Source organism: Bradyrhizobium sp., from assembly GCF_022844465.1.
In the GTDB taxonomy this organism is placed as follows: Bacteria; Pseudomonadota; Alphaproteobacteria; order Rhizobiales; family Xanthobacteraceae; genus Bradyrhizobium.
In genome coordinates this window covers 1-54,283 of sequence record NZ_JALHLP010000009.1, presented here as the reverse complement: position 1 = coordinate 54,283, position 54,283 = coordinate 1, and the positions used below count along the sequence as shown (strand labels likewise).

Genomic DNA, 54,283 nt, shown 5'->3' with positions numbered 1-54,283 from the left:
GCGGCGGCAATCTCGGTCCGGCGATCGGCCTCGGTGTCGGCGCGGTCATCATCGGCGGCGCGATCGCGGCGCACGCCGCCGAGCAGCAGCGGCGGGATGCCATCAATTACTGCATGCAGCGCTACCGCTCGTTCGACCCCTACAGCATGACCTATCTGGGCCGCGACGGCTTCCGCCGTCCCTGCCCGTAAGGACGCGCCCTTCATATCCCTCCCCCTCGTGGGATCCTCCCCACAAGGGAGAGGAATAACGCCATCAATGCTGCAGCCGCACGCCCAGCAGCACGACGGTCGAGGCCGTGCTGTTGCCCGGCAGGCTCGACTCCAGCCAGTTGCGGCGCAGCGTGCCCTTGAGCCAGACGTTGCGGTTCATCTTGTAGACCGCCTCGCCCGACAGCGCGTAGATCCGGTCGCTGCGGTTGCTGCCCTGGTAGTCGAGCGTGCCCCAGGTGAACTTGCCGATAGCCGTCAGCCAGCGGCGGAAGTCGTGATCGACCTCGATGGTATAGACGCGCGTCAGCACGCCCGAGGCGCCCGGCAGCGTGGTCTCGGCGATGGTGGTGTCGGAATAGAATTTCGCGGTGGTCAGCGGCGTCGCGGTCCAGGTCAGCGACGACGAGACCAGCAGGCCAGACAAGCGGTTCAGCCTGGTATCGAGATAATCGCGCGCCGCGTATCCTATGCCGATCTCGCCGGTCAACAGCCGCGTGAATTCGAAGCTGCTGCCGCCCTTGAGGTAGCCGCCGGTGGAATCGCGCGCGAAGCCGTTGCGGTCGAGCTTGAGGTCGTGGACGCGGCTGTCGCCCTGCACTTCCACGAACGGCTTCAAGCCGGGCATCCAGTCGTAGCTGACCCTGCCGACGCCGCCGAACTGGTTGAAGTTGCGGTCGTCGTTGCTGGTCGAACTGCCGTCGGTGAGCTTTGAATGGCTATAGTCGGTGCGGTCCAGCGTGAGGCCGGCGGAAACCTGCAGGCGGTTGAAGCTCTGGTCGGCGCCGAGCGTGCCGCCATACGCGGCGAACACCGGATAGCTGGCGAGGCCGGCCTGGATGTTGGGGCTGCCGGGATTGTCGGTCGCAACCCTGAGCCGCGCCTGCGCGGTCAGGCGGCTGTCGCGGGTAACGTCGAGCCGGCCATCGACATGGCCGATGAAGTCCGGTCGGTCGATCACGACCGGCGCCGACGAGACCGTGCCGTCGCCGGGCGGCGGGAAGGTGCTGCCGTAGCCGGTGAACGATCCCCTGAGGTCGGCGACCAGCGCGTGCCGCTCCCAGTCGGATACCGCGAGGAATTCCGGCGCGACCACGTAGAGCGCCGAGCCCCTTGCGACAGCGGTGCGGCGCGGGTTGGTGTCGTGGCCGCCCGAGAGTTCGAGCGCCGACTTGATCAGGAAGCTGCCGGCATAGTCGCCGACCGCGCCGAACGGATCGGAGTCCACTTTAAGCCGCTTGCGCGGCGGCTGTCCCGCCACCGTGCCGGCCATCGCCGCCGGAATAGGCGGCCTGTTGGCGGCTAGCGCCGACGGCACCGAGGGCCGCGGCGACGGCTTCGCCCTCGCCTGGCCCGGATAGGGGTTCGGCTTCCGGCGCTTGCGGTTCAGCGAGTCGAAGCCGGTGCCGGACGCGCCGCTCGCCGCCGGTACGCCGTAGTTCGGGGTTCGCCCGATCCGCGACGGCGCAGGATTGCCGGGCGAGCCGCCGGCGTCGGCGGCCGTCCGGCGCAGCGGCGAATCCGGCGGCCTCGCCATGCTGGCGCGGGTCGGGCTGAACAGGTCGGCGGTGACGGTCTGCGCCTGGACGCCGCCGCTGAGAGCGAGCAGCACAAGGCACGGCAAGGCTGCGCGAAAGCGGCGCGCACGCATCCCCTGGCCCGGTCCTGGACCTGCCGTCACGGTATGAATACTCCAACAAAACAAAAGCTTGCAAGCGTCGCGGCGCGCAGCCGCGGAACCTGTCGTTAATGGAGTTAAAACAATTATGGTTAATGAGCCGTTGAGAGCGCCGCCGCGCGCGTCGCATCGCCGGACCGGCCATGCTAGATACGGGTTCGGGGGCCGCGCCCCTTCTCCCTGGGATCAGACATGGCCAATCCGAAACCGTTGATGGCGAAATCATCCGGCACCGATGCCCCCGATGCCGTGCAGTCGGCGCTGCGGACGCTCGACGCCGAGGGCGGCGGGATCGCCGCGATCACGGCGGCGCTGCAATCCGATCTTCGCGCGCCCTTTGTCGCCGCAGCCGACCGCATCCAGAACGCCAAGGGACGGCTGATCGTCACTGGGCTCGGCAAGTCAGGCCATATCGGCCGCAAGATCGCCGCCACCTTTGCCTCGACCGGCACGCCCGCCTTCTTCGTCCATGCCGCCGAAGCAAGCCACGGCGACCTCGGCATGATCACGCCTGATGACGTGATCCTGGCGCTGTCGTGGTCGGGCGAACAGCCGGAGATGAAGAACCTCATCACCTACGCCAAGCGCTTCCGCATTCCGGTGATCGCGATGACGGCGGATCGGGAGTCCTCGCTGGCCAAGGCCGCCGACGTCGCGCTGACGCTGCCGAAGGCGCGCGAGGCCTGCCCGCACAACCTGGCGCCGACCACCTCCTCGCTGATGATGCTGGCGCTCGGCGACGCGCTGGCGATCGCGCTCCTGGAAGGCCGCGGCTTCACCTCGGTCGATTTCAGCGTGTTGCATCCCGGTGGCAAGCTCGGCGCGATGCTGAAATATACCCGCGACCTCATGCATTCCGGCGACGCGGTGCCGCTGAAGCCGCTCGGCACGCGCATGTCCGACGCGCTGGTCGAGATGACCTCAAAGGGCTTTGGCTGCGTCGGCATCGTCGACGCCGCCGGACAGATCGCCGGCATCGTCACCGACGGCGACCTGCGCCGCCACATGGGACCGGACCTGATGAGCGCCGTTGTCGATGAGATCATGACGCGGAGCCCGAAGACGATCAGCCGCGATCTCTTGGCCAGCGAGGCGCTGGAAATCCTCAACTCATCGAAGATCACCGCGCTGATCGTGACCGACGCCAACAAGCCGGTCGGCATCGTGCATCTGCACGACCTCTTGCGCGCCGGCGTGGCGTAGGTTTGCGCTCGTCATTCCGGGGCGCGTCGAAGACGCGAACCCGGAATCTCGAGATTCCGGATTCGATGCTGCGCATCGCTCCGGAATGACGACTACTCCGGAAACCGCGCCGCCGTCTCCTCCAGCGGCAGCGCCAGCCCGTTCGCAAGATACGACACGGTGCGATAGAAGCCGCACAACAGGATGATTTCGAAGATCTGCGCCTCGTCGTAGTGCTTCGACAGCCCGGCGAACTCGGCGTCGCTGAGAGTTGCCCGATCGTGCAGCGCGTCGACGGCCGCTATCAGCGCCTGTTCCGCTGCCGACCAGCATTCGTCGGTGGCAGCGCCGCGGACGGTGGCGCGGACTTCTTGCTCGGTCAGATGCGCGGCTTGCGCGAACGCCGCGACATGCACGCCCCACTCATACTCGCATCCTGTCCGCGCGCAGGTGCGGTTGATGACGATCTCACGCTGCCGCAACGACAGCGGCCCGCGGTCGAGCAAGCTGCCGGCGCGGAATTTCTCCCATGCTCGGGCGTTTCTCGCGATGACGCGAAACAGCATCAGCGGCGGCGCGCCGCGCATGACCCGGTCGAAATGTTGCTGAATCTCCGGTGAGTAGGGCGGCTGCAACGGCGCGATGCGCGGCCTGGGCTGTGACACGATCAACTCCTGTGCTACAATAAACGTAGCGATACGCTACAATAAATGTAGCGCAATGCAAGAGAGGATTCGATGTCGAAACCGGCAGCTATGGCGACGAAGCGGGCGGTGCGGGGCTCAAAATCGGGTCGGCCGATCATGGCGCTGCTCGATCTGCTGGGGCGGCGCTGGACGTTGCGGATCGTTTGGGAGCTTCGCGAGGGATCGCTGAACTCGCGGGCGCTGCGCACCGCCTGCGACGAGGCCTCCCCGACGGTGTTGCAGGCCCGGCTTTCAGAGTTGCGCGAGGCCGGCTTGATCGAATTGGTGCAAGGCGACGGCTATCGCCTCACCGGGCTCGGCCAGGAGCTGAAGGAGACATTCCTGCCGCTGCATCGTTTTGCCGAGCGGTGGAGCAGGCGGAGTTGAGCGGGCTTCCTATACCTCGCCCCGCTTGCGGGGAGAGGTCGCCGCGTTTACGCGGCGGGTGAGGGGGTACAGGTCCGTCAACTCGCGCCGAACTCGCGGATAGACCCCTCACCCCGACCCTCTCCCCGCAAGAGCGGGGCGAGGGAGGCGCTAGGCCACCGCCACCGTCAGGCTGGCGCCGTCGGCCTGCACCACCCGGACCCGGCTGCCGGCCGGCGCGTCGGGGCCGGCGACGCGCCAGATCGTGTCGTCGATCCGCACCGTGCCGGTTCCGTCGACGATCGGTTTATCGAGAATGAACTCGCGGCCGACCATGGCTTCTGTCCGCCGGTTCAGGAACGGATTGCTCTGGCTGCGGCTTCCCGCGCTGCGCGCGAAATAACGCCACGCCGGAACGGCTGCGACCGCCAGCACCGCGAACATCAGAATCTGCGTCTGCCAGGACGGGTTGATGGCGAACGACAGCACGCCGACCAGCAGCGCCGCAAGCCCGAGCCAGAACAGGAAGATGCCCGGCGCCAGCAATTCCAGCGCCATCAGGATGAAGCCGGCGATCAGCCAGTTCCAGGCGCCCAACGTCGTCAACATCTCGGCCATGACACGAACCTCTCCTCAAGCAGCGTGATTGCGGGTCAAACCCTTATTTTTGTGACGGCGCCGGCGGCGGCGTGGTGTTCGGCACCGATGAGGTTCGCCGCGCGAGCGCGCCGGCTGACGTCGCGGCGTCGCCGAAGGTGGCCCGGGCGATCTCGCCGATGCCGGCCAGCGAACCCAGAATGCTGGTCGCCTCGATCGGCAGCATGATGATCTTCTGGTTCGGCGACTCCGCCAGCTGCCCGAACGCCTTGATATATTTGTCGGCGACAAAGTAGTTCAGCGCGGCGACGTCGCCCTTGGCGATGGCTTCGGAGACCATCTGCGTCGCCTTGGCCTCGGCCTCCGCGGAACGCTCGCGGGCCTCGGCGTCGCGGAAGGCGGCCTCCTTGCGGCCTTCGGCCTGCAGAATCTGGCTCTGCTTGGCGCCTTCGGCGCGCAGGATCTCCGACTGGCGCTGGCCCTCGGCCTGCAGGATGTCGGCGCGCTTGACGCGCTCGGCCTTCATCTGCCGACCCATCGCCTCGACCAGGTCGGCCGGCGGCACGATGTCCTTGATCTCGATGCGATTGACCTTCAGCCCCCACGGCGACACCGCGGCGTCGACCACGCGCAACAGCCGCTCGTTGATCTCGTCGCGGTGCGACAGCACCTGGTCGAGGTCCATCGCGCCCATCACCGAGCGGATGTTGGTCATGGTCAGCACGATGATCGCCTGGTCGAGATTGGACACTTCGTAGCTCGCCTTGGCGGCGTCGAACACCTGATAGAAGGCGACGCCGTCAACGGTCACGGTAGCGTTGTCCTTGGTGATCACCTCCTGCTCGGGAATGCTGATCACCTGTTCCATCACATTCACCTTGCGGCCGACGCGGTCGAAATAGGGAACGATGACGTTCAGCCCCGGCGACAGGGTGCGGGTGTACTTGCCGAACCGCTCGATGGTCCAGTCAAAGCCCTGCGGCACGGTCTTGACGCCGGCGAACAGGGTAACGATGACGAGCAGGACAAAGGCAATCGCGAAGATGTCGAAACCAGTCATACACTTCCTCCAAAGCCGGCAAGGTGCGTTGCCGGACGCGATCACGGTTTGTCTGCAACGCGGCGGCGCGGGTTCAGTCCGGCCGTCTCAAGCAGCCTCTGTATAGCCGGGGAGGCGTTTGCCGGCCACCGGATGTTCTGCATCCCGGATGCCGGCCGCAATCTATGGGGGTCAGATCCAGCCTTGAAGCTCGCGCAACACCAGTTGCCGGATCACGTCCATGCCGGGATCGCTGTCATTGAGGCAGGGAATGGCGGCAAACTGCTCGCCCCCATTGTGCTTGAAGATTTCGGCGTTCTCCTGCGCGATCTCCTCCAGCGTCTCCAGGCAATCGGCGGCGAAGCCTGGTGTCACGACGGCGATGCGCTTGACGCCATCTTTCGCAAGCTGTTCGATGGTCTTGTCGGTATAGGGCTGCAGCCAGGCGTCGAAACCGAACCGCGACTGAAAGGTCAGCATCAGCTTCGAGGCATCAAGCCCCATCCGCTTGCGCAGGCTTTCGGTGGTGGCGATGCACTGCGCCTGGTAGGGATCGCCCTTGTCGACATACTTCTGCGGCATGCCGTGAAACGACGCCACGATCAGCTCGGGATGGAACGGCAATGTCGCCAGATGCGCATTGATCGAAACGGCCAGCGCCTCGATGTAGTCAGGGTCGTCGTAATAGGGCGGCGTCACCCGCAATGTCGGCTGCGCGCGCATGCCCGCCAGCACGCGAAAGACCTCGTCGCAGACGGTCGCCGAGGTCGCGGCGGAGTATTGCGGATAGAGCGGCACCACCAGCAACCGGTTGCAGCCCTGCGCGGTCAGCGCCTCGATGCGCGAGCCAATCGAGGGGTTGCCGTAACGCATTGCCCAGTCGACCACGACGTGGTCGTGATCGGCGATCGACCCGGCAAGCTTCTCGGCCTGCGCGCGCGTGATGGTCTTGAGCGGCGACTCGTTTTTCTCGGCATTCCAGATCTTCTGGTAGTCGCGCGCCTTGCGACCCGGCCGCACGCGCAGGATGACGCCGTTGAGGATCAGCTTCCACAACAGCCCCTGGTCCTCGATCACGCGCGGGTCGGAGAGGAATTCCTTCAGATAGACCCGCACGCCGCTGGCATCCGCGGTATCGGGGGTGCCGAGATTGACCAGCAGCACGCCGACGCGCTCCGGCTGGGCTGCCGGCGCGGGCTTGGCGCTTCCGATCGGGACGACCACGGTCATGATTTTGACGGCATCGCGCGTCGCCCCATCCTTGTCAAGACAACCCCGCTTGTTCGATACTGATTGCTATTGCCGCGGTCTGGAGGAGCCATGACGGTCGCCGAATGGTGCGTTTTCGGAGCGCTGATGCTGTATCTGTTAACGATCGCCACCGTCAAATGGATCAGCGTTGGGCAGTTCGACAATTCCAGGCCGCGCGACCCTACCTTTTATGACGACCCGATCCGCGCCCGCGCGCTCGGCGCCCACCAGAACGGCATCGAGGCGTTTCCGTTCTTTGCGGCCGCGGTGTTGCTGGCGGAGTTCCGGCTAGGACCGCAGCGCCTGATCGACGAGCTGGCGGTGCTGTTCCTGATCGTGCGGATCGCCTATGTCTTCACCTATCTCGGCAACCGCCCGACGCTGCGCTCCATCCTCTGGAGCCTGGGCCTGGCAATCAATATCGCGATCTTCTTCCTGCCGGGGATCAAGGCCTATCTGCCGGCGTGAAACAACACGCGGAGTTGTGCCGCCAGGTGCTTCTCGCGCCGGTACCTGGTGACGCAGGCCCTGTCGCCGGACGCTCCGGACTGCGGCGAACGGTCCATTAATTCCCCTACCGCTGGCGCCTGCCGCCTGTATGCTCCCTGCCTGTCGAAACAAGATCAGCGGTTCTTTCGCCCCGGAAATCGGGATCCGACAGCGCTGCCGGATTTTGCCCCAACCAATCAAGAAGAATCTGATGATGGAGGAAGTGATGCCGCACCCCAAGCAGCCCATGTCTGTCAACCGCCGCACCCTGCTCGGCCTTGTCGGCGGGTCGATCGCCGCGCCGTTCCTGGCCCCGCAAGTGGCGCGCGCGCAGGAGGCCTGGCCGGCGCGGTCGGTGCGCTATGTCAACGGATTTCCGGCGGGGGGCGCCACCGATTCGCTTTCGCGCATCCTCTGCCAGAAGATGAGCGAATTGTCCGGGCAGTCGTTTGTGGTCGAAAATCGGGCGGGCGCAGGCGGCGCGCTGGGGGCCGACGCAGTCGCGAAGTCGCCGCCGGACGGATACACGATCGGACTGGGCGGCATCGCCAGCAACGTGCTGGCGATCGGAAGCTATGCCAAGCTCCCCTACGATCCGGTCCGTGATTTCACCTTCATTTCAGGCATGTGGCAGTTGCCGAACATCCTGGTCGGCAAGAAGGATCTGTTCTCCTCGGACCTGAAGGAGCTGCTGGCCGCCTTCAAGAAGGAGCCGCGCAAATACACCTACGCCTCGGCGGGCTTCGGCACGACATTGCATCTGTCGGGCGAGATGATGAAGAGCATGGCCGGCGTCGATGTGGTCCATATTCCCTACAAGGGGGCCGCGCCGGCGATGAACGACCTGCTCGGCGGCCAGGTCGATATGCTGTTCGACAATCTGCCGGGCTCGCTGCCCAGCGTGCGCGCCGGCCTGGTCAGGCCGATCGCGGTGACCTCGAGGACGCGCATCCCCGAACTTCCCGACGTGCCGGCCATGGCCGAATTGCTGCCGGGATATGCGATGACCTCGTGGACGGCGCTGATCGGGCCGGCCGGCATGAAGGCCGATCTGGTCGCGCAGATCAACGCGCTCACCGCCAGGGCGCTCGCCGATCCCCAGGTCAAGACGCGCTACAACGATCTCGGCGCCTCGACCTGGCCGACTTCACCGGCCGAGATCGCCGCATTCCGCGACAGCGAGCAGGCGCGGCTGTTGCCGATCATGCAGGCGGCCGGGATCAAGCCGGAGTGAGACGGGGCGGGCGGAGCACGGCGCGCTCAATCGTCGATGCTCGCCGTCACAGGCAGGTCGCGCGCTCGGCGGCGAGGTAGCCGAACAAGAGGCCGAGGCCGAACAGCAGTACCAGCCCGGCGGCGGCGAATTCGATGCCGCGCATGACCAGCACGCCGCCACCCTCGCGCCCGGCGCTGAGACGCCGGGCAAGGCCCTTCGCCGACACCGCAACGACAGCGATGGTGGCGACCGTGATCGCGGTGCCAAGCCCCATCACGAAGGTCGCGGCGATGCCCGCCCAGAACAGGCCCTGCGCCAGCGAAAACACCAGCACCAGGATCGCGCCCGAGCAGGGCCGCATGCCAACCGCGAAGATCGTGCCGAGCCCGCGCCGCCAGCCGCCGGGGCCGGCGAGCTGGTCCGGCGTCGGCCCGTGCGAATGGCCGCAATGCTCGTCGTGAAAATGGCCGGGATGGTGATCGTGGTGGCCAGGGCTGTGGCCGTGATGATGATGCGCCGCAGCGACCGCCAGTTCGGGCTTGGTGCCCAGCGCGCGCATGAAGCCGCCGCCCTTGGTCCAGACCAGCCGGGCGCCGAGGACCGCGATCAGGCCATAGCTTGTGATCTCGATCGCCTTCTCCGCGGAGCACATGGTTTTGGCGGTGGCGGACAGCAGCCAGGCGAAGACGGCCACGATCGCCACCGCCACCAGCGCCTGCAGCAGCGCCGAGGCGAATGACAGCGCGATGCCGCGCCGCGCGGTTTCTTCGTTGGCGACGAGATAGGACGAGATCACCGCCTTTCCGTGGCCGGGTCCGGCGGCGTGAAACACCCCGTAGCCAAACGCGATCGCCAGCAGCGTCCAGACCGCGCTGCCGTCCGACTTCGCCGCGCGGATCGTCGAGGACATCTCGCGATAGAATTCGGATTGCTTGGCGAGAATCCAGCCCACAACGCCGCCGGCCTGCGGCTCGGCGGCCGGACGCGGCCCGCCGAACGGATTTTGCGCCGCCACCACGTGCAAGGCGGCGTCGAAAACCGCGAGGGTCGCGAGCGCGGCGGCCGTGATCATCAAGCCTCGTGCGAGGCGGGCGGGCATCCCCCTCACGGGCAGTTCACCGTGATCTTGTTGGCGTACATCGCGCCGTAGTTCGAGTTGTCGCCACTCATGAAATTCTGCTCACTCAGGCGTTGCGTGTTGGCGGTTTCCTCGTTGGGCCGCTGAAAACGCAACTGACAGGCAGCGGGCGCGCCGACCAGCTTGATCGGCTCCTTGTCGTCGAACTTGAAGTCGATGAAGTAGGACGGATCGAACACATCAAGCGCGAGCTGCTTGGGCGTCACCGGCGCCTTCAGCGGCAGCATGAAATGCAGCGTCAGGGCGCCGTCCTTGTGCTCGAGGAAATAGTCGACCGGTTCCGTGAACTTGGTCTTCTTGCCGTCGGCTTTGGCGAACGTGAAGAAGTCGAAATCCTTCAGCGATTCGACGTTGGTCTGCGCCAGCGGCGCGAGGTCCTCGCGGCTGTAGACGCCTTTGGTCTTGGTTGTGATGCCTTGCAGCGCATAGGTCGAGAACATGTCGTCGAAGGTCCAGGCGTGACGCACGCCCGTCATCGCGCCATCGGGCGCATAGACCACCTCGCTCCTGGCGGTGATCCAGACATGCGGATGGGCCTCGGCCGCGGCGCCGCCGAGCGCCGTGACCAGGAACAATGAGCCGAGCAAGCGGTTCAGGCGATATGTCATCTCAGGCAGCCTCAGGGGTTTCGAGCAGGCCGCGCCGGCGCAACAGCGCCTCGGGCTCCGGCGCGCGGCCACGGAAAGCGATATAGGCATCCTCGGGGTCGCGCGAGCCCCCCGACGCGTAGATGTCGTCGTGCAGCCGCCTGGCGGTGGCGGGATCGAAGATGTCGCCGGCCTCTTCGAAGGCGCCGAACGCGTCGGCGTCCATGACTTCGGACCACATGTAGCTGTAGTAGCCGGAAGCGTAATGGTCGCCCGAGAAGATGTGGCCGAAATGGGTGGGCCGGTGCCGCAGCGCGATTTCAGCGGGCATGCCGATCTTCTCCAGCACGGCTTTCTCGAACGCGGCAACGTCGCGGCTGGCGGAAGCCGGCTGGGTGTGGAACTCCAGATCGATCAGCGCCGAGGACACGAACTCCAAGGTGGCAAAGCCCTGGTTGAATTTTCGGGCGGCGAGGAAACGCTGCAGCAGCTCGTCAGACAGCGGCTCGCCGGTCTGATAGTGTCTTGCGAACCGTCGCAGCACCTGCGGCTGTTCCTGCCAGTGCTCGTAGAGTTGCGAGGGCAGTTCGACGAAGTCGGTGAAAACCGACGTGCCCGACAGCGAGGGATAGGTCACGCTGGACAGCATCCCGTGCAGGCCATGGCCGAACTCGTGGAACAGGGTGCGCGCATCGTCCGGCGACAGCAGCGACGGCTCGCCGCCGGCGCCCCTGGCGAAGTTGCAGACGTTGATGACGAGCGGCGCGATCTCGCCGTCGAGCGTCTGCTGGTCGCGTAGCGAGGTCATCCAGGCGCCGGAGCGCTTGGAGGGCCTGGCGAAGTAGTCGCCGTAGAACAGCGCCTTGTGCCGGCCAGCGGCGTCCTTGACTTCCCAGACCCGGACGTCCGGATGCCAGACCGGAATGTCCCTGCGCTCCGAGAAGGTGATCCCGAACAGGCGGGTGGCGCAGTCGAAGGCGGCCTTGATCATGTGGTCGAGGACAAGATACGGCTTGATCGCGGCGTCGTCGAAATTGGCGCGGCGCTGCCGCAATATCTCAGCGTAGTAGCGCCAGTCCCACGGGGCCAGCATGAAGTTGCCGCCCTCCTCCGCGATCAGCGCCTGCAGGGCATCGCGGTCGGCCAGCGCGCGGGCGCGTGCAGGCTTCCAGACCCGCTCCAGCAGGCCACGCACCGCCTCCGGCGTCTTGGCCATGGAATCCTCGAGCCGGTAGGCGGCGTAGGTCGGAAAGCCCATGATCCCGGCCGCCTCCTCGCGCAGCGCGACAATCTCCGCGATGGTGGCGTTGTTGTCGTTGGCGTTGCCGTTGTCGCCGCGCGCCGTGAAAGCCTTGAAGACCTTCTCGCGCAGGTCGCGGCGGGAAGAGCTCTTCAGGAACGGCTCGACCGAAGACCTTGAGAGCGTCACGATCGCCTTGCCGGCCATGCCCCGCTCGTCGGCCGCCGCCTTCGCCGCGGCGACGAAAGCCTCGGGCAGCCCGGCGCGGTCGTCTTCACCGAGCTCCATGAACCAGTCCTGCTCGTCGCCGAGCAGATGGTGGCTGAACGAGGTGCCGAGCTGCGCCAGCCGCTCGTTGATCTCGGCGCGGCGCTTCTTGGCGGCCTCCCCGAGGCCCGCGCCGGCGCGGTGGAAGTTAGTGTAGGTTCGCTCCAGCAGCCGCATCTGCTCGCCGGTCAGGCCGAGCGTGGCGCGGTTGCCATGGAGCAGCGCGATTCGCCCAAACAGCACCGCGTCCATCATGATCGGATTCCAGTGCCGCGCCATCCGCAGCGAGACTTCGGTGTCGATCTCCAGGATCGCGGGATTGGAGTGTGCCGAGACCAGGCCGTAGAACACGGCGGCGACCCTTGCGAGCAGCCTGCCGGAGCGCTCCAGCGCCGTGATGGTGTTGGCGAAGTCCGGCGCGGAAGGGTCGTGGGTAATCGCGGCGATCTCTGCGGTATGGTCGGCGAACGCCTGCTCGAAGGCCGGCAGGAAGTGCTCGGGCTCGATCTCGGCAAAAGGCGGCGTCTCGAACGGCGTCTGCCATGGCTGCAGCAGCGGGTTCGCCCGGGCTTCCGAAATGGCCGCCGCTTGCGGGTTTTCTGACATCACAATTCCCGTTTTCCGTCTGGACGTTTCGGCCTGATTCGATCAGCACCGCGCCAAGGTCCGTCTCGACGCGTTTCCTTTACACCAAGCCGCGCCCGCTTCGCTCGAAAACGCGCTGGGAGATGCGGCAATCTATATCACCCGGTGCGGCATTTTTGGGCCTTTTAGGCTTGATAGCGGCCGCCTTTTCGGAGAGATTGCGGCCCCCGAACAGGAACTTTCCATGAGCCCGCAGCCTGCTTCCTCCGCCAGCCGCGAAATCGTCTGGCAAAGCGTCATCACCGTCGTCTCGGCGGCGATCCTGATCGGCGCGGAGGTGTTCGGCGCGGCGTTTGCCGGCGGCTGGGCGCTCGCGATCCTGTTCGGCCTCGACGACACCGGCACGCACATCCTGCAGGCGGTGCTGTTTGCGATCGGCGTCATGATCATGGTGGCGTTCATCCGCACCGCCCAGCGCATCGAGCCGTTTACCAAACGCGCCTGAGGCGCGATAGCGCTGATTAACCTGCGTCAGGCGCGCAAGCATCTGTCGCAAATCTTAACACCCGTTCATCTTTGTCGTGTGCGGCGCGCGCTGGAAAGATCGTGCAAGCACAGGTCGGGGAAATTTGCTCCCGGCCGAAAAAAATCTTGCGAAGCGGAATCAAAAGCCCTATTTCCAGCCTTGCCCAATTTCGCACGTGCCTGTGGTCGTGTGTCAGTCGGTAGGTATCCGGACAAGAGGCCGGACAGCCGCCAAGGGATGAAGAACCGAGGGTCGCTCAGGTCCAGACCTCATAGGTCGAAGATCAGGGAGGCCAGCATCTCTCTCAAGAGATGCCGTTGAAGGCTTCTGCATCCTTTGCAACCGTGACTGGCAGCCGGAGGCGAACCGGCGCACCCCGCTCTCAACGGGGGACGCGACTTAAAGCAACGACGGATCGGGCTTTTTTGGTCTCTACCGGCATTCCACCGCCGGCGCGGGCTACTGAAAAGGCTTGTCCTTCATTGCCAGGTGTGCGGGCGGGAAAATTCCCAACCAATCCACGGCAGCACAGTTCGGCTTGAGTTCGAGGCTTTGTCGCGTCTCCATCGTGCGGCAACGCCAAAGCACTCATGTCCGAGATCACATTTGAGCGGGTCCCGTCGCTGGGCCGTTTGGAGGGTGCTATGACCGAACGTATTCAGGAATTCCTGCGCAACCGCCGCAGCGAGGGCCGGGACACCGAGCCTTGCCTCGTGGTCGACCTCGAAGTCGTGCGCGACAACTACCAGACCTTCGCCAAGGCGTTGCCGGACAGCCGCGTGTTCTATGCGGTCAAGGCAAATCCGGCGCCCGAAGTGCTGTCGCTTCTGGCCTCGATGGGCTCGTGCTTCGACACCGCAACCGTCGCCGAGATCGAAATGGCGCTGGCTGCCGGTGCGACGCCGGACCGCGTCTCCTATGGCAACACGATCAAGAAGGAGCGCGACATCGCGCGCGCCTTCGCGCTCGGCATTCGGCTGTTCGCGGTCGACTGCTCCGCCGAAGTCGAGAAGATCGCGCGCGCTGCGCCCGGCGCCAAGGTGTTCTGCCGCATTCTCTATGACTGCGCAGGCGCCGAGTGGCCGCTGTCGCGCAAGTTCGGCTGCGATCCGGAGATGGCGGTGGAGGTGCTCGACCTCGCCAAGCGTCTTGGCCTGGAGCCGTGCGGCATCTCGTTCCATGTCGGCTCGCAGCAGCGCAAGGTGAAGGCGTGGGACCGCGCATTGGCGATGGCCTCGACGGTGTTCCGGGACTGCGCCGAGCGCGGGATCAACCTGTCCATGGTCAACATGGGCGGCGGCTTCCCGACCAAGTACCTCAAGGATGTTCCTCCGGTCGTGCAGTACGGCCGGTCGATCTTCCGCGCGCTGCGCAAGCATTTCGGCAACCAGATCCCGGAGACCATCATCGAGCCGGGCCGCGGCATGGTCGGAAATGCCGGCGTCATCGAGACCGAAGTCGTCCTGATCTCCAGGAAGAGCGACGAGGACGAGGTGCGCTGGGTGTATCTCGACATCGGCAAATTCGGCGGTCTGGCCGAGACGATGGACGAGTCGATCCGCTACGCCATCCGCACGCCGCATGACGGCGCGGAAATGACGCCGTGCGTGCTCGCGGGACCGACCTGCGATTCCGCCGACGTGCTGTATGAGAAGCTGCCGTACCCGCTGCCGGTGACGCTGGAGATCGGCGACAAGCTGCTGATCGAAGGCACCGGGGCCTATACGTCGACTTACTCGTCGGTGGCGTTCAACGGCATCCCGCCGCTGCGGACCTACCACATCTGAGCGGCCTCTCCGAGGCCTGAACCATCGGGAGCCGGCGCGCCGGCTCCCGCCCCCTCATTCACCCGTTTTCTCGCAGCGCTCCACGGCGTCATCAGCCGTTGCGAGCGAGGATTGACGTGCCATGACCGCTTTGCGCAAGCCCCTTGTCGCCCTCACCCCGAATGCCGCGCCGTTCGCGATCCGCGGCGAGCGGACATCCGACGTTGCTGCGCGCGAGGCGCTGCTGGACGCCTGCTTTGGCGCCAACCGCCATGCGCGCACCTGCCAGCGCCTGCGCGATGGACGGCGGCCGGCCGAAGGCCTCAGCCTGTCGGCAGCGACGCGCGGCCGCCTGGTCGGCACCGTGCGGCTGTGGCCCGTCATCGCCGGCGGCAAGCCGGCGCTGGTGCTGGGCCCGCTCGCGGTTGACCCCGACAGCCGCACGCTCGGCGTCGGCGCGGCGCTGGTGGCCCGCGCGCTCGACCTCGCACGGCAGCGCGGCCACGGCGCGGTGATCCTGCTCGGCGATGCGCCCTATTACGCCCGCTTCGGATTCTCATCCGCCAAAACCGCCGAATTGTCGCTGCCCGGCCCGTTCGAGCGCGACCGGTTGCTCGGTCTTGAGCTGCGCGAGGGCGCGCTCGACGGCGCCCGGGGCATGATCGTCCCGACCGGGCCGTCATGGCCGAAGGCCGGGCCGGCGCGACCCAGGAAGGCCCTACTCGCGCCGCGCGTGGCCTAGGGCCAGCCGACACTTCGGTTCCGCGCCGAGGCCCCGGGGTTGCGTTGGCCGGGGGAAAACCCTTAAACCGCGCCGAAGTGCCCCACTTCCCCAGCCGAGGTTCCGATGCCCCGCCGTCTCATCTCGACCGGCTCGCCCTTTGAAAAGAGCGCCGGCTACAGCCGCGCCGTCATCGACGGTGATTTCGCCTTCGTCGCCGGCACCACCGGCTACGACTACGCCACCATGACGATGCCCGCGGGTGTCACAAGCCAGGCGCAAAACTGCTTTAGGACGATCGAGGCCGCGCTGAAGGAAGGCGGCTTTGCGATGGCCGATATCGTCCGCGCGACCTATTACATCACCGACGCCGGGGACGCGGACGCGCTGCTCGCGGTGTGCGGCGAACAACTCGGCGATATCCGCCCCGCCGCCACCCTGCTCGTCGTCGCCGGCCTCTACAAGCCCGAGATGAAGGTCGAGATCGAAGTCACCGCCAGGCGCCGCACCGCCTGATCCCGCCCACGCGCAGCAGATCTTTCCCGGAGACAGTTCATGAGCCCGTCCGCGCAAATCCACGCGAAAATTTCCGGCCCCATTGTCATGATCGGCTTCGGCTCGATCGGCAAGGGAACGCTGCCGCTGATCGAGCGGCATTTCGACTACGACAAGTCGCGTTTCGTCATCATCGATCCGCACGAGGACGGCGAGATTGCCAGGCAACACGGCGTGCACTTCATCAAGCAGGGCATCACCCGCGACAATTACCGCGAGGTGCTGACGCCGCTATTGACCGCCGGCGGCGGCCAGGGCTTTTGCGTCAATTTGTCGGTCGATACGTCTTCGGTCGACATCATGAGCCTGTGCCGCGAGATCGGCGCGCTTTACATCGACACTGTGGTGGAGCCGTGGCTCGGTTTCTATTTCGACAAGAGCATCGGCCCCGAGAAGCGCTCGAACTACGCGCTGCGCGAAACGCTGCTGGCGGCCAGGCGCAGGAACCCGGGCGGAACGACGGCGGTCTCCACCTGCGGCGCCAACCCCGGCATGGTGTCGTGGTTCGTCAAGCAGGCCCTGCTCGACGTCGCCCGCGACACCGGCCTCAAGGCCGACGAGCCGAACAGCCGCGAAGGCTGGGGCCGGCTCGCGCAGACCCTCGGCGTCAAGGGCATTCACATCGCCGAGCGTGACACCCAGCGTTCGAAGAAGCCGAAGCCGATGAACAAGTTCGTCAACACCTGGTCGGTCGAAGGCTTCGTCTCCGAGGGCATGCAGCCGGCCGAGCTTGGCTGGGGCACCCATGAGAAGTGGATGCCGGACAATGGCCGGGCGCACACCGAGGGCTGTGGCGCGGCGATCTATCTGCTGCAACCGGGCGCCAACACCCGCGTGCGCTCCTGGTGCCCGACGCCGGGCGCGCAATACGGCTTCCTCGTCACCCACAACGAGTCGATCTCGATTGCGGATTACTTCACGGTGCGCGACGGGACGAAGGTGGTGTACCGCCCGACCTGTCACTATGCCTACCATCCCGCCAACGACGCGGTGCTGTCGCTGCACGAAATGTTCGGCGCCACCGGCCGAATGCAGCCGTCGTGGCACATTCTGGACGAGAACGAGATCGAGGACGGCATCGACGAGCTTGGCGTGCTGCTCTACGGCCACGGCAAGAACGCCTATTGGTACGGCTCGCAGCTCTCGATCGAGGAAACCCGCCGCATCGCGCCCTACCAGAACGCCACCGGCATGCAGGTCTCCTCCGCTGTGCTGGCCGGCATGGTGTGGGCACTGGAAAACCCGCAAGCCGGCATCGTCGAGGCCGACGAGATGGACTTCCGCCGCTGCCTCGAAATCCAGCGGCCCTATCTCGGCCCGGTGAAGGGCTACTATACCGACTGGACCCCGCTGACCGACCGGCCGGGCCTGTTTCCGGAGGATATCGACACTTCGGATCCCTGGCAGTTTCGCAATGTGCTGGTGCGGTAGCGACGCCGGAAACCGCGTTTCCTTTAACGTTCGGTTAATCCATTCGCGCGACCCTGAGGGGTGAAATTCCGCGAGGGCCGACGGCCGTCGCCGCAGCTCGCGCGACGGCTCCCCGGTGGAGTAACCAGCCATGCGCGCCTTCTTTGCCATCCTCCTGACAGCCGCCGCGCTGGCGGCTTGCACGCCTGAGAACAGCAGCGACGTCTCGGAAGCGGTCGGAAACTGCGCCCGCAAGCTCTACAGCCCGTACAATCCCAAAGACATGAAGCAGTGCGTCGCGGTGTGCATCGGCTGCGAGCGCGGCGTCATGACGACCTGCTCGACGGCATGCACGCTCCAGGGGGCGCAGTAGCCGCCGCAGGGCAAGTCCCGCAGCCGTCAGGCGACGCCGCCGAGATACAGCCGCTTGACGATGTCGTTGGCCTTCAGTTCCTCGACCGACTGCGCCGCGACCGCGATCTCGCCATGGACGATGATGTAGCCGCGATCGGCGATCCGGATCGCCTGGTTGAAGTTCTGCTCCGCCATCAACACCGTCAGGCCGACGCGTTGCTTGAGTTCGCCGATCTTGGCTATGGTCTGCGACACCAGCAGCGGCGACAGCCCGACCGAAGGCTCGTCGATCAGCAACAGCCGCGGCGACGACATCAGCGCGCGCGCGATCGCCAGCATCTGCTGTTGTCCGCCCGACATGGTGCCGGCAAGCTGGCTGCGGCGCTCCTTGAGCGCCGGAAACGTTTCGTAAGCCAGCGCCAGATTGCGCTCGATGGCGCTGCGGGCGGCCTTGCGAAAGGCGCCCAGCATCAGGTTCTCCAGCACCGTCAACCGCGGGAACAGCCGACGCCCCTCCGGCACCAGCGCGACGCCGAGGTCGACGATCGCCTCGGCCGGCAGTCTGGCCAGATCGTGGGCCCGGCCATCGATCGTCAGCGTCAGCCGGCCGCGGTCCGGGCGCACCAGGCCCATGACGCACTTCATCAGCGTGCTCTTGCCGTTGCCATTGGTGCCGAGCAGGGCGACAGTCTCGCCGGCCTCGACGTGGAGCGTGACGCCGCGCAGCGCCTTGACGGCGCCATACCCGGCATCGAGGCCCTCGATGGCAAGGCTAAGTGCCAAGATAGGCCTCCTGCACCCGCTTGTTGGCCATCACCTCGTCGGGCGCCCCGAGCGCGATGATCCTGCCGGCGTCGAGGCACATCACCCGCTCCGAAAAACGCATCACGGCCTGCATGATGTGTTCGATCATGATGATCGTGATGTCCTCCTCGCCGAGGCTGATCAGGAGGTCGAGCACCTCGTCGACCTCGGAAGAGGAAAGCCCCGCCATGGCCTCGTCGGAGATCAGAAGTTTTGGGCGCACCGCCATCGCGCGGGCGAGCTCCATCTTGCGCAATTCCACCTGGCTCAGCGTATCGGACGGCGCGCCGGCCTTGGCGGCGAGCCCCATCCGCGTCAGGATCGACATCGCCATGTCTTCTTCCGGCAGGGCTGAGCCGACGGCGGCAAAGTCGAGCCCGACCATGAGGTTTTCCAGCACCGTCATGCTTTTGAACGGTCGCGGAATCTGGAAGCTGCGGGCGATGCCGCGGCGTGCGCGCAGATGCGGCGGCAGCTGGGTGATGTCCTCGCCGCAGAAAACCACGCTGCCGATCTGGGGAAGCAGCGCGCCGGAAATGCAGTTGATCAGCGTCGTCTTGCCGGAACCGTTCGGGCCGATCAGGCCGAAGCGCTCGCCCTTGCGAATATCGACGCTGATATTGTCGAGCGCGGTGAAACCGCCGAAGCTCTTGGTCAGCGTCGTGATCTGCAGCAGGGGCGCGCCAGGCGCGGCGGTCGGCGTCATGGCTTGCCTCCGGCGCGCAGGCGATAGCGCGGCCGCAACAGCCCGATAATGCCCTTGGGTGCGCCGACCACGAACAGCACCAGCATGATGCCGAGCACCAGTACGTTGACTTCCGACGAGATGGTGACCGACAGCAGTTGCTGCGTCGAGCCGAGCAGGATGGCGCCGAGTACCGGGCCGATCCAGTGCGCGGTTCCGCCGATCAGCGACATCGCCAGCGCCGAAACCGAGTAGCTCAGGTTGAACGCCGAGGACGGATCGGCATATTGCAGGTACATGGCGGCGGGCGCGCCGGCGGCCGAGATCAGCGCGCCGGATATCATGCAGGCCACCAGCTTCAGTTTCAGGGTCGGCACCCCAGTGCATTCGGCGGCCAGTTCATCGTCCCTGAGCGCCTGCAGGCCGCGGCCGATCCTGGAGTTCTGGATGTAGCGGGCGACCGCAACGGCAATGACCACCAGGATCGCCTGCACGAAGAACAGCATCTTCACATAGCTGTCGAACGGCGCCATCACCGCCGGCCGCTGCAACTGGATGCCGGCCGCGCCGCCGACAAACCGCCAGTTCATCACGAAGGTTTCGATGATGATGGCGACCGCGATCGTCGCGATCGAGAAGAAGATGCCGCGCATCCGTAAGGTGAGGAGGCCGACCGCAAAACCGAGCAGCATGCCGACGACCGCGGCGGCGGCGATCTGCACCACCAGCGGCGCACCCGTCGCCTTGAACAGCGCCACCGCCGTATAGACGCCGACGCCGAAAAAAGCGTTGGTTCCGAAATTGACGTAACCGGCATAGCCGCCGAGGATGCTCCAGGCGACCGCGAGCGCGATGAACTGCAGGATCACGTAGCCGGCGAAAAACGGGTATTCGTTGCGGACGATTTGCGTCATCGCCAGCACGGCGACGAGAAATACGGCCACGCCGGCCCAGAACGCGATGTTGTGGCGGCGGTTGCTCATCGGCCGAACAGACCTTGCGGCCGCACGGCAAGGACCACGAGCAGCATCGCGAACGAGATCGCCGGCGCCCAGGAGGCGCCGAACAGCGTCAAGACGATGGATTCGGCGACGCCGAGAATGATGGCTGCAATCAGCGTGCCGCTGATGCTGCCGAGCCCGGCCATCACCACGACGCAGAATGTCCGGCCGATATAGGCGCGGTCGAGGGTCGGCTCCACCGGCGCCACGATGATCAGCAGCGCGCCGGCGATCCCGAGCACGGCGGTGGCGATGCCGAAGGCGAATTGCTTGATGCGGACCGGATTGGCGCCCATCAGCCGCAACGCCTCCTCATCCTGGGCGACGGCGCGGATGGCGCGGCCCATGAAGGTCTTCGACAGGTAAACCGCGAGCAGGATCGTCAGCGCCAGCGCGACAGCGAACGCGACCAGTTGCCGGATCGGTATCCGGTACTCGCCGAACCGCCAGGCCTTGCCGATATAGGTCGCCGTGACCGAGCGCTGGTCGACGCCGAACTGGAGGATGATCAGCACCTCGATGATGAAGGCGATGCCGAAGAAAAACGCGATGCCGCGGACGCCGGCGTCGGTGCCGCGCTTTTCGAAGGTCTCGTAATAGACGCGATAGGCGAGCAGGCCGAACAGGAAGAACAGCGGCGTGATGGCGAGCCCGGCCAGCAGCGGATCGATGTCGTAGGTCTCGTTGAGCTGGTAGACGCCGTAGGAGGCGAGCACCAGGAAGGCCGGATGGGCGACGTGGGGCACGTCGAGCAATCCGAACGAAATCGAAAGCCCGACGCTGACGGCGGCATAGAAGCAGCCGAGCAGCACCCCCAACACCACCGCTCCAAGCAGCAGGTCCATCGAAAACACGTCTGGTCCCCCCTGGCCTTTTCTCGAACCAGAAAAAGCCGCGCGCCTATTTGCGGGCAGCCTCGAAGGGACTGATGAGATTCCCGGTCTTCATTTTCTCGGGGAACAGGATCACCTGCTTGCCGGAGGAGCGGAACTGCTCGACGTCCTTGTCGACCACGCCGCGGAACTGGGCCTGCACGGTTGCCGATTCCTTGCGCTCGCCGTCCGCCGAGAACGCGATCGGGCCGACGATGGTTTTGTGCTCATTGTCGCGCAGATACTTGGCGAGCCCCTTCTGGTCGAGCGACTTGGTGGCAATGACCGCCGCCTCGACCATTTGCCCCATCGCGTAGCCGAACGGCGCCAGATAGTAACCCAGCGGATCGACTTTCGCCTCCACGGCGCGTTTGGTGTAAACGTCAAAAAACGCCTTGGTGCCTTCGTGGTACATGCTGGGTTCGGGCAGCCAGGTGTTGTAGTTAACGACGCCGTTGAGCAGGGATCCGAGGTTCGACATCACGGCCGCGAACTGCAGTCCGACCATGCCGCCGCCGAAAATCTTGACGTTGTCGCCGATACCGATCTCGTTCACGGCCCGCAGGATCCCGGCCGAGTCCGGCGGATAGGACGAGACATAGACGATGTCGGGCTTGGCCGCCTTGAGCGCACGGATGATCGAGGAGAACTCCACCGTGTTCGGCGGATAGTTCTGGTCGAAGACGACCGGCATGTTGCGCTTCTTGGCAACTTCCCTTGCCGTCAGCACCAGGTTCTGGGCAAATTCCTGGTCGGCCGAGAGCAGCGCCAGGGTCTTGCCGCCGGCCTTCTGGCCGAGATCGAGAAACGAGGACGCCCAGCTGTCGGCCGGGCCCCATGGCGCGTTGTTGAACCACATGTCGTGGCCGACCTTGCTGTTGACCTGGAACGAGAAGTTTCCCATCAGCAGCAGGCCGCGCTGCTTCACGAACGGCATCAGCGGCGCGGTCGGCACGGTGGCGTAGGGCGCGAACAAGAGATCGACCTTGTCGACGTCGACGAGCTTGGCGTAGATCGCCGGCGTCTCGGAGGCGCTCGACTTGTCGTCATAGACGATGAGCTCCACCTTGCGGCCGAGCAACCCACCCTTGGCGTTGATGTCGTCGCGCCAGATCTCGATGCCGAGCTGCGACGCCTTGCCGCCGCCGGCGAGGCCGCCGGTCTGCGCCATCGACATGCCGATCTTGATCGGCGGCTGCTGCGCCAGGGCGCGCGAACCGTGTCCGGCCACGGCAACCGCCATGGCGCCGCCGAGAAATGTCCTGCGTTTCATCGTCCCCCCTATCCTGCCGGCCGTTGCCTGACCTGCCGGCGCTTGTTGCCGCAAGCCTAACCGCTAGATGGGGATCAATACAAGCCGTTCGGAGCCAACGCGGGAAGCCCCGCGTTGACAAATTGACGCGTGATTATCGCTGCGGCATCGGCGGCGCGATCTTCTCCGCGGGCGCCGGCGGAAGCGCGGGCTGCGCGCCGGCCTTCTGCGCCTCGGCGTCGGGACGGGCCGGCTCGGGCGCAACGTCCGACGGCCGGGTGCCTGTCGTGACCGGCTCCGCCGGAGCGGACGGTTTTGTTTCCGCACCCGGCGTGGACTGCAGCGGCTGCGTCGCCTGAGCGAATCGCTGGGTGTCCTGGGCGCTGATTTTTGACAGCGAAAGCGCCGAAATAACCAGCCCGAGCGCGATCAGCGCGGACGCCATCAGCATATCCCATCGGTAGTTTCGCTTGCTGTGATCGGCTGACATGGCATTCGCCCCACGAAATTGCTCGCAAGGTCAACGGCCAGCAAGCCGCAAGGTTCCAAGCGCAACACGGGTGTAAAGCGCTGATGCGGGCGCTACAGCGCCACGATCCCGGCATCGCCGTCTTCGGCGCCGAAGGCCAGCAGCGTACCCCTGGCGTTCCAGGCCAGCGCCGAGACCGGCGCGCCCGAATTTCGGCGCACCAGGATTTCCGCGCCGTCTTCGAGCCGCACCATCAGCACCGTGCCGTCGCTGTAGCCGGCGGCCAGGATGTCCTGCCGGGGATGACAGGCCACCATCGAGACCCGCGCCTGCAGCGGCGCCAGCATCGCCGGCTCCTTGCCCATCGGACCGTCCTTGCTGGTGAACGGCCAGATGATGACGCTATCGGCGCCGGAGGTGGCGAGCCCCTTGCCGCCCGCGCTCCAGGACATCGAGCGGACGCGGCCGGGATAGCCGCTCATCCGCATGTGCCTGGCATCGGCGAGCCGCCAGCCGTGCATCGCCGGCTCGTGCATCGCGGTGACAACGAACTTGTTGTCCGGGCTGAAGGTGACGGCAAGATGCGAGCCGGCCCATTCCAGGAATTCCGGCTTGGCCGCCATGTTGGGAAACCACAACGTCACGCCGTTGTAATGGGCGACCGCCACGCGCAATCCCTTCGGCGCGAACGCCAGCCCGCCGACGGTGGTCGGCGCCTCGAAGGTTTTCTCCTCGCCCCTGCCGCCGGCCACGAACGCTGTCTTGCCCGCCGACCACGCCACCGCGCCCTCGGGATGCAGCGCGACATTGTCGATCCAGCGCCGCTTCGGATCGGTCGCGAGCACCCTCACCGCACCGGCGGCGTCCAGCGCGACCAGCCTGCCGTCGTCGCCGCCGGTAACGACACGCCTGCCGTCGGACGCCGCGCACAGGATCGCGCCGCCGTGCATGGCAACGGTGGACACCTCGCCCGCTTCATCGATCAACGCCGCGTTTTCCTCGGCGCCGACGAACACCGCGGTATCGCCGAGGAAATGAATCGAGGTCGCGGGCAAACTGACCGGCAACGCCCGCACCCGCTCGGTGATGGAAGCGATGGAGGCCCCTTCGCCGGTGTCGAACTGCTTCATCACGTCGTGATACAGCTTTCGAAGCCGTCGCGGATCGCCTGCTGCGGCAATTCGCGACCGATGAAGACGACGCGGCTTTCGCGCCGCTCGCCGTCCTTCCATTTGCGCTGATGGTCGCCCTCGAGCATCATGTGGACGCCCTGGAACACGTAACGGTCGTCATCGCCGGTGAAGGCGAGGATGCCCTTCGAGCGCAGGATTTTCTGCCCCTCGGTGGCAACCAGGTTCTGCAGCCAGGGCATGAATTTGGTCGGGTCGAGCGGCTTGTCCGAGCGCAGCGACAGCGATTGCATCTCCTCGTCGTGATAGTGCTTGAGGCCGCCGTGACCATGGCCAGCGTGGTCGTGATGATGGTCGTGGCCGTGGTGGTCATGAGCGTGGTCATGTCCGTCGCCGGCGTCGAGGAATTCCGGTTCGATCTCAAGGATGCGGTCGAGATCGAACGCGCCCCGCTCCAGCACGTCCGACAGCGCGACCTGGCAGCGCTCGGTGCGGTGCAGCGTGGCATAGGGATTGATGCCGCGGATCCGGGCTTCGACCTCGGCCAGTTCGGCCTTGGAAACCAGATCGGTCTTGTTCAGCACGATCACATCGGCAAACGCGATCTGGTTCTTGGCCTCGGGCGCGTCCTTCAGGCGGTCGCTCAGCCACTTCGCGTCGGCGACGGTGACGACCGCGTCGAGCCGGGCGTTCTTCTGGACGTCCTCGTCGACAAAAAAGGTTTGCGCCACCGGCGCCGGATCGGCGAGACCCGTGGTCTCGACGATGATGGCGTCGAACTTTCCCTTGCGCTTCATCAGCCCTTCCATGATGCGCACGAGGTCGCCGCGCACGGTGCAGCAGACGCAGCCATTGTTCATCTCGAACACTTCTTCGTCGGCGCCGATGATGAGGTCGTTGTCGATGCCGATCTCACCGAACTCATTGACGATCACGGCGTATTTCTTGCCGTGGTTCTCCGACAGGATGCGGTTGAGCAGCGTGGTCTTGCCGGCGCCGAGATAGCCCGTCAGCACGGTTACGGGAATCCTTTGGGACGTCAGATCTGGCATGGCAACTCCGGAGCGGTCGCTCGAGGTGAGCATGATCGTGCTCGCGCGCATGGCAGGGAGGCCCCTGCCCTATTGGCTGAGCGCGCTGGTCAGGGCCTTTATATTGTGCCTGACCATCGCAATGTAAGTGGGAGAATCGCCCTTTTCGGCCGTCAGGCTGTCCGAATAGAGCGTGCCGCCGACCCTGGCCCCGGTCTCGGCTGCGATCCGGCGGATCAGCCTGGCGTCGCTGACGTTCTCGAGGAAGACCGCCGGGATTTTCGCGGTCCTGATCTGGGTGATGATCGCCGCCACGTCGCGGGCGCTGGCCTCGGATTCGGTGGAGACGCCGACCGGCGCGATGAACTGGACGCCATAGGCCGCGGCGAAATAGCCGAAGGCGTCATGGGTAGAAATCACCTTGCGGCGGCTTTCCGGGATTCGCGCCACCGCCTCGCGCACGTCGCGCTCGAGCGCGTCGAGTTCGGCCAGATAGTTGCGCGCATTGGACCTGAAGGCTTCGGCATTGGCGGGATCGGCCGCCGCCAGCGCATCGCGGATATTGGCAACATAGATCCGCGCATTGGCCACCGATTGCCAGGCGTGCGGATCGGCGCCCGAGCCGCGCTTGAGCGGCGCAATGCCCGAGGTCGCGGTCACGATGGCGGGCTTGCCGCCGGCGGACTTCACCAGCCGCGGCAGCCAGCCTTCAAAACCGAGACCATTGACGACGACGAGCCTGGCATCCGCGATCCGCCTGGCGTCGGCCGGCGACGGCGCATAGACGTGCGCGTCGCCGTCGGGACCGACCAGCGCGGTGACGTTGACGCGCTCGCCGCCGACATGGCGGACGAAATCGGCAAGGATCGAGAAGCTGGCGACGACGTTGAGCCGATCGGCGGCGCGGGCCGGAGCCGCGGCCGCGACCAGGGCGACACAGATCAGGAACAAACATCGTTTCATGGTCATGCCTCGAGATGGCGGCCCGGAAACATCTGCCGGACCAGGCCGCTGACAGGGCCGAACAACACCGAAACCGCATATAGCGCCGCCGCGACCAGGATGATCGCGGGGCCCGAGGGAATGCCGGCCTGGAACGACAGCACCAGCCCGGCGTAGCCCGAAACGACAGCGCTTGCGACCGCGATGCAGATCATGCCGGTGATGTCGCGCGACCAGAACCGCGCGATGCCGGCGGGCAGGATCATCAGCCCGACGCCGAGCAGCGTGCCGAGCGCGTGAAAGCCGTTGACGAGGTTGATCACCACCAGCGCCAGGAACGCCAGATGCGCGGGCGCGCCGGCGCGCGAGACCGTGCGCAGGAAAACCGGATCGACGCATTCGATCACCAGCGGCCGGTAGATCACCGCCATCGCGAGCAGCGTGACGGTGGCGTTGAAGGCGATCACCAAGAGCGTCTGGTCGTCCATCGCCAGGATGTTGCCGAACAGCACGTGCAGCAGATCGATGTTGGTGCCCTTGATGGAGACGATGGTGACGCCGAGCGCCAGCGACGCCAGATAGAAGGTGGCGAGCGAAGCGTCCTCCTTGATTTCGGTGGTGCGCGCCACCACGCCGGCGAGCATGGCGACGGCAAAGCCGGCGATCAATCCGCCTGTTGTCATCGCGAACAGATTGAGCCCGGAGATGAGGAAGCCGATCGCCGCCCCCGGCAGGATCGCGTGCGCCATGGCGTCGCCGACGAGACTCATCCGCCGCAGCATCAGGAACACGCCAATCGGCGCGCCGCCGAGCGAGAGCGCGATCACGGCCGCGAGCGCCCGGCGCATGAACTCGAATTCGGCAAACGGCGCGATCAGCGCGTCGTACAGCATCAGGCCGCCCGCGACGGCACGGGATCGACGGCGCAGGCGGCGGCGCCCTCGTCAAACGCCTCGCACATCCGCCGCGCCTCGGCGAGATTTTCGGCCGTCAGCACCTGCGCGGTCAGACCCCACGCCACTGGGCCCCGCGCCAGCAGCAGCGTTTCCGGGAAATGGCTGCGCACCAGATCCATGTCGTGCAGCGCCGCCAGCACAGTGCGGCCTTCGCCGTGCCAGCGCTTCACCAGCGCCAGCAGGTCGGCCACGGTTTTGGCGTCGATGGCGTTGAAGGGTTCGTCGAGCACGATCAGGCGGGAATCCTGCAGCAGCACCCGGGCAAACAGCAGGCGCTGCATCTGGCCGCCGGACAGCGTGCCGATCGCGCGATTCTCGAAACCGTTGAGCCCGACGGCGGCGAGTGCGGCGGTGATGCTGTCGCGCGCGGGCCTGCCCATGCCGCCGAAAAGTCCGGTTTTCCGCCACAGCCCGGTGCCGACGAAATCGAACACCGAGATCGGGAAGCTGCGGTCGATGTCGACACTCTGCGGCAGATAGGCGACGTCCTTGATGTCGAGCCCGGCGAGATCGACCGATCCCGCCAGCGGCTTGAGGATGCCGGCGAGCCCGCGAAACAGCGTCGATTTGCCGGCGCCGTTCGGCCCGATCACCGCCAGCAGCGCGCCGGCGGCGACCTCGCCATCGAGATGATGCACCGCCGGATGCCGGTCGTAGCCGAGCGTGACGTCGCGAAACCTGATCTGCGCGGCCATGCTCACCTCATCGCCAGCCACACCACGGCCCACAGGGCGGCGCTGACCGCGGCCGCCGCGCCGAGCCGGGCCGCTACCGTCATGCGCAGGATCGACCAGGGTGCCGCCTGCGCCGGATGCGGGGTTGCCGGGCCGTGACTGTGGGCTTGGCTGTGGGCGTGGCCGGGGTGATGGGGGTGATCGTGGGAATGAGCGTGGGGCATGGCGGAATGTTACAATATAACATCGGGGGTGTCCACGCGTCGGGGGCGGTGGATCGGGGTTTGCGAACGCCCCGGTCATGCCCCGCGAAAGCGGGGCATCCAGTACGCCGCGGCTTCTCGATTCAATCACGACCGCCTCTGGAATACTGGGTCGCCCGGTCGAGCCGGGCGACGACGATTGGATATGCGTTCGCGATCTCGCGGCATGTTTTGCCCGAGGCTTGCTGTCGTTCGGTGGCCCTCTTGAAGACGGAGGGCGCAGGGAAGACCGGGTGCGCGCTGCACCCGCGGTCTCGTGTGCAATGTGCACTGAGAATGCGCACACGAGCATACAGGTCCAGCGGAGAGCATCCGGCCTTCCCTGCGCAGTGGCTTTACGGCTTATAACGTGATCTCCCCGGTGAACGGCTCTCTTGCCACCGTCGCTCCCGAGAATTCTCTTCCCGAGAACTTGACGCCAGCACCGCGGCGTCAGGACCACACGACTTCGCCGTACGCTTCATGCGCGATCGTCTGCGCGCCATCAGCGTCCACCGCATCCCACCGCGCGTTCGTGACGATCGCGATCCGCCCCTCTTGCCGGGTGGGATGGCGGGATTAATGACCTGATTTGGATGAGAACAAAAGGGGAATATTTTCACGCGAGGGACTGGACCAACCACTGGTGTGATTTGCCCGACCGCCGGCACCGCTATTGGTAGGGGAGCCGGCAGTGCGGCCGCCGGCTGGCGCGGCCGTTCCCCGCCTATTTCATGTCCATGCCCTTGTGCGGGTCGTCGGCCTTCATGCCGTCCATCATCGCCATGTTCTTGCAGCAGCCGCACATGCCCATTCCCATGCCCGACTGCTTCTGGGACGGTTGCGCCTTGGGCGCATCAGGCCATTCCGACATCTGCTTTGCGGCCGCCGGGGCGCCGCACATGCCGCCCGAACCGGCCTGCTGGCCGCCGCCGCACATGGCGGACGCGGGCGAAAGGCCGAGCAGCAGGGCGAACGCGGTAGAGGCGAGCAGCAGGCGCATGGGGATTTCCTCCGATTGGTGGAGGGAGTTTAGGCGGGTTCGGGGAGTTTCGGCAATCACGTTCAGGTCACCGGACCATCCCTGTCGCCGACTGACGGCGCGCCTGCTTGCGGAGTTAACCTTATCAATTCCGCCTGGCTCACTGTCGCGCAATGTTCTGCCCGCGCAACGACCCTCGCTTCCGCCACCCCTGCAGGTCAGCCATGACCTTGATGGCCGCGGCAAGGACCAGCATGCACAGCGCCGCCTTTGAGGCCGTCTCCATCGTCCCCTCGATCAGCAGGCCATGAACCACGCTGCCTGCGACGATGACAATCGCGAGGAGCAGGTGGGCGATGCGCCATTTGCGCGGCCCCAGACGCCGGCGGAATGCAGCCAGAAGCGCGACCGCGAAGATGGCCCACATCGCGATCACACCCCAGGGGGAGAACGGGGTCGGCGATGCGAACAGAAGGGCGTCAATCATGTCCGGCGGACTGGTGATCCAGAGGCCCCCGACGTGGATCACCACGGCCGCCACCAGCGTGCCTCCGATCCAGTGATGCGCACGCCGCCCGAGACGGCCCGACAGTCCCGGCAGGTATCCGCCAATCAGCAAGGGCTGAACGAGCATGGCGCCCAACGCGACGATCCCTGCGAATCCGGCCAGGATGTAGAGCGGATCGCGCCATGCGAGCAGCGGGCTCGCCGCTGCTGCGGCGATCGGCACCCCAATCGCTGCGGCAAGGGCGGCCCAGATCAGGGCCACCCTCGCCGATCTCATCGTTCCCAACGCGCTCAGACCGGCTGCAGCACGAAGTGCGCCTCAAGGCTGGTATCCTTGGCGCTGCGCATCACCGGACGCAGGAAGACGGTCTTGTATTCACCGCTGTCATAGGCGAGATGACCGTGCGGTTGACCGAAGATCGGAACAATCTGCGGCATCTCGAGACGGAACATCCCGTTCTTGTCGGTGAGCGTGGCGCCATGACTCTGCGGCTCGTGCTCCCGCCCTTCGGTCGTGTGGGCCCAGATCTGGACGCGCTGCCCGGACAGCGGCGCCCCGTCGCCGGCGCGGCGCACGGTCCCGCTCATCCAGAACCCACCCTTGCCGATCCGATCCACGATCGGCGCGCCGCCGCGGTAGTTGTTGGACCCGCCAGGCATCGACGGGGTCGGCGCCAGGCCTTCCGCGCGGGCGGGCATGAACAGCCCGGAAACCCCGGTTGCCAGGACGGCGCCGCCGGCGGCGAGGAGATTACGTCGGTTGAGGATGACGATGGGCATGTAAACTCCTCCTGGCGTCCGCGCGGTACTCTTGCAAGCGTACAACAACACACGCGAGAGGCCCAGATCAGGGAGGCCAAGCGCGCGATCAATCGCAATAACAGTGCTGTGAAGGGGGCACGCCGGCCGCTCAACCAGCGTCGGCATTCGGGATCTGCGAGCAGAATGATAACGGCCCTGTCTCCTGCCTCATGGCTTGCCGATCGCCATCGCGATCGCTGCGGCGAGGAACGGGAACGGCAGCGACACCGTGGCGCGAAACCAGACGAAGCGGGCCGGCATGAACGGGATCTCCCACAGGATCATGCGCTGAAACGCAAACAGCGCTCAGGCGACCACATAGGCGATCACCTGCGGCGAGCCGCCGCCGACCTTCATCGCCACCGCGGCGATCGAAAATCCGACCACCGGGCCGCCCGGCGTCGCCGCGCCCGCGACCACGGCGGTCAGCACCCCAAACCAGCCGGAATCCGGCCCGAGCCAGCCGGTGATGACCTCAGGCGGGATCACGGCGGCGATGAAGCCGGAGCCGAGCACGCCGAGCGCGATTCTTGGCACGATGTTGATGAAGTCCAGCGTGCCTTCGCGCACCGACGACACCAGCACCACGCGGCCGCGCTGCCAGGCCATGAAGCCGAGCACGGCGACCGCGCCCCACAGCGTGACGTCGATGATCAGCGCGCTCGCGGTCATGGCCGCCCGCCCTTGCGGTACATCCGCACATAGGCGAAGCGCCCGAGCGCGCCGGCCAGAACCGGAATCGGCAGCGAGATCACGATCCGCCACAGCGTGAAATCGGGGCCCAGGATCGGCAGCTCCCAGGCCACCGCCCGGCCGTAGCCGATCAGGGTCCAGCTCACCACCATCGCAATCGCCGCGCCGAAATCGGCCCCGACCGTGAGCAGCGCCGCCGCCACCGGATAGGCGGTGAAGGGACCGCCGGGCAGGATCGCGCCGAACGCGGTTCCGATCAGCAATCCCTTCAGGCCGGAGTTCGGCCCGAGCGCGCGCGAGACTTTCTCGTGCGGCAGGATTTCCGCGATGAAGCCGCCGAGCAGGCAGCCGGCCAGCACCCGCGGCAGGATTTCCCCGAACAGCACGACGTCATGGGAGAGAATGCCGAGCACACCGTCGACGCCGTCGCGCCGCCACACCAGCACGACGCAGACCGCAACGAGGGCGCCGATGAAGATCATCGACCAGCCCACCGGCTTGCGGCCGCGCCTTGGGCGCGGCTCGGCGTCGTCGGCAGGCGCCGGGGTTTTGATCGGAGGTTCTGACAAGGCGTTGGGGTTTGGCGGGTGATTGAGAATCCACCCTGCTTAGTCCCGGCGTCGCGGCGAAGCAAACGGAAGCTCGCCGATACCCATGCGCCTTCAAGGGACGCCCATGCGAGGGCGGTGCGCGGCGTTCGTTCAGCTGAACTGGCGCACCAGCGCCAGCCCGCCGAACAGCCCGGCGATCGAGAGCACCACCGATCCGAGCACGTAGAGCGCGGCCAGCCCAAGCGCGCCGCGCTCATAAAGCAGCGCCGCATCGAGCGAGAAGGCGGAGAACGTGGTGTAGCCGCCGAGGATGCCGGTCGTCACGAACAGCCGCCACGGCTGCGACGCCTCGCCCTTGAAGGCGAGATAGCCGGCGACCAGGCCCATCGCCAGCGAGCCCGAGATGTTGATGAGGAACGTGCCCCAGGGAAATCCCGCGCCGATCCAGCGCGCGCAGGCAAGATTGACGAGATGGCGCAGCGTCGCGCCGAGGCCGCCGCCGACAAAGACCAGGAGATAGCTCATCGCACAAATTCCAAACGGCGAAGTAATCCGGCAGGTCGCTTGTGCCGCAAGCGGGTGGTGGCCGCAAGGATCGGAAGGCAGACGTCCCAACGAAAAGAGCGGCAACCGCAGCTACCGCCCCCTTTTGCTTCCGTCATTCCGGGATGGTCCGAAGGACCAGACCCGGAATCCCGAGATTCCGGGTTCGATGCTTTCGCATCGCCCCGGAATGACATGATGAAGCGTCAGACCTTTGCGAACAACTGGTCGACATAGTCCCAGTTGACGAGGTGATCGACGAACGCTTTGAGATAATCCGGGCGGCGGTTGCGGTAGTCGATGTAGTAGGAGTGCTCCCAGACGTCGCAGCCGAGGATCGGCGTCGCGCCGTAGACCAGCGGGCTTTCGCCGTTGGCGGTCTTGGAGATTTCGAGCTTGCCGTTCTTGACCGACAGCCAGCACCAGCCGGAGCCGAACTGGCCGACGCCGGCGGCGGCGAAATCGGTCTTGAACTTCTCAAGCCCGCCGAGATCCTCGGTGATCTTCTTTTCCAGGCGGCCGGGCAGCTTGCTGCCGCCGCCGTTCGGCTTCATCCAGTTCCAGAAGTGCAGATGGTTGTAATGCTGGCCGGCGTTGTTGAACACCGCCGGATTCTTGCCGAACGAGCCCTTGACGATGTCCTCAAGGGACTTGCCCTCGAATTCGGTGCCCTTGATAGCGTTGTTGCCGTTGGTCACGTAGGCCTGGTGATGCTTGTCGTGGTGGTATTCCAGCGTTTCCTTGGACATGTGCGGCGCAAGGGCGTCGTGGGCATAAGGGAGATTGGGCAGCGTGAAGGTCATGGGGTGATGTCCGAACTGATGGGAGACGTGGTGTAACGGGCCCCCCTTATAGAAGGTTCCGCGGGTCTTAAACACCGCAATCTTGCGTGACGTGTCGCCGCGTTTGGCCTATGCGGGACCGACGGCCATGCGCTATGGCGCGGCGGAGAACCGAAATGAGTATCGAGATCGACGTCCTGAACGCCAACGCGTCATGGCCGGTGGCGGAGCCGCTGCTGGATGCGGTTTGGCCGCGCCATGTCGTCGAGCAGCTCTCCTGGGGCCACGTCAAATGGGCCGATGCCGATCTGCGCGTGCTGATCGACGCGCCGGACGACACGGGACTGGCCTGTCATGCCGGAGTCTATTTCCGAACCGCGACCTGGGACGGGCGCAAGGTCGAGATCGGCGGCATCGGCGGGGTCGCGACCCGCGCGGATTGCCGCGGACGGGGCTACGCCACGCTGGCGCTCAACGCCGCGATCAGCACCCTGCGCCACCACGAGGCCGTCCGGTTCGCACTGCTGTTCTGCGAGCCGAACAATGAGGCGTTCTATCAGGCGCGCGGCTGGCATCGCTTCAGCGGCGAGGTCTATGCCGAACAACCGCAGGGGCGGGTTCGCTTCGACGCCATGGCGCCGTTTATATTCGACTTCACCCGCGCGCCGCGCGACGGCGTCATCGACCTGTGCGGCCTGCCGTGGTGACCCCTGCGTGGCCGGGGCTGGCTTGCGCCGGCACAAGATCGTAATATGTCATCCATAATCTATTCGATCTGAAAACGCCGGTGACGCATGACCGTTGACGCCTTGCCCGACATGCGCCCCACGACTGTTCCGTCGGCGGCGGTCAACAGCCTCCTGACCGCGCCGATCCTGCCGACGCTGTTGAAGCTCGCGCTCCCCAACGCCATTGCGATGGTCGGCACGACGCTGGTAGCCGTCGCCGAAACCTCCTACATCGGCCGGCTCGGGACCGAACCGCTGGCGGGAATCGCGCTGGTGTTTCCGTTCGTCATGCTGACGCAGATGATGTCCGCTGGCGCGATGGGCGGCGGCGTCTCCTCCGCCATCAGCCGCGCGATCGGCGCCGGCGACCGCGAGCGCGCGGCGGCGCTGGCGCTGCACGCGGCGATGATCGGCGCCGGCGCCGGGCTGTTCTTCACCGCGGTCATGCTGAGCTTCGGCCGCGAATTCTACGCGCTGCTCGGCGGGCGCGGCGGCGTGCTCGACCAGGCCATGCAATACTCGACCGTGCTGTTCTCGGGCGCGACCGCGATCTGGCTGGTGAACACGCTGGCCTCGGTGGTGCGTGGCACCGGCGACATGCGGATTCCCTCGGCGACGCTGATCGGCACCGCGCTGGTGCAGATCGCGGTCGGCGGCGCGCTGGGCCTCGGGCTGTTCGGCCTGCCCAGATTCGGCATGGCCGGCGTCGCCGCGGGCCAGCTTGCCGCGTTCACGCTCGGAGCCATGTATCTGCTTTGGTACCTCGTCAGCGGCCGCAGCCGGCTGACGCTGAGCTTCTCGGGCTTCCGGTTCCAGCGCGAGATGTTCCTCGACATTCTCAGGGTCGGCGCGGTCTCCTGCCTGTCGCCGCTGCAAACCGTGCTGACCGTGCTGATCTTCACCAGCATCCTGGCCGGTTTCGGCACCGAGACGCTGGCCGGCTACGGCATGGGCGCGCGGCTGGAATTTTTGCTGACTCCGATCGCGTTCGCCTTCGGTGTCGCCTCGGTGCCGATGGTCGGCATGGCGATCGGCGCCGGGCTCGTGAGCCGCGCGCGAAGGGTGGCGTGGACCGCCGGCGCCGCGGCCGCCCTCACCCTTGGCATCATCGGGCTCGTCGTCGCGGTGAAACCGTCGGTTTGGATCTCGCTGTTCACGAGCGACCCCGGCGTTACCGCCGCGGCCTCGTCCTATTTCGCCTTCGCCGGCCCGGCGTTCGGATTTTTCGGGATGGGCGCCTGCCTCTACTTCTCCTCGCAAGGTGCGGCGAAGGTCGGCGGTCCGGTGATGGCGGGAACCGCGCGCTTGCTCATGGTCGGCGTCGGTGGCTGGTGGCTGGCTGCAACGGGAGCGCCAGCATCGACGCTGTTCGCGCTGGCGGGCGCCGCCATGGTCGTTTACGGCCTCGGAACGGCGCTGTCGATCCATCTGACGCGCTGGGGCAAATGACGGCCCGACAATACACCGTCGTGAATCGATGATGGCGCGAATCGGATTTGTTGATAAGCAGGCGTGATTTTTTCAAGGACTGATTCATGGCCTGCAGGACGGCTTTTTTCATCGCGATCATCACGGCCGTGCTGGCCGCGCCATCGGCCCGCGCGCAACAAGGCGGCGAGCCGACCGGGGTCTGGCTGACCCAGGCCGGCGACGCCAGGGTGCGCGTCAGCAGATGCGGCGGCGGAATTTGCGGCGTGATCGTCGGGCTGAAGGATCCGATCGATCCCGCCACCGGCAAGCCGCAGGTCGACGACAAGAATCCGAACCCGGCGCTGCGGCGGCGGCCGATGATCGGCCTGCCGCTGTTCACGGCCATGCGGCCCATTGCGCCCGGCAAATGGTCGGGCCGGATCTACAACGCCGACGATGGCTCGCACTATGCGAGCAGCGTCGCGGTGACAGGGACGAGCACGCTCAGGGTCGAGGGCTGCGTCGGCGCGCTCTGCGGCGGCGAAACCTGGACCCGCGTCAGGCGGTAATCGCACATCAACGTGGTTACCCGCCGGCGACGCCGCGCAGCACCAGCGCGTTGAGCCGGCTGGCGAACGCCGCCGGGTCTTCCGGCAATTCGCCGTCGAGGATTTGCGCCTGTTCCAGCAGCAGCAATGACAGGTCGGCGGCCGTCTCCTTGCTGCCGGCGATCGCCGCCACCAGGGGATGGCGCAGGTTGATCTCCAGCACCGGGCGGGTGGTCGGGCCCTTGTTCTGCATCGCCAGCAACCGTTCCAGCATGCGGTCGTGCGCCCCGCCGCCGGCAACCAGGCACGACGCGCTCGAGGTCAGTCGCTGCGAGGCGCGCACGTCGGAGACGCGATCGCCGAGCGCGTCCTTGATCAACGCTATCGTCGTGGCCGCATCGGCGCCGGCCTCGTCCTTGGCGACGTCGGCCTTTTCATCCAGCAACGGGATCAGGGCGAAATCGATGTCGCCCTGGCTAAGGGACTTCAGCGGCTTGCCTCCGAAATCGAGCGGCGCCGAGGTCCAGAACGCATCGACCGGGTCGGTCAGCAGCAGCACCTCGATGCCGCGCGCGGCCGCGGATTCAAGCTTCGGATTGGATTTCAGCCGCTCGACACTGTCGCCGGTCAGGTAGTAGATCTCGGTCTGGTTCGGCTTGAGGTCCTCGACATATTGCTTGAGCGAACGCTTCTCGCCGGCGGTGGTGGTGAAGCGCGACAGCGCCAGCAGCTTCTCGCGCCGCTCGAAATCCTCCCAGATGCCTTCCTTGATCACCGGGCCGAACGCGTCCCAGATTTTCGCAAACGCCTCCGGCTCCTTGTCGCCGAGGCTTTCCAGTTCGGCGATCACCCGGCCGGTGACGGCTTTTCGGATCTGCGCCAGCTGCGGATTGTTCTGCAGCATCTCGCGCGAGATGTTGAGCGGCAGGTCCTCGCTGTCGATGACGCCGCGGATGAAGCGCAGATAGGCCGGCAGCAGCTCGGCGTCGTCGGCGATGAAAACGCGGCGGACATAGAGCTTGACCTTGCCTTTGCGGGCCTGGTCGAACAGGTCGAACGGCTTTTGCGATGGCGCAAACAGCAGCACCGCATAGGACTGCCGTCCCTCGGCGCGGTAATGCAGCGTCATCGCAGGCTCGTCGAAGGCGCCGGCGATCTGCCGGTAGGCCTCCTTGTAGTCCTCCCCCGCCAGTTCCGATTTCGGCCGCTGCCACAGCGCGCTGGCCGAATTGATCTGGCGCGGCTCGCCCTCCTCCGGCACCAGCAGGATCGGAAACTGGATGTTGTCGGACCAGGCGCGGACGATGCGCTCGATCTCGTGGCTCTCGAGATACTTCGCCGCGTCCTTTTTCAGATGCAGGACGATCTCGGTGCCGCGCGCAACGCGCGCGGCGTCCGCCGTGCTACCGGCTGCGATTTCAAAGCCGCTGCCGCCCGACGACGACCAGACAAAGACCTCGGCCGAACCGGCCCGGCGGCTGGTGACGACGATGCGCTCGGCGACCATGAAGGCGGCATAGAAGCCGACGCCGAACTGGCCGATCAGATTGGCGCCGTCGCGGGCCTCGGTGAGACGGGACAGGAAGGATTTGGTGCCGGAGCGGGCGATGGTGCCGAGATTGTCGATCAGCTCCTGACGGTCCATCCCGATGCCGCTGTCGACCACGGCAAGGGTGTTGGCCGCCTTGTTCGGCACGATGCGGATGTCCGGCGGCGCGCCGTCAGCGATCAGCCCGGGCGCCGAGATCGCCTCGTAGCGCAGCTTGTCGCAGGCGTCCGACGCGTTCGAGATCAGCTCGCGCAGGAAGATATCGGTCTCCGAATAGACCGAGTGCACCATCAGGTTCAGAAGTTCGGCGACCTCGGCCTGGAACGGCTGGGATTCGGGGGACGCGGCAGTCATGGGGGGCTCACACGCAGACGAACGATCGGAACGCCCTGATATAGCAATGCGATCCGGCGTGGCAAGATTGGCGGGGGCTGCCGAAGACCGATGGCGGCCGCCACGTCGGATCAAGGCGCGGCGAAACGGTCGCCCGTCGGCGAAGTAAAAAAAATCGAAGCAGCCTGTCGGGATGGCTGCACCTCCGCCGTCCTTGGGGCAGATCGGCCGGCAATCAACATTCACCACACCATCAAATATCGGAGATTGGAGCATGAACGTCTACACCGACATCTTTGTCGTTCCGGTGCCAAAGGCCAGGGCCGCCGACTATAGAACGCTCGCCGAGACGGCCGCGAAGGTCTGGCGAGAGCATGGCGCGCTGTCCTATGTCGAGGTCGAGGCCGACGACGTGCAGCCCGGCAAGTGGACCTCGTTCCCCCGGAGCGTCGACCTCAAGGACGACGAATTTGTCATCGTCGCGCTCATCTCCTACCGCTCGCGTGCGGACCGGGACGAGGTGAACGCCAAGGCGATGGCCGATCCCCGCATGAAGCAGCTAGATCCGCAATCTCTGCCGCTCGACGGCAAGCGCATGTTCTGGGGCGGCTTCAAACCGTTCGTCGGCCGGCACCACACTGCCGCTCCGGCAGTGCAGCCCTATCTGTTTTTTCGCGGTCGCTGCGAGGAAGCGATGAACTACTACAGGGATACACTGGGCGCGCGGATCGGGCTCGTCATGCGCTTCAAGGACAATCCCGACAAGCCGCCGCGCGACAAGGTACCGGCTGAGTTCGACGAGCGAATCATGCACGCCGAGATCAGCATCGCCGGCACCGACCTGATGATGTCGGACGGCATGAAGTCGGGGCCAATCGATTTTCAGTGCATGTCGCTGTCGATCAGCGTCGCTACGGAAGCCGAGGCCGACCGCCTGTTCCAGGCGTTGGCCAGGGATGGACGAATCGAGATGCCGATCGGTCCGACGTTCTTCGCCAAGCGTTTCGGCGCCGTCGCCGACAAGTTCGGGGTCTCGTGGATGATCATGGTGCCGGCATCATCGTGGTAAGCCCGGACCGCATGCTCGCTAGGCAGCGCGCCGCGTCGCATCAGGCGCGGTGAAACGTCACAGCTTGCGGGTCTCGTCCCTGGCAAATCAGATCGCCTGACCCTTCGAGCGTGGCTTCTCAGCCCAGAACGGACCTTACCAGCTCTCGTTCTGCGAGAATGAAGTCGAAGAAAGCCGCAATACGAGGAACACGCCTGAGGTCAGGATGGGTCAGCAGGCGCCAGCTTCGCGACAGTTCCGGAATTGGTCCCAGCACCCGCACGAGATCCGGTTCTGCGTCGCCGAGCACCGCAGGTAGCGGCCCAAGGCCGAATCCCGACTTCACTGCCTGGATGAGGCCCAGCACGCTGTTGGTGCGTGCCGATATCCTGGCGTCCGGCGCGACGTTCTGGAGCCATACCGATGCGCGGTGCGTGCTGAGCGTTTCGTCGAAGCCGACAAGCTGATGGTTTGGCAGATCATCCACCTTCTCCGGCCTTCCAAACCGTTCGATGTAGCCGCGGCTGGCATAGACAGCCCAGATCGATTCCGCGACCTTGCGGCCGACAAGTTCATCGTCGGTATCGCCGGACCGGAAGGCGACATCCGCCTCGCCTTTCGACAGGTCGAGGTAACGATCGCTCGTCACAAACTCGATTCGAAGCTTCGGATGGCGGAGCTGGAAGCGTTCGATCAGCGAAGACTTCGTCATCCGGCCTATGATCGGCTCGGGACAGGTCACCCGGATGGTGCCGGTGAGATCATGGGCCTCATCGGCTACCCGGCGCTCGAAGTCGATCACGGTCGCTTCAATGCGCTCGGCGTAAGGCATCAGTTCCTCGCCGAATTCCGTGAGGCGATAGCCTGACGGATTACGCTTCACCAATGGTTGCCCGATCGCGCGTTCCAGCTCGATCAAACGCCTTTGCACCGTCGATTGACTGAGCCCCAGCGCTTTTCCAGCTGCGGTCGTGCTGTGATGCCGAGCAACGGCCAAGAAATACTTCAAATCGTTCCAATCGAACATTGGCCATTATGCACTTCTGCGGCGGGGCACCGCAATCCCACGGCTGTCGCTTTTGCCCCGGTTGTCTAGGTTTCCGGCGCTTTGATGAGGCGACCACGATCCGTTTCCTACTGACACGCGCATCCGGGAGATCGAGATGAAAAGCCAATCGCGACCGCTGATTCCGTTGTTGATCGCAATATGCGTCGCGTCGACCGCCATCTCGCAGCCGGCCAGGGCTGAATGCGGTCAACCCGTCAAAATCATTGTATCGTACCCGCCAGGGTCGCCCGACGATGTGGTCGCAAGGCTGCTTGCGCAGAAGCTTTCCGAGGCCGGCGAAAAGTTCTATGTTGAGAACATGCCAGGGGCCGGCGGGATGATCGGCACTGCTGCGGCCGCCAGGGCGGCGCCCGACGGCTGCACGATGGTCATCGTCAATCCAAATTTCGTCGTTCAGGCCGCCATCGGCGAAAAGCTTTCTTACGAGGTTCCCGGCAGTTTTACGCCGGTCATACTCCTGATATCGGCGCCTGAAACGATTTCGATCAACCCCTCCGTCGCCGCGACCACCATCAAGGAACTTGTCGCTCTGGTGAAGGCGAGCCCCGGCAAGTTGAATTACGCGTCGCCTGGCTATGGCTCTTCACCGCATCTGGCCAGCGAACGGCTGTTCAGGAATACGCTCGGGCTCGACGTCGTGCACGTGCCGTTCCAGGGTGGGCCTCCAGCCGTCACCTCGACGGTTGCCGGGCACACGCAGATTCTGCACCTCGCTCTCCCGGTCGTCGCCCCGCTTGTGCGCGATGGAAAACTTCGTTTGCTGGCGGTTGCCGACAAGACGCGCGCACCGGAATTCCCCGATGTTCCAACCCTGGAAGAGGCGGGAGTACCCGGCCACGAGGTTGGGTTCTGGAATGGGATCCTGGTGCCCAAGGGAACCCCTGACCACCTCGTCAAGCGCCGGCATCAGCAGATTGTTCAGATCATGTCGACGTCAGAGGTGAAGGACAGACTGCGAGCACTCGGATACAAGCCGGTCAACAATTCGCAGCTACAGTTTGCCACCCATCTCCAGACCGAACTGGTCAAATGGAAAGGCATTGTCCGCAAGGACGCCGTCAAGACACAATGAGTGCAAATTAAAAGCGCGCCGCTGCAACCCATTGGCTGGAGATACCATGAACGGCAAGTCTTCTGGTGACGATGATCTGGCCACCGCGGCGATGCGCGCGCCATGGAACGAGACGGCGAAGGGCTGGAATGAATCTGGCGCCATCATTCGCCCCTGGCTGCACCAGGCGACGCAAGCCATGCTCGAAATGGCGGGAGTTAGACGTGATTCCCACGTGCTCGACGTGGCCGCCGGCGCCGGCGACCAGACGCTGGACATCGCTGAGAAAATCGGTCCCCAGGGCCACGTGCTGGCCACGGATCTCTCGCCGGCGATGCTTGAACTTGCAGCACGGCAGACGGCAGCCGCGGGTCATCACAAGGTCGAGACGCGCATTTCGGACGGACAAGAGCTGCGTGTCGAAGACGCACGGTTCGACGCCGTGGTCTGTCGGCTCGGCCTGATGTTCTTCGAGGATCCCCTGCGGGGACTGCGCGAAATGGCGCGGGTGCTCAAACCCGGGGGCAGAGCATGCACCATGGTATTCGGCGCGCCGCAGGCCAATCCCTGTGTGACAACGCTGATGTCGACGGCGCTAAGATACGCCGGCCTGCCGCCGCGCGATCCGTATCAGGCCGGTGGACTGCTCAGCCTCGGCAAACCCGGCCTCATTGACGAACTTTTCAGCGAGGCGGGATTCAGCGAAATTGCGACAATAAGAATCGCGGCGCCGTTCAGCCTGCCGACCGTCAAACACTATGTGAACTTCGTACGAACCTCGGCAGGTCCGATCGTGGAAATTGTACAGCGCCTGGACTCGGCCACGGCCGAAGCAGCGTGGGCCGACATGGAGCGGGCGCTCAGCAAATATCAAGGGCCGAGCGGATGGGAAGGCCCCAATGAGTTGCTGCTAACGGCAGCGCGAATACCTGGGCGCCATTAAGCCCCGCCATCCGGTGGCTGCCGGCCACCCGGATCGGGCCGCGCCGGCACGGCTCACAGCTTGCGGGTCTCGTCCCTGGCGAATTCGAGCTGGCTTTCGAGGATGGCGATCTGCCGGTCGAAGCCGTTGCCGCCGGCATCGCCCATCATGCGCGAGACCTCGCGCGCTTGGCGAAGCGCCAACTCCAGCATCAGGATGACGTCGCCGATGTCCCGCTTCGCCTTCGCGTGAATGTCCGTAAACCGGGAGATCAGTTCCGGGATCGGCGGGCCAACGTCGCCCCGATGAGGCGCCGCGGGCGCCCCTGACGATTGCGGCGCCGGGAAGGTTACGATGTTTGACATGGGCGGGGGTCTGCTCACCTCGATGCAGCGCGCAACCTGGCGCGTTGGACGCAAAACTAGGTCAACAAGGTTAGCAATGGCTGAGGCCGCGCAGCGACAGCGCCGGCCCGAATCTGCCATGTCGCGGGCGGCAACTTACATCGTCGGCACCACCGCCGGTGCTGGTACGCGGGTGCGGCTTGCATGCGCGTCCTTGCGACGGCCTCAGCGAGGCCATGGACTTATGCGGGAGCTCAACCCGGATCAGTTTCCAGTCTTCACCGCAGCGCCGCGATCACCGCGTCGGTCCTGGTCACCGCAGAGACGTTCTGCAGCGCATAGTTGATCGAGGCGTTGTGCCAATCCGCGCTCATGGTGGAGCAAGAATCCTCGGGCACGACCATCACATAGCCCTTGTCGGCACCGGTGCGCGCGGTGTGCTCGATCGACATGTTGGTCCAGGCGCCGGTCACGATCACCACGTCGCGGCGCAGGCTTTTCAGAATCGTCTCGAGCCGGGTGCCTTCCCATGCGCTCATGCGGTCCTTCTCGACGACATGGTCACCGGCCTTGCGCTCCAGCCCCGGCACCGGCGCGGACCCCCAGGTGCCGCGCTCCAGGGCCCGGCTCTCCAGCAGGCCTTCGAACAGCGGCGCATTCATGGTCACGCCCGGCGCGCCCGGCTCGCGCGGCCCCTTTTTGCCGAGGCTCGAGGACTGAACCGCCGCGTAGTCGTCGCGAGGGTTCAGCACGAGCCTACCTCGACACGCCCTGGAATGGCCGTCGAGCAGGTCCGTTCGCATGATGGACAGTCTGATTTTTTGTGCGGAGCGCCGGCGCGCGCGAGCAGCTTCCGGGGGATGGCGAGGCGAAGTCTTGAGGGGTCGCGATGCGGGTTCTCGAACCCGATCACCGGCAACGATGGCTGCTGAGCGTGCATCGCTGTGGCCACGCCGCAGCGCCGAGAGGTGTGAGGAATTCGCGATGCCTCATTCGATCGTCGACCGGCACCCGACGCCCTTTGGTCCGCACACGCGGCCAGACAGTGGGGACAAGGATCGGTCCTCGCCGCCACCAGCGCGGACGTGAACTCGGCCGAGACCATTTGTCGCTCGGCAGCGCACGCACGCGATCAGCGTCCGGGCCGCGCCAAGCGCAGCAGCGCCGCCCCGGCGAGAGCTGATGCCACCGAGCCTGCAAGAACGCCGAGCTTGACGCCGTCCTGGAGCGCTTCCGATGCCGGAAAGGCCAGCAGCCCGATGAAAAGGCTCATCGTGAAGCCGATACCGCAGAGGAGCGCCACGCCATAGAACTGAGCCCATGTGGCGTGAGCCGGAAGGTCGGCGAGGTTGAAGCGAATCGCTCCCCAGGCGAACGCGAACACCCCTAATTGCTTGCCGACAAAGAGACCGAGCGCGATGCCGAGGGGCACGGGGGCAAGGAGTGCCGCCGGGCTCATGCCGGAAAACGAGACACCGGCGTTTGCGAAGCCGAACACGGGCACGATGAGGAACGCGCTCCAGGGCTGAAGCGCGTGTTCCAGGCGGATCAACGGGCAGGCCGCACCCTCGGGTCTGCCAGGCGTTGGGGTGAGCGGGATCGTCGCGGCCAGGAGCACGCCGGCGATGGTGGCGTGCACGCCCGAAAAAAGCACCAACACCCAAAGGATCGCACCCGCGACGAGATAGGGAGCAAGGGCCACAACGCCGGCGCGATTGAGGCCGATCAGAAAAGCGAAGACGGCCGCCGTTCCGGCGAGCGCGGGCACGGAGATGTCGGCGGTATAAAACAAGGCGATGATTGCAACCGCCCCTAGATCGTCGAGGATGGCAATGGCGGTCAGGAGCACCTTGAGCGACACCGGGACACGGGAGCCCAGCAGCGCCAGCACGCCGAGCGCGAAGGCGATGTCCGTCGCGGCCGGAATCGCCCAACCACGCAAGGTAGCCGGCTCGCTCCAATTAAAGGCGACGTAAATCAGCGCCGGCACCAGCATGCCGCCGAGCGCGGCGAGGCCTGGCAAGGCGCGGTCGGACCAGGTGCGCAACTGACCATCGAGAAGCTCGCGCTTGATCTCCAGACCGACCAGGAGAAAGAACAGCGCCATCAGGCCGTCGTTGATCCAATGCAGCACCGAAAGCGGGCCCAGATAGGCTTTGAGCGCGCCGAAGTAGGAAGGGGCCAGAGCGGAGTTCGCCACCACGAGCGCCAGCACCGCAGCCGCCATCAACACGAGCCCGCCCGCGGCCTCGCTCGACAGAAGGGTTCGGAAGGCCGAAGCCTGCCCGCGGCGAGCGGGCCGGTGCCCCTGATGCTGGCGCGGCGGTCCGGCTTGCAGCATGCTACCTTGCGCGCGGCTGGTTCGGTAGAGCCCAGAAGAAGGCTTCAAAAAGGCCTTCGATCTTGCGCAGTGTGGGTTCGACGGCCTCGCCGTTCATTTTGCCTCCAGATTGATCGGTCGGGACGAACGACCGAAGTGGAAGTCGGTTCCATGTTGATAGAGGCACCAGCGATCTCCGTTAGCATGATGTCGCCGGTAGCGTCGAGCCTTGTCCGGACGGGTGGTAGTTCTGCTAACCTGAAGTTCAGCCGTCATTGGAGGCGCTTATCTCCTACCTGTCGACCACACGACTGATCGGCCTGTGGGATCGCTTGCGCACCAGTTTCTGGTTCTTGCCCTCGGCGATGGCCTGCGCTGCCATTGGGCTGTCCTATGCTCTTGTCGAGGTCGATGAGGGGCTTAGCGTCGAGCGATCCGCGAGCTGGATTGGCTCTACAGCTTCGGACCGGAAGGCGCGCGGGCCGTGCTCTCCGCCATCGCAGGGTCGATGATCACGGTCGCTGGCCTCACCTTCTCGATCACCATGCTGACGCTGCAACTCGCCTCATCGCAGTTCGGGCCGAGGCTCCTGCGCAACGCCATGCGCGATCGGGGCAACCAGGTCGTTCTCGGCACCTTCATCAGCACCTTCGCCTACTGCCTCCTCGTGTTGCGCACGGTGCGGGGAACGGAGGGCGCGAGCAGCGTGCCTCACCTATCGGTCGCGGTCGGCGTGCTGCTCGCCCTCGCGAGCCTGGGAGTGCTGATCTATTTCATCCATCATGTCGCAAACGCGATCCGCATCGAGACGGTGCTGGCGCAGTTGGCAACGGAGACAAACGCCGCAATCGACCAGCTCTATCCCGAGCGCCTCGGGCAGGACCCGCCAGACGATGCTCCGCGGGCGGCTCGGCGGGACGCGTTGGGCGACTTCGCCGATCGCGAAGTATGCATCCAGGCGGCCGAGAGCGGCTACGTGAAACGCCTCGACACAGAAGCTCTGATGCGCATGGCAACCGAACACAACCTCGTGGTCTGGATCGAGGCCCGGCCCGGCCGGTTCGTGATCGAGCAGCAGGTTGTGCTGTCCGCCTCACCATCCAAACGCATTCCGGCCGAAATTGCGGACGCATTGAGGGGGACCCTCGTTATCGGTCCGGACCGCTCGCCCGATCAGGACGTGGCGCACGCTCTTCGCCGCATCGTCGAGATTGCCCAGCGCGCCCTGTCCCCCGGCATCAACGACCCGACGACCGCTATATATTGCCTGGACCGCATGGAAGAAGCGCTCATGCGTTTGGCGGCACGCGATGTGCCCCCGCCGACGCTACGACAAAGAAGGCCGGCTGCGTGTCGTGACCGAGGTCGAGACCCTCGAAGCCTTGGCATGCCCATCGCTGGTTGCGGTGGCGCGCTACGCCCTTGCCGACGCCGACGTGATCAGTCGCATACTCGCCCTCATCGAGACGGTGGGCCGGATCGCGCCGGCCGGAGCGGCCGCGCAACTCGCCGCGCTCGGCGAGGCAATCAGGCCCGACAGCGCGCAGCTGCTCGATCTTTCTTACGACCGTGATCGGCTTACTTCAGCGGCATCTAGCCCGAATGCCGGTATGGGCCGTCGGTAGCGCCTTCTGGGCCGAGAACCACGGGTTCTGCCGAACACCCACAAGCGGGCACCGTGAAGTGTGCTGCACCCTCTGCGAGATACGGCAACGGGTGAAGGATTGCAGCGCTCTTGGCGTGGGCTGCCGCGGAACGAGCAAGAAGGGTTTCGCCCTCAACGTACCCCAAGCGGCGCCACTCCCTTTGCAAGATCGAAAAGGTGGGATGGCTCGGGTTGACCGTAACGGGGTGAACGTATCCGATTTTTCCCTGTGAGGCCTGCGCCGCAAGCTCTTGCGGCCAAGCGATTATCACGGCGCTGATAGTGGCGATGAAAACCCGGCGGTCGATCATACGGTGAGTGTCCGGCTTCTGGGTTCCGCAGGCACGGGATCGCGGCAAGCTTCAGCGTTTTGCCGTGCGCGCGGACCTCTCGGGGATTCCAGCCTTTCTGAGGCCATCGACCGCGAGGTCGATGTAGGACTGCGGGAAACTGTACACGCGGTGCTCCATGACCGCCTGTTCGAGATCGAAAGCCGGATAGAGTTCGAGAAGCTTTTTGACAGCCGCGCAGGCATTCTCGACATCACCAAGCTGACCGTAGGTGTAGGCCAGCTCCACCTGATTCCACCACCAGCCCGGCAAGTTCATGTTCTTGAATTCGGCAAGCGCTTCCTGGAACTCTCCCTTGCGGTAGTGGTCCTTGCCGAGCGCTGCGTGCCACCAACGTGGGTAGCCCTTCGGGTTCAACGCAATCGCTTTTCTTACCAGCACCACACCGTCTTCCCAACGGCCGGAGAAGGCCAGCCAGTTCCCCAGGTTCCCCAGCAGCAGCGGATCATGTGGGTTCAGCTCTAGCGCACTGGACGCCTCGGCATAGAACAGATGCAAGTCGCGCATGACGTAGGCGGCCCTCGCCATCGCAAACCGAGATACGGGATTCGCGGGCGCAAGGTCTATGGCACGGCGCGCAGCAACGAGCGCTGCCTCGAGCGGATCTAGGCCAGCCCTTGCGTTATAGCCATAGGTGTATTCCAACGTGTGCACCCAGGCGAGAACGGCCCATGCCGCAGCGTAATCCGGCTCTTTTGCAACTGCAGCTTCGAGGCAGGTGCGGGTAGCGAGATGCGTAGCGGCCGAGAAACCCGACTGCATGACCTCGTTCGCCCGGACAACGCTCTCATAGGCGCTCAATTCGCTTGGCGGCTTTCCGCGTCCTTGGCCAAGTGTCTCGCGCGCGATCACACCGGCCGAGATCGACGCAATCGTTGCGACGATCTTGCTTGCGATATCATCCTCGATTGCAAATATGTCCGCCGGAGCGAGCAGGGCTTCATAGTTCTGGGCCCAAAGCAGTTGGCCATCGGCTACCCTGATCAAATGCGCCGTGACCCGCATCCGGTCGCCCGCCTGCCGCAGGCTGCCCATCACAACGAATTCCACGCCGAGCCTTCGCCCGATGTCGCCAATGTTGGCTTCGGTGCCTTCGTACTCGGTTGTGATGGCCCGAGTCGCGACGCGCAGTTCGGAATATCGCGTCAGTTGGGTGGCGACCTCCTCGACAATGGCGTCGCCGAGGAATTTCGAATTTATCTCGCAGGAGACATTATTGAACCGCAGGACGGCAATGCGGGGTCCCGCCGGCATGCCAAAGGCCGCAATGGGCGCATCTTCCGAAACCGCCGACGCCACTTCTGCCTTACCGTCAACCGCGGCAGGGGTCTGACTGACCTCGCCAACGAAACGAAACCCCCTGCCCCTGATCGTGCGTATGAAGTGCTGGGAGGCGCCGCTGTCGCCGATCATCTGCCGAACCGACTTGATGCGGCTGTTGAGCGCCGCGTCGGACACGGCCCGGCCGTACCAGATGCGATCGTTGATCTCATCCTTGGTGACAAGCCGATCCCTGTTCTCCAGCAAAAGCAGCAGCAAGTCGAATACTTGCGGCTCGACCGGCACGGCCTTGCCGCTGCGCCGCACCTCGTAGGCGTTGGTATCGATCGAGCAGTCATTGATGCGAAAGATCATTGCGAAACCATTCGATACCAAACACCGCGACGTCCGCGGGCCGTTGGTCCTTCGGTCGTTGGAGGAATATCATACCAAGAATTCAGGTTTTCTACAGCAAAAATTCAGATCCGCTCCAAGCTCCGACCAGTCGTTGGCGCTATGTGCAGGCAGCGCCGTGCGCGCTTCCGTCCCGAACGCCATCGACTGGCACGAGTTTACATCAAGGAGATCAAAATGATGTTTCGCGTTGGCGACGCGGCGCCTGACTGACGCTCTCAGGGTCTATAAGGCGCACTCAACTCGCGTTTGAAGAAAACCAATTTGCATCGGCCATCGTCAAGATGCATCCAAGCTGGCTGTAGCGTATCGGCCCTTCCGACCGCTCAACGGGACCGATAACCGATCGGATCAGTCCGAACAAAGCTGGGTTAGGAGAACGAAAATGGTTTTGCGCATTGGCGACACCGCCCCCGACTTCGAGGCCGACACCACGGAGGGGCTCATCCACTTCGACGAGTGGATCGGCAATTCCTGGGCCGTGCTGTTCTCGCATCCCAAGGACTTCACGCCGGTTTGCACCACCGAGCTCGGCTACATGGCCAAGATCAAACCGGAGTTCGAGAAGAGGAACGTCAAGATCATCGGCATCTCGGTCGACCCCACCGACAGCCACGCGAAGTGGGCGAACGACATCAAGGAGACGCAAGGGTATGCCCCCAACTATCCGATGATCGGCGACCCCGAGCTCAAGGTATCCAAACTCTACGGCATGCTCCCCGCCGAAGCCGGCGACCGGTCCGAAGGCCGCACCCCGACCGACAATCAGACGGTTCGCAACGTGTTCGTCATCGGGCCGGACAGGAAGATCAAGCTGATCCTAACCTACCCGATGACCACAGGCCGCAACTTCGACGAAGTTCTGCGCGTGATCGACTCGCTGCAGCTTACCGCAAATCACAAAGTGGCGACGCCGGTTAACTGGAAGCAAGGCGATGACGTGATCATCGCCGGCTCCGTTTCCGACGAAGACGCCAAGAAGCAATATCCCCAGGGGTGGAAGGCACCCAGGCCCTACATCCGCATCGTGCCGCAGCCGCCGTAGCACGGCGTTCCCTTGCCTCGCAGATCGTTGATTGCGCGCTAGCTATGGCTGTTGAAACTGGGAGATACAGATGTCGAGGCTCACACGGCGCGAGTTCGGAAAGGTTGTTGGCGCAGGCGGTGCAAGCGTTATCGCCGTATCAGGGCTGCCTACGTTCGCGATCGCCCAGCGGACGCCCAAGGTCGTCATCATCGGCGGCGGTGCCGGCGGTGCGACGGTGGCGCACTACGTCAAGGATGCCAGGAATATCGATGTCACGCTGATCGAGGCGAACTCAACCTATAGCTCCTCGTTTTTTTCAAACCTCTACATCGGCGGAATCCGCTCGCTCGAGAGCCTCGATCATGGCTATGCCCGGTTGCGCAACCACCAGATCAAGGTGGTTCACGACCGGGCTACCGATGTCGACGCGGTCGGCAAGACTGTAAGAACGCAGGGCGGAACGAGTTTCTCTTACGACCGGCTGGTGCTCTCGCCGGGCATCGATATCAAGTACGACTCGGTCCCCGGCTATTCGCGGGAAGCCGCCGCGCTCTTTCCGCACGCCTACAACACCGACCGCGCGCAGAAGCAGCTCTTGAAGCGGCAACTCGAAGCCATGCCGGACGGTGGCGTCGTGTTGATGGTGACGCCGAACGTTCCGTTCCGTTGCCCGCCCGCGCCCTACGAGCGCGCCTGCATGATAGCGCATTACCTCAAAACCAGAAAGCCCAGGTCGAAGCTCGTTATCCTTGATCCCAAAAAGGCGTTCTCGAAGCAGCCGGTTTTCACCGAAGCCTTCGACAAGTACTACAAGGACATCATTGAGCTGAACCTGAGCACTGAAATCGACGACTTCACCGTCGTCCGGCTCGACGGCAAGGCCAGGGAGGTCGAGACCAAGGCCGGCAGGAGGGTAAGGTTCGATGTGGCTAACATCATACCGCAACAGCGCGCCGGCGAGATCGCGGTCAGGGCCGGCTGTGCCGAGAAGGACTGGTGTCCGGTCAATCCGGAAAACTTTTTGTCCCGAAATGTTAAGGATGTGTACGTTCTGGGCGACGCCTCGATTGCCGCCGAGATGCCGAAGTCGGCCTTCTCCGCAAACAGCCAGGCCAAGGCGGTCGCGGCAGATATCCTGGCCGAGCTCGCCGGCAAGGAGAGATTCCCGGTCCGCTACCACAACACCTGCTGGTCGCTGCTGGCGCCCGACGACGCCGTGAAGGTCGGCGCAACCTATGCACCGAAGGACGGCAAGCTGGATCCTTCGGGCTCGTTCGTGTCTCAGAAGGGGGAGGATGCCGGCCTCAGAAAACAGAACTACGCGGAAAGTACCGGCTGGTACGAGAACATCATCGCCGACATGTTTGCAGCGACTCCATCGTCCCGAAGCAAGGGTTGATGTATCGGCGGAATGACCGCGCATATTGGCGGCGCGCCGCCAAGCGGCAGCGCCAGCTTGCCGGATCGGGAATCGAACACCGCCCGATTCCTTGTGGCCGCCGATGGCGCCGACCGGAAACCGGTCCCCTTGGAGTTTCGTCAGATCAGGATTGACGTTCGACAATTCTTGCCGCGCGTGCGTACGAGGCCAAGGTGAGGGGAATAAGCGCCCGGTAGGCGTAGCGATAGAGCCAGCCCGGCAGGATCCGCCCGCGCTCCTCGTATGCGACGCGTGCGCGAGGATGAGCGAGCGTCTGCCGCTCCGCGCGCCCGCGGCGATAACTGGCCAGAAACTCGACGCGATTGACGTGTTTGGGGTTCTTGTAGCCATAGAGAGCGGGAGCTACGAGACGAAGCGGCGCGCCGTGTTCGAGCGACAAAGGTTCGCCATTGAGCTGGTCCGCCAGCAGAGTCTCGGCGTCGACATCACGCCGGTCGATACAGACCTCGTATCCATCGAGCGACACGAAACGCATATATCGAGCCGCCTGCTGAGGCCGCGCTTGCGGCAGAACAAGCGTGTTCATCACGTCCTCAAGGCGGTACCCACCCCACCTGACACCAGCCCGAGTCCACGTCGTGACACAGTGGAAGTCCGCAATGACCTCATGACGTGGCAGAACGCCGAGCGCAGCCAACTCGAACGTGACCGGCTTTTCCACCAGCCCGTGGATCATTATCGCGGGTCGCTCCGGCACAGTAGGCCACCGATCGGCAAAGAACGGAACCCCAAATCGAGGAAAGAAGTCGATCGCTCTCTGGCCACGCGGGAGATCTGGGCGAGACATCGCGACGGAAACCTCAACAATCAGCAATTCCCTCGACCGCCCCATGCGCCGGGAGCAAGCGGGTCCTAGATGCCTCTTGACGATGGCCGATGCAAATTGGTTTTCTTCAAGGGCGGGTTGAGTGCGCCTTATGGACCCCAAGACCGTCACCGGAGCTCAAGCCGATGCTGGATATCGACTTGCTGAGGACCTTCGTGGCGATCTTGGAGACAGGGAGCTTCACGGCTGCTTCCGACGTGGTCCGACGGACGCAATCGGCCCTTAGTCTGCAGATGAAGAAGCTTGAGGAGCAGGTCGGCCACCCGCTGTTGAAGCGTGAGCCCGGTGGCATCAAGGCAACGGCCGAGGGGGAGCGCCTTCTGATTCATGCCAAGCGCATCTTGCGCGCGCACGAGGACGCAATCCTGGATTTCAGCAGGGCGTCCGGCACTGCGGGCAACCTGATACTCGGCATATCCGCGGACTACGGCCAGGCTCTTCTGCCGCGCGTTCTGCGCGTGCTGGCTAGCTCCTATCCAAAGCTCTCGGTCGAAGTGGTGTGCGGCCCTTCCCATGATCTGTATGAGATGTGCACGGACGGACGAGTGGAGATCGCCTTCGTCGGAGAGGGCGAGGGCCTGGGGCAAAGCCCTGTGCTTCACCGCGAGCGTCTCGTCTGGGCGACGGGAGGCGACGCGCACAACGAAGACCCCGTTCCGCTCGCGCTTCTTCCAGCTGAGGATTCCAACTATCGCCGGTGGGCGCTCGACGCCCTCGCTCGCGTGGGACGGCGGCACTGGATCGCCTACACCTCCTATTCACTGGCGGGGCTCCAGGCCATTGTGCGCGCTGGATACGCTGTTGCAGTCATGGCGGAGTCCGCCCTGGTAACCGGGATACGCGAGCTCGACGACGCAGAGAATTTCCCACCGCTACCACTGCTCGAAGTGCGCGTTACGCGCTGCATTGCCAAAGATTCCCTCTTTCTGCGGAATCTCGAGGCGTCCTTGATCAAACAACTCAGCGAGGACGTGAGCAATCACCATCTTGTCGGGTAACCCGATCGTTGGGTGGTCAGCAAGAAGCCTATACACAGACAGCCTCACCTACTCGGTCACATCGTCGGCGCGGGCGAGCAGCGTCGGCGGGATGGTAAGGCCGAGCGCCCTGGCCGTTTGGAGATTGATGACCAGTTCGAATCTCGTCGACTGCACGACCGGCAGGTCGGCGGGTTTCGCTCCCTTGAGGACGCGGCCGGCATAGACGCCGACCGGGCGATAAGCGTCCACAAGGCTGGTTCCGTAGCTGATCAGCCCCCCTTGCACCGTGAACTCACGAAATTCGTACATCGCCGGCACCGCATGGCGCGCGGTACCCCAAACGGCACCACTCCCTTTGCAAGATCGAAAAGCTGGGATGGCTCGGGTTGACCGTGACGGGGTGAACGTATCCGATTTTTCCCTGTGAGGCCCCGCCGCAAGCTTTTGCGGCCAAGCGGTTATCACGGCGCTGATAGTGGCGATGAAAACCAGGCGGTCGATCATACGATCCTCGTCAGAATGCATCGGATATCGTGCATCTGATTGCGCCATCCCTGCGGCAGGGCGACTGACCAATCGTGGCGGCGATATGGGGACGGGTAAAGAATCACCCGGTTGGGCGCTTTCGTGCAGAGCTGACCAATTTCTCAGACTCTGCGCTTGAAGGACGGCGCAGGCAAGATCGAAAAATCTCCGGGCGCGGGACGGCAGCGCCCAGTCATCCGTTCGGATGATGCGGCACGATCAAGACCATGAAAGCGTCAGCACGTGAAGGTCGAAGCAAGGAGCACGTGCGATGGTGCGAAGCTCATCAAGAATGATCTCTCTTCCGCATGTCGTTGTGGTTGCCGTCGTTACTATCTGCGGCCCGGCACATGTGCCGATGGCCGGTACGACGCTTGACCCTCGGCAGTCATGGCCGGTTGGCAAGACAGCGGCGCCGGCGTCCATCGAAATGATCGCTGCCGCGCCAAAGGGCATGGCTGTCGCCGTGCCCGGGCCAGCGACAGCATTGGCGCAAAAATCTTTCGCCTTCGGCTACCTCGAGTTCGACTGGGACCCGAACGCGCCGGGCGGCGTGCCCGGCTTCGATTCGTGGCCACGTTGAGGGCGGCCGCCGGCCTCCAACAAAGAACGCTCGGCCGACGAGCAGGACTCTCAGGCTTTCTGAACTCGACGGGAGTTTCTCCGGGTCCGACGGCGTTGCCGGATCCGGCCCGTTGCCGGGTTCGCCCCGTCGTGCCGGTCAACACCGGAAAAGTGACTTTTGCGTCTTCGGGCAACAGGAGCTGATGATGGAGATAACTCTCGAAGGCGTGGCTTTCTTCTGCCTGATCGCGGCGCACCCTCTGGCTGTCATCGCCGTTCACAATGCGCGGCGGGAAGCTGAAACGCCCGAGCCCTTGATCCCCCCGTCGAGGCCCCTATCCGCCAGAAGCAGGATATCTTTCATGATCGCCATCCTGACGGTGTCGGGCCTCAATTCAGCTCAGGCCGACAGCAACCCGGACGGGCCGCTTGCAGGTTCGCCCATCAAGTCGTGGCTTCAGAGTCTCAAGAGCGGCAAGGGGCCGTGCTGCTCCACCACAGCCGGAGGACCCCTTGCAGATGTCGGCTGGGAAAGCGTAAACGGCCACTATCGCGTCCGCGTCGAAGGAGCCTGGTGGGAAGTGCCTGACGATGCTGTCATTACCGAACCGAACCATGCCGGTCGAACCATGGTCTGGCCTGTTTATACCTGGGGGCTCGACGGACCTGAACATGTCGAGATCCAATGTTTCATGCCCGGAGGCATGACGTAACGGATTGGTGCGGCTTCAGCAACGTCGCCGCCGGGCTGCGCGTTTCAGTATGCGGCCCGCGCTTCGTCGGCTTCGCGTCGATTGCCCAGCCGAAAAAACGTCAAGAATTCGCGACACCGCACACCAACGCGGAAAAGCCGCCCGGAACGAAGGACGGCCTTTATGAAGACCTCATGAAACCAATATCAGGTTTGGTTGCGGGGACAGGATTTGAACCTGTGACCTTCAGGTTATGAGCCTGACGAGCTACCGGGCTGCTCCACCCCGCGTTAAACCGTTGCAAGCCTTCCGAAAACCGAACCTGAAATGAACCCGGCCAACGCCTGTTGGGCGCCGATCGATCCCGTCCAGAGGCTTCCTGAGAAGACGACCCGGGCCGAAGCCATCGGGTGCGAGGGGTATGTACCAACGTCATCCCGCTTTGGAAAGGGGCAAGG

Annotated in this window: 57 protein-coding genes, 1 tRNA gene and 1 pseudogene (1 of these 59 cut by a window edge); 23 read left to right on the top strand and 36 right to left on the bottom strand. The window is 64.9% G+C overall.

Annotated features, from left to right (window positions below; all coding sequences use genetic code 11):
* Positions 1-191, top strand: the 3' portion of a protein-coding gene (locus tag Q0D31_RS15520; RefSeq protein WP_291852615.1) for a BA14K family protein. Its footprint begins 175 nt before the window's first position; the window shows 191 of its 366 coding nt (coding positions 176-366); its start codon lies beyond the left edge, outside the window; its stop codon occupies positions 189-191.
* Between the two features lie 64 nt (positions 192-255).
* Here Q0D31_RS15520 and Q0D31_RS15515 read toward each other — a convergent pair whose 3' ends face one another.
* Positions 256-1,860: an outer membrane beta-barrel protein gene (locus Q0D31_RS15515; RefSeq protein WP_291852612.1), complete on the bottom strand. Its 1,605-nt coding sequence runs from the start codon at positions 1,858-1,860 to the stop codon at positions 256-258.
* 219 nt (positions 1,861-2,079) lie between these two features.
* Between Q0D31_RS15515 and Q0D31_RS15510 the strand changes: the two genes are divergently transcribed.
* Positions 2,080-3,090, top strand: coding sequence for a KpsF/GutQ family sugar-phosphate isomerase (locus Q0D31_RS15510; protein WP_291852608.1), 1,011 nt, complete (start codon positions 2,080-2,082; stop codon positions 3,088-3,090).
* 92 nt (positions 3,091-3,182) lie between these two features.
* Here the strand turns inward: Q0D31_RS15510 and Q0D31_RS15505 are convergent, their stop codons facing one another.
* The gene (locus Q0D31_RS15505; protein ID WP_291852604.1) at positions 3,183-3,734 is read right to left on the bottom strand and encodes a carboxymuconolactone decarboxylase family protein; all 552 of its coding nucleotides are present in this window, start codon (positions 3,732-3,734) and stop codon (positions 3,183-3,185) included.
* Positions 3,735-3,806: 72 nt separating this feature from the next.
* Between Q0D31_RS15505 and Q0D31_RS15500 the strand changes: the two genes are divergently transcribed.
* Positions 3,807-4,142, top strand: a complete 336-nt coding sequence (locus Q0D31_RS15500) for a helix-turn-helix domain-containing protein (RefSeq protein WP_291852601.1) — start codon at positions 3,807-3,809, stop codon at positions 4,140-4,142.
* Positions 4,143-4,292: 150 nt separating this feature from the next.
* Here Q0D31_RS15500 and Q0D31_RS15495 read toward each other — a convergent pair whose 3' ends face one another.
* From Q0D31_RS15495 to hemH, 3 genes are all read right to left on the bottom strand, one after another.
* Positions 4,293-4,739 carry an NfeD family protein gene (locus tag Q0D31_RS15495; protein WP_291852598.1) on the bottom strand — a complete coding sequence of 149 codons (447 nt, stop codon included), beginning with the start codon at positions 4,737-4,739 and terminating at the stop codon, positions 4,293-4,295.
* A gap of 43 nt (positions 4,740-4,782) precedes the next feature.
* Positions 4,783-5,778, bottom strand: coding sequence for an SPFH domain-containing protein (locus tag Q0D31_RS15490; protein WP_291852595.1), 996 nt, complete (start codon positions 5,776-5,778; stop codon positions 4,783-4,785).
* A 171-nt stretch (positions 5,779-5,949) separates the two neighbouring features.
* Positions 5,950-6,987 carry a ferrochelatase gene (gene hemH / locus Q0D31_RS15485; RefSeq protein ID WP_291852593.1) on the bottom strand — a complete coding sequence of 346 codons (1,038 nt, stop codon included), beginning with the start codon at positions 6,985-6,987 and terminating at the stop codon, positions 5,950-5,952.
* Between the two features lie 90 nt (positions 6,988-7,077).
* Here hemH and Q0D31_RS15480 point away from each other — a divergent pair, with 90 nt between their 5' ends.
* Both Q0D31_RS15480 and Q0D31_RS15475 read left to right on the top strand, forming a co-directional pair.
* Positions 7,078-7,476, top strand: a complete 399-nt coding sequence (locus Q0D31_RS15480) for an MAPEG family protein (RefSeq protein WP_291852590.1) — start codon at positions 7,078-7,080, stop codon at positions 7,474-7,476.
* 268 nt (positions 7,477-7,744) lie between these two features.
* Positions 7,745-8,731 (top strand): tripartite tricarboxylate transporter substrate-binding protein, encoded by a 987-nt coding sequence (locus Q0D31_RS15475; RefSeq protein WP_291852587.1) that lies wholly within the window; start codon positions 7,745-7,747, stop codon positions 8,729-8,731.
* Positions 8,732-8,777: 46 nt separating this feature from the next.
* Here the strand turns inward: Q0D31_RS15475 and Q0D31_RS15470 are convergent, their stop codons facing one another.
* From Q0D31_RS15470 to Q0D31_RS15460, 3 genes are read right to left on the bottom strand one after another with little or no spacing between them, the layout of a single operon-like run.
* Complete coding sequence (locus Q0D31_RS15470; protein WP_291852584.1) at positions 8,778-9,785, bottom strand: nickel/cobalt transporter; 1,008 nt, start codon at positions 9,783-9,785, stop codon at positions 8,778-8,780.
* A gap of 32 nt (positions 9,786-9,817) precedes the next feature.
* Complete coding sequence (locus Q0D31_RS15465; RefSeq protein WP_291852582.1) at positions 9,818-10,459, bottom strand: DUF1007 family protein; 642 nt, start codon at positions 10,457-10,459, stop codon at positions 9,818-9,820.
* Position 10,460: 1 nt separating this feature from the next.
* Positions 10,461-12,551, bottom strand: coding sequence for a M3 family metallopeptidase (locus tag Q0D31_RS15460; protein ID WP_291852579.1), 2,091 nt, complete (start codon positions 12,549-12,551; stop codon positions 10,461-10,463).
* 223 nt (positions 12,552-12,774) lie between these two features.
* Between Q0D31_RS15460 and Q0D31_RS15455 the strand changes: the two genes are divergently transcribed.
* The 6 genes from Q0D31_RS15455 to Q0D31_RS15430 all read left to right on the top strand — a co-directional run bounded on the left by Q0D31_RS15455 (position 12,775) and on the right by Q0D31_RS15430 (position 17,881).
* Positions 12,775-13,035, top strand: coding sequence for a hypothetical protein (locus Q0D31_RS15455; RefSeq protein ID WP_291852577.1), 261 nt, complete (start codon positions 12,775-12,777; stop codon positions 13,033-13,035).
* 665 nt (positions 13,036-13,700) lie between these two features.
* Complete coding sequence (locus Q0D31_RS15450) at positions 13,701-14,843, top strand: type III PLP-dependent enzyme (protein ID WP_291852575.1); 1,143 nt, start codon at positions 13,701-13,703, stop codon at positions 14,841-14,843.
* Between the two features lie 121 nt (positions 14,844-14,964).
* Entirely contained in the window at positions 14,965-15,564 is a 600-nt protein-coding gene (locus Q0D31_RS15445) for an N-acetyltransferase (RefSeq protein WP_291852571.1), read from the top strand.
* Positions 15,565-15,669: 105 nt separating this feature from the next.
* Complete coding sequence (locus Q0D31_RS15440) at positions 15,670-16,059, top strand: RidA family protein (protein WP_291852568.1); 390 nt, start codon at positions 15,670-15,672, stop codon at positions 16,057-16,059.
* Between the two features lie 39 nt (positions 16,060-16,098).
* Positions 16,099-17,529, top strand: a complete 1,431-nt coding sequence (locus tag Q0D31_RS15435) for a homospermidine synthase (RefSeq protein WP_291852565.1) — start codon at positions 16,099-16,101, stop codon at positions 17,527-17,529.
* A 130-nt stretch (positions 17,530-17,659) separates the two neighbouring features.
* Positions 17,660-17,881: a hypothetical protein gene (locus Q0D31_RS15430; protein ID WP_291852562.1), complete on the top strand. Its 222-nt coding sequence runs from the start codon at positions 17,660-17,662 to the stop codon at positions 17,879-17,881.
* A 26-nt stretch (positions 17,882-17,907) separates the two neighbouring features.
* Here the strand turns inward: Q0D31_RS15430 and Q0D31_RS15425 are convergent, their stop codons facing one another.
* The 19 genes from Q0D31_RS15425 to Q0D31_RS15335 form a co-directional block, all read right to left on the bottom strand.
* Positions 17,908-18,645 (bottom strand): ABC transporter ATP-binding protein, encoded by a 738-nt coding sequence (locus Q0D31_RS15425; RefSeq protein ID WP_291852559.1) that lies wholly within the window; start codon positions 18,643-18,645, stop codon positions 17,908-17,910.
* A complete protein-coding gene (locus Q0D31_RS15420; RefSeq protein WP_291852556.1) occupies positions 18,635-19,372 on the bottom strand; it encodes an ABC transporter ATP-binding protein in 738 nt (245 codons plus the stop codon). The genes Q0D31_RS15425 and Q0D31_RS15420 overlap by 11 nt, the downstream gene beginning before the upstream one ends.
* Positions 19,369-20,334, bottom strand: a complete 966-nt coding sequence (locus tag Q0D31_RS15415; protein WP_291852553.1) for a branched-chain amino acid ABC transporter permease — start codon at positions 20,332-20,334, stop codon at positions 19,369-19,371. Before Q0D31_RS15415 ends, Q0D31_RS15420 begins: the two co-directional genes overlap by 4 nt.
* Entirely contained in the window at positions 20,331-21,197 is an 867-nt protein-coding gene (locus Q0D31_RS15410) for a branched-chain amino acid ABC transporter permease (protein ID WP_291852848.1), read from the bottom strand. Before Q0D31_RS15410 ends, Q0D31_RS15415 begins: the two co-directional genes overlap by 4 nt.
* A 55-nt stretch (positions 21,198-21,252) precedes the next feature.
* Complete coding sequence (locus Q0D31_RS15405; RefSeq protein WP_291852551.1) at positions 21,253-22,497, bottom strand: amino acid ABC transporter substrate-binding protein; 1,245 nt, start codon at positions 22,495-22,497, stop codon at positions 21,253-21,255.
* 133 nt (positions 22,498-22,630) lie between these two features.
* Complete coding sequence (locus Q0D31_RS15400; RefSeq protein ID WP_291852548.1) at positions 22,631-22,966, bottom strand: hypothetical protein; 336 nt, start codon at positions 22,964-22,966, stop codon at positions 22,631-22,633.
* Between the two features lie 92 nt (positions 22,967-23,058).
* Positions 23,059-24,075, bottom strand: coding sequence for a WD40 repeat domain-containing protein (locus Q0D31_RS15395; RefSeq protein ID WP_291852546.1), 1,017 nt, complete (start codon positions 24,073-24,075; stop codon positions 23,059-23,061).
* Positions 24,075-25,127, bottom strand: a complete 1,053-nt coding sequence (locus tag Q0D31_RS15390; protein WP_291852543.1) for a GTP-binding protein — start codon at positions 25,125-25,127, stop codon at positions 24,075-24,077. The genes Q0D31_RS15395 and Q0D31_RS15390 overlap by 1 nt, the downstream gene beginning before the upstream one ends.
* A 69-nt stretch (positions 25,128-25,196) precedes the next feature.
* Positions 25,197-26,069 (bottom strand): zinc ABC transporter substrate-binding protein, encoded by an 873-nt coding sequence (locus Q0D31_RS15385; protein WP_291852538.1) that lies wholly within the window; start codon positions 26,067-26,069, stop codon positions 25,197-25,199.
* Between the two features lie 2 nt (positions 26,070-26,071).
* A complete protein-coding gene (locus Q0D31_RS15380; RefSeq protein WP_291852536.1) occupies positions 26,072-26,941 on the bottom strand; it encodes a metal ABC transporter permease in 870 nt (289 codons plus the stop codon).
* Positions 26,941-27,699 (bottom strand): ABC transporter ATP-binding protein, encoded by a 759-nt coding sequence (locus Q0D31_RS15375; protein WP_291852532.1) that lies wholly within the window; start codon positions 27,697-27,699, stop codon positions 26,941-26,943. The genes Q0D31_RS15380 and Q0D31_RS15375 overlap by 1 nt, the downstream gene beginning before the upstream one ends.
* Positions 27,700-27,701: 2 nt before the next feature.
* Positions 27,702-27,902 carry a hypothetical protein gene (locus Q0D31_RS15370; RefSeq protein ID WP_291852530.1) on the bottom strand — a complete coding sequence of 67 codons (201 nt, stop codon included), beginning with the start codon at positions 27,900-27,902 and terminating at the stop codon, positions 27,702-27,704.
* A gap of 745 nt (positions 27,903-28,647) precedes the next feature.
* Positions 28,648-28,923 carry a hypothetical protein gene (locus tag Q0D31_RS15365; RefSeq protein ID WP_291852527.1) on the bottom strand — a complete coding sequence of 92 codons (276 nt, stop codon included), beginning with the start codon at positions 28,921-28,923 and terminating at the stop codon, positions 28,648-28,650.
* Between the two features lie 139 nt (positions 28,924-29,062).
* Positions 29,063-29,686 (bottom strand): ferric reductase-like transmembrane domain-containing protein, encoded by a 624-nt coding sequence (locus Q0D31_RS15360; protein ID WP_291852524.1) that lies wholly within the window; start codon positions 29,684-29,686, stop codon positions 29,063-29,065.
* 14 nt (positions 29,687-29,700) lie between these two features.
* The gene (locus tag Q0D31_RS15355) at positions 29,701-30,189 is read right to left on the bottom strand and encodes a Twin-arginine translocation pathway signal (RefSeq protein ID WP_291852521.1); all 489 of its coding nucleotides are present in this window, start codon (positions 30,187-30,189) and stop codon (positions 29,701-29,703) included.
* A gap of 327 nt (positions 30,190-30,516) precedes the next feature.
* Positions 30,517-30,882: a hypothetical protein gene (locus Q0D31_RS15350; RefSeq protein WP_291852518.1), complete on the bottom strand. Its 366-nt coding sequence runs from the start codon at positions 30,880-30,882 to the stop codon at positions 30,517-30,519.
* Complete coding sequence (locus Q0D31_RS15345) at positions 30,879-31,472, bottom strand: permease (RefSeq protein WP_291852515.1); 594 nt, start codon at positions 31,470-31,472, stop codon at positions 30,879-30,881. Before Q0D31_RS15345 ends, Q0D31_RS15350 begins: the two co-directional genes overlap by 4 nt.
* 132 nt (positions 31,473-31,604) lie before the next feature.
* Positions 31,605-31,979: a fluoride efflux transporter CrcB gene (gene crcB / locus Q0D31_RS15340; protein WP_291852511.1), complete on the bottom strand. Its 375-nt coding sequence runs from the start codon at positions 31,977-31,979 to the stop codon at positions 31,605-31,607.
* A gap of 224 nt (positions 31,980-32,203) precedes the next feature.
* Entirely contained in the window at positions 32,204-32,800 is a 597-nt protein-coding gene (locus tag Q0D31_RS15335) for a superoxide dismutase (RefSeq protein WP_291852508.1), read from the bottom strand.
* A gap of 155 nt (positions 32,801-32,955) precedes the next feature.
* Between Q0D31_RS15335 and Q0D31_RS15330 the strand changes: the two genes are divergently transcribed.
* The 3 genes from Q0D31_RS15330 to Q0D31_RS15320 all read left to right on the top strand — a co-directional run bounded on the left by Q0D31_RS15330 (position 32,956) and on the right by Q0D31_RS15320 (position 35,486).
* Positions 32,956-33,486 (top strand): GNAT family N-acetyltransferase, encoded by a 531-nt coding sequence (locus Q0D31_RS15330; RefSeq protein WP_291852506.1) that lies wholly within the window; start codon positions 32,956-32,958, stop codon positions 33,484-33,486.
* A gap of 87 nt (positions 33,487-33,573) precedes the next feature.
* The gene (locus Q0D31_RS15325; RefSeq protein ID WP_291852503.1) at positions 33,574-34,956 is read left to right on the top strand and encodes an MATE family efflux transporter; all 1,383 of its coding nucleotides are present in this window, start codon (positions 33,574-33,576) and stop codon (positions 34,954-34,956) included.
* 86 nt (positions 34,957-35,042) lie between these two features.
* On the top strand, positions 35,043-35,486 hold the full coding sequence (locus Q0D31_RS15320) for a DUF2147 domain-containing protein (RefSeq protein ID WP_291852501.1): 444 nt from the start codon (positions 35,043-35,045) through the stop codon (positions 35,484-35,486).
* A 16-nt stretch (positions 35,487-35,502) separates the two neighbouring features.
* Here Q0D31_RS15320 and htpG read toward each other — a convergent pair whose 3' ends face one another.
* Positions 35,503-37,368, bottom strand: coding sequence for a molecular chaperone HtpG (htpG, locus tag Q0D31_RS15315; RefSeq protein ID WP_291852499.1), 1,866 nt, complete (start codon positions 37,366-37,368; stop codon positions 35,503-35,505).
* 253 nt (positions 37,369-37,621) lie between these two features.
* On the opposite strand from htpG, the gene Q0D31_RS24000 reads away from it, so the two are divergent.
* Positions 37,622-38,416 carry a DUF1428 family protein gene (locus Q0D31_RS24000; protein WP_366518524.1) on the top strand — a complete coding sequence of 265 codons (795 nt, stop codon included), beginning with the start codon at positions 37,622-37,624 and terminating at the stop codon, positions 38,414-38,416.
* A gap of 118 nt (positions 38,417-38,534) precedes the next feature.
* Here Q0D31_RS24000 and Q0D31_RS15300 read toward each other — a convergent pair whose 3' ends face one another.
* Positions 38,535-39,422 carry a LysR family transcriptional regulator gene (locus Q0D31_RS15300; RefSeq protein ID WP_291852496.1) on the bottom strand — a complete coding sequence of 296 codons (888 nt, stop codon included), beginning with the start codon at positions 39,420-39,422 and terminating at the stop codon, positions 38,535-38,537.
* A 136-nt stretch (positions 39,423-39,558) separates the two neighbouring features.
* Between Q0D31_RS15300 and Q0D31_RS15295 the strand changes: the two genes are divergently transcribed.
* Both Q0D31_RS15295 and Q0D31_RS15290 read left to right on the top strand, forming a co-directional pair.
* A complete protein-coding gene (locus Q0D31_RS15295; protein ID WP_291852493.1) occupies positions 39,559-40,536 on the top strand; it encodes a tripartite tricarboxylate transporter substrate-binding protein in 978 nt (325 codons plus the stop codon).
* A gap of 46 nt (positions 40,537-40,582) precedes the next feature.
* On the top strand, positions 40,583-41,458 hold the full coding sequence (locus Q0D31_RS15290) for a class I SAM-dependent methyltransferase (protein WP_291852490.1): 876 nt from the start codon (positions 40,583-40,585) through the stop codon (positions 41,456-41,458).
* A 53-nt stretch (positions 41,459-41,511) separates the two neighbouring features.
* Here Q0D31_RS15290 and Q0D31_RS15285 read toward each other — a convergent pair whose 3' ends face one another.
* The 3 genes and pseudogenes from Q0D31_RS15285 to nhaA all read right to left on the bottom strand — a co-directional run bounded on the left by Q0D31_RS15285 (position 41,512) and on the right by nhaA (position 44,122).
* A complete protein-coding gene (locus tag Q0D31_RS15285) occupies positions 41,512-41,802 on the bottom strand; it encodes a hypothetical protein (RefSeq protein ID WP_291852487.1) in 291 nt (96 codons plus the stop codon).
* 257 nt (positions 41,803-42,059) lie between these two features.
* Positions 42,060-42,467, bottom strand: a pseudogene (locus Q0D31_RS15280) (cysteine hydrolase); the annotation flags it as partial.
* Positions 42,468-42,913: 446 nt separating this feature from the next.
* Entirely contained in the window at positions 42,914-44,122 is a 1,209-nt protein-coding gene (nhaA, locus tag Q0D31_RS15275; RefSeq protein ID WP_291852484.1) for a Na+/H+ antiporter NhaA, read from the bottom strand.
* A gap of 463 nt (positions 44,123-44,585) precedes the next feature.
* On the opposite strand from nhaA, the gene Q0D31_RS15270 reads away from it, so the two are divergent.
* Complete coding sequence (locus Q0D31_RS15270) at positions 44,586-45,674, top strand: DUF2254 domain-containing protein (protein WP_291852481.1); 1,089 nt, start codon at positions 44,586-44,588, stop codon at positions 45,672-45,674.
* A gap of 434 nt (positions 45,675-46,108) precedes the next feature.
* Here the strand turns inward: Q0D31_RS15270 and Q0D31_RS15265 are convergent, their stop codons facing one another.
* The gene (locus Q0D31_RS15265; RefSeq protein ID WP_291852478.1) at positions 46,109-47,731 is read right to left on the bottom strand and encodes a winged helix-turn-helix domain-containing protein; all 1,623 of its coding nucleotides are present in this window, start codon (positions 47,729-47,731) and stop codon (positions 46,109-46,111) included.
* A 424-nt stretch (positions 47,732-48,155) separates the two neighbouring features.
* On the opposite strand from Q0D31_RS15265, the gene Q0D31_RS15260 reads away from it, so the two are divergent.
* Together Q0D31_RS15260 and Q0D31_RS15255 are read left to right on the top strand one after the other, a co-directional pair.
* Complete coding sequence (locus Q0D31_RS15260; protein ID WP_291852475.1) at positions 48,156-48,815, top strand: peroxiredoxin; 660 nt, start codon at positions 48,156-48,158, stop codon at positions 48,813-48,815.
* A 70-nt stretch (positions 48,816-48,885) separates the two neighbouring features.
* Positions 48,886-50,196 (top strand): NAD(P)/FAD-dependent oxidoreductase, encoded by a 1,311-nt coding sequence (locus Q0D31_RS15255; RefSeq protein WP_291852472.1) that lies wholly within the window; start codon positions 48,886-48,888, stop codon positions 50,194-50,196.
* Positions 50,197-50,341: 145 nt separating this feature from the next.
* Here the strand turns inward: Q0D31_RS15255 and Q0D31_RS15250 are convergent, their stop codons facing one another.
* Positions 50,342-50,914 carry a molybdopterin-dependent oxidoreductase gene (locus tag Q0D31_RS15250; protein ID WP_291852469.1) on the bottom strand — a complete coding sequence of 191 codons (573 nt, stop codon included), beginning with the start codon at positions 50,912-50,914 and terminating at the stop codon, positions 50,342-50,344.
* Between the two features lie 275 nt (positions 50,915-51,189).
* On the opposite strand from Q0D31_RS15250, the gene Q0D31_RS15245 reads away from it, so the two are divergent.
* The gene (locus tag Q0D31_RS15245) at positions 51,190-52,062 is read left to right on the top strand and encodes a LysR family transcriptional regulator (protein ID WP_291852466.1); all 873 of its coding nucleotides are present in this window, start codon (positions 51,190-51,192) and stop codon (positions 52,060-52,062) included.
* A gap of 48 nt (positions 52,063-52,110) precedes the next feature.
* On the opposite strand, the gene Q0D31_RS15240 is transcribed toward Q0D31_RS15245, so the two are convergent.
* On the bottom strand, positions 52,111-52,353 hold the full coding sequence (locus Q0D31_RS15240; RefSeq protein ID WP_291852463.1) for an ABC transporter substrate binding protein: 243 nt from the start codon (positions 52,351-52,353) through the stop codon (positions 52,111-52,113).
* A gap of 487 nt (positions 52,354-52,840) precedes the next feature.
* Here Q0D31_RS15240 and Q0D31_RS15235 point away from each other — a divergent pair, with 487 nt between their 5' ends.
* Positions 52,841-53,152 (top strand): hypothetical protein, encoded by a 312-nt coding sequence (locus tag Q0D31_RS15235; RefSeq protein WP_291852460.1) that lies wholly within the window; start codon positions 52,841-52,843, stop codon positions 53,150-53,152.
* Between the two features lie 343 nt (positions 53,153-53,495).
* A complete protein-coding gene (locus Q0D31_RS15230; RefSeq protein WP_291852843.1) occupies positions 53,496-53,846 on the top strand; it encodes a hypothetical protein in 351 nt (116 codons plus the stop codon).
* 192 nt (positions 53,847-54,038) lie between these two features.
* Here Q0D31_RS15230 and Q0D31_RS15225 read toward each other — a convergent pair.
* Positions 54,039-54,115: transfer RNA gene (locus Q0D31_RS15225), tRNA-Met, on the bottom strand.
* Between the last annotated feature and the right edge of the window lie 168 nt (positions 54,116-54,283).

What these genes read in the sequence shown, in the direction of transcription:
- Q0D31_RS15515 (WP_291852612.1), bottom strand. Translation starts at nt 1,860, where the DNA reads ATGCGTGCGCGCCGCTTTCGCGCAGCCTTGCCGTGCCTTGTGCTGCTC.
- Q0D31_RS15510 (WP_291852608.1), top strand. Translation starts at nt 2,080, where the DNA reads ATGGCCAATCCGAAACCGTTGATGGCGAAATCATCCGGCACCGATGCC.
- Q0D31_RS15500 (WP_291852601.1), top strand. Translation starts at nt 3,807, where the DNA reads ATGTCGAAACCGGCAGCTATGGCGACGAAGCGGGCGGTGCGGGGCTCA.
- Q0D31_RS15495 (WP_291852598.1), bottom strand. Translation starts at nt 4,739, where the DNA reads ATGGCCGAGATGTTGACGACGTTGGGCGCCTGGAACTGGCTGATCGCC.
- Q0D31_RS15490 (WP_291852595.1), bottom strand. Translation starts at nt 5,778, where the DNA reads ATGACTGGTTTCGACATCTTCGCGATTGCCTTTGTCCTGCTCGTCATC.
- hemH (WP_291852593.1), bottom strand. Translation starts at nt 6,987, where the DNA reads ATGACCGTGGTCGTCCCGATCGGAAGCGCCAAGCCCGCGCCGGCAGCC.
- Q0D31_RS15480 (WP_291852590.1), top strand. Translation starts at nt 7,078, where the DNA reads ATGACGGTCGCCGAATGGTGCGTTTTCGGAGCGCTGATGCTGTATCTG.
- Q0D31_RS15475 (WP_291852587.1), top strand. Translation starts at nt 7,745, where the DNA reads ATGTCTGTCAACCGCCGCACCCTGCTCGGCCTTGTCGGCGGGTCGATC.
- Q0D31_RS15470 (WP_291852584.1), bottom strand. Translation starts at nt 9,785, where the DNA reads ATGATCACGGCCGCCGCGCTCGCGACCCTCGCGGTTTTCGACGCCGCC.
- Q0D31_RS15465 (WP_291852582.1), bottom strand. Translation starts at nt 10,459, where the DNA reads ATGACATATCGCCTGAACCGCTTGCTCGGCTCATTGTTCCTGGTCACG.
- Q0D31_RS15460 (WP_291852579.1), bottom strand. Translation starts at nt 12,551, where the DNA reads ATGTCAGAAAACCCGCAAGCGGCGGCCATTTCGGAAGCCCGGGCGAAC.
- Q0D31_RS15455 (WP_291852577.1), top strand. Translation starts at nt 12,775, where the DNA reads ATGAGCCCGCAGCCTGCTTCCTCCGCCAGCCGCGAAATCGTCTGGCAA.
- Q0D31_RS15450 (WP_291852575.1), top strand. Translation starts at nt 13,701, where the DNA reads ATGACCGAACGTATTCAGGAATTCCTGCGCAACCGCCGCAGCGAGGGC.
- Q0D31_RS15445 (WP_291852571.1), top strand. Translation starts at nt 14,965, where the DNA reads ATGACCGCTTTGCGCAAGCCCCTTGTCGCCCTCACCCCGAATGCCGCG.
- Q0D31_RS15440 (WP_291852568.1), top strand. Translation starts at nt 15,670, where the DNA reads ATGCCCCGCCGTCTCATCTCGACCGGCTCGCCCTTTGAAAAGAGCGCC.
- Q0D31_RS15435 (WP_291852565.1), top strand. Translation starts at nt 16,099, where the DNA reads ATGAGCCCGTCCGCGCAAATCCACGCGAAAATTTCCGGCCCCATTGTC.
- Q0D31_RS15430 (WP_291852562.1), top strand. Translation starts at nt 17,660, where the DNA reads ATGCGCGCCTTCTTTGCCATCCTCCTGACAGCCGCCGCGCTGGCGGCT.
- Q0D31_RS15420 (WP_291852556.1), bottom strand. Translation starts at nt 19,372, where the DNA reads ATGACGCCGACCGCCGCGCCTGGCGCGCCCCTGCTGCAGATCACGACG.
- Q0D31_RS15415 (WP_291852553.1), bottom strand. Translation starts at nt 20,334, where the DNA reads ATGAGCAACCGCCGCCACAACATCGCGTTCTGGGCCGGCGTGGCCGTA.
- Q0D31_RS15410 (WP_291852848.1), bottom strand. Translation starts at nt 21,197, where the DNA reads ATGGACCTGCTGCTTGGAGCGGTGGTGTTGGGGGTGCTGCTCGGCTGC.
- Q0D31_RS15405 (WP_291852551.1), bottom strand. Translation starts at nt 22,497, where the DNA reads ATGAAACGCAGGACATTTCTCGGCGGCGCCATGGCGGTTGCCGTGGCC.
- Q0D31_RS15400 (WP_291852548.1), bottom strand. Translation starts at nt 22,966, where the DNA reads ATGTCAGCCGATCACAGCAAGCGAAACTACCGATGGGATATGCTGATG.
- Q0D31_RS15395 (WP_291852546.1), bottom strand. Translation starts at nt 24,075, where the DNA reads ATGAAGCAGTTCGACACCGGCGAAGGGGCCTCCATCGCTTCCATCACC.
- Q0D31_RS15390 (WP_291852543.1), bottom strand. Translation starts at nt 25,127, where the DNA reads ATGCCAGATCTGACGTCCCAAAGGATTCCCGTAACCGTGCTGACGGGC.
- Q0D31_RS15385 (WP_291852538.1), bottom strand. Translation starts at nt 26,069, where the DNA reads ATGAAACGATGTTTGTTCCTGATCTGTGTCGCCCTGGTCGCGGCCGCG.
- Q0D31_RS15380 (WP_291852536.1), bottom strand. Translation starts at nt 26,941, where the DNA reads ATGCTGTACGACGCGCTGATCGCGCCGTTTGCCGAATTCGAGTTCATG.
- Q0D31_RS15375 (WP_291852532.1), bottom strand. Translation starts at nt 27,699, where the DNA reads ATGGCCGCGCAGATCAGGTTTCGCGACGTCACGCTCGGCTACGACCGG.
- Q0D31_RS15370 (WP_291852530.1), bottom strand. Translation starts at nt 27,902, where the DNA reads ATGCCCCACGCTCATTCCCACGATCACCCCCATCACCCCGGCCACGCC.
- Q0D31_RS15365 (WP_291852527.1), bottom strand. Translation starts at nt 28,923, where the DNA reads ATGCGCCTGCTGCTCGCCTCTACCGCGTTCGCCCTGCTGCTCGGCCTT.
- Q0D31_RS15360 (WP_291852524.1), bottom strand. Translation starts at nt 29,686, where the DNA reads ATGAGATCGGCGAGGGTGGCCCTGATCTGGGCCGCCCTTGCCGCAGCG.
- Q0D31_RS15355 (WP_291852521.1), bottom strand. Translation starts at nt 30,189, where the DNA reads ATGCCCATCGTCATCCTCAACCGACGTAATCTCCTCGCCGCCGGCGGC.
- Q0D31_RS15350 (WP_291852518.1), bottom strand. Translation starts at nt 30,882, where the DNA reads ATGACCGCGAGCGCGCTGATCATCGACGTCACGCTGTGGGGCGCGGTC.
- crcB (WP_291852511.1), bottom strand. Translation starts at nt 31,979, where the DNA reads ATGAGCTATCTCCTGGTCTTTGTCGGCGGCGGCCTCGGCGCGACGCTG.
- Q0D31_RS15335 (WP_291852508.1), bottom strand. Translation starts at nt 32,800, where the DNA reads ATGACCTTCACGCTGCCCAATCTCCCTTATGCCCACGACGCCCTTGCG.
- Q0D31_RS15330 (WP_291852506.1), top strand. Translation starts at nt 32,956, where the DNA reads ATGAGTATCGAGATCGACGTCCTGAACGCCAACGCGTCATGGCCGGTG.
- Q0D31_RS15325 (WP_291852503.1), top strand. Translation starts at nt 33,574, where the DNA reads ATGACCGTTGACGCCTTGCCCGACATGCGCCCCACGACTGTTCCGTCG.
- Q0D31_RS15320 (WP_291852501.1), top strand. Translation starts at nt 35,043, where the DNA reads ATGGCCTGCAGGACGGCTTTTTTCATCGCGATCATCACGGCCGTGCTG.
- htpG (WP_291852499.1), bottom strand. Translation starts at nt 37,368, where the DNA reads ATGACTGCCGCGTCCCCCGAATCCCAGCCGTTCCAGGCCGAGGTCGCC.
- Q0D31_RS24000 (WP_366518524.1), top strand. Translation starts at nt 37,622, where the DNA reads ATGAACGTCTACACCGACATCTTTGTCGTTCCGGTGCCAAAGGCCAGG.
- Q0D31_RS15300 (WP_291852496.1), bottom strand. Translation starts at nt 39,422, where the DNA reads ATGTTCGATTGGAACGATTTGAAGTATTTCTTGGCCGTTGCTCGGCAT.
- Q0D31_RS15295 (WP_291852493.1), top strand. Translation starts at nt 39,559, where the DNA reads ATGAAAAGCCAATCGCGACCGCTGATTCCGTTGTTGATCGCAATATGC.
- Q0D31_RS15290 (WP_291852490.1), top strand. Translation starts at nt 40,583, where the DNA reads ATGAACGGCAAGTCTTCTGGTGACGATGATCTGGCCACCGCGGCGATG.
- Q0D31_RS15285 (WP_291852487.1), bottom strand. Translation starts at nt 41,802, where the DNA reads ATGTCAAACATCGTAACCTTCCCGGCGCCGCAATCGTCAGGGGCGCCC.
- nhaA (WP_291852484.1), bottom strand. Translation starts at nt 44,122, where the DNA reads ATGCTGCAAGCCGGACCGCCGCGCCAGCATCAGGGGCACCGGCCCGCT.
- Q0D31_RS15265 (WP_291852478.1), bottom strand. Translation starts at nt 47,731, where the DNA reads ATGATCTTTCGCATCAATGACTGCTCGATCGATACCAACGCCTACGAG.
- Q0D31_RS15260 (WP_291852475.1), top strand. Translation starts at nt 48,156, where the DNA reads ATGGTTTTGCGCATTGGCGACACCGCCCCCGACTTCGAGGCCGACACC.
- Q0D31_RS15255 (WP_291852472.1), top strand. Translation starts at nt 48,886, where the DNA reads ATGTCGAGGCTCACACGGCGCGAGTTCGGAAAGGTTGTTGGCGCAGGC.
- Q0D31_RS15250 (WP_291852469.1), bottom strand. Translation starts at nt 50,914, where the DNA reads ATGATCCACGGGCTGGTGGAAAAGCCGGTCACGTTCGAGTTGGCTGCG.
- Q0D31_RS15245 (WP_291852466.1), top strand. Translation starts at nt 51,190, where the DNA reads ATGCTGGATATCGACTTGCTGAGGACCTTCGTGGCGATCTTGGAGACA.
- Q0D31_RS15240 (WP_291852463.1), bottom strand. Translation starts at nt 52,353, where the DNA reads ATGTACGAATTTCGTGAGTTCACGGTGCAAGGGGGGCTGATCAGCTAC.
- Q0D31_RS15235 (WP_291852460.1), top strand. Translation starts at nt 52,841, where the DNA reads ATGGTGCGAAGCTCATCAAGAATGATCTCTCTTCCGCATGTCGTTGTG.
- Q0D31_RS15230 (WP_291852843.1), top strand. Translation starts at nt 53,496, where the DNA reads ATGATCGCCATCCTGACGGTGTCGGGCCTCAATTCAGCTCAGGCCGAC.